Source organism: Pseudomonas capeferrum (assembly GCF_013523055.1).
Classification (GTDB): Bacteria; Pseudomonadota; Gammaproteobacteria; order Pseudomonadales; family Pseudomonadaceae; genus Aquipseudomonas; species Aquipseudomonas capeferrum_A.
In genome coordinates this window covers 55,931-112,685 of the sequence record NZ_JAAMQM010000001.1, presented here as the reverse complement: position 1 = coordinate 112,685, position 56,755 = coordinate 55,931, and the positions used below count along the sequence as shown (strand labels likewise).

The following is a 56,755-nucleotide window of genomic DNA, read 5'->3' as shown; positions in this document are numbered from 1 at the left end:
TGGCCGGGTGCAGGTCGGCCGGCACGTTGGGTTCCTCGGGCAGCTGGACCAGGCTGTTGGCATCCTGCCCGGCCATGCTCAAGGGGCCACGCGGGCGGTGGTACTTGAATGAACGTGAAAGCAGCCAGCGACCATTGCCGAGCAGGGCGCTGGCGACACTGTCACCCTCGAAGCCCTGGTACGACTGGCCTTCGAAGCTGAAGCGCAAGGGCCGTTCGCGGTCGATCAGCAGGCCCATGGGCGCGGGGAGGCGAGTCGGGCTGTTCATCCGGCGATCTCCGGGATGGTGGCAGGGGCGGCGAAGTCGATACGTCGGTCGAAGACTTCCTTGGGGTCGAAGGTGCGCAGGACCTGGTCGCTCACGGTGTGCCGTTCGGCCAGGAACCAGTAGCTGGAGGCATTGTGCAGCCACCACTCGACGACCACACCGGCGGCGTTATCGCTGTTGAATACGTAGTCGGCCCATTCCAGGTCGCTGCAGCGGGCCGGGTCAGGCATGCGCTTGAATTCGCCCCCGTAGGTGAACTCACTGATGTTGCGCGGACCGTTCAAGGGGCAGGTCAGGATCTTCATCGCTCGTTCCTCTAGTGACTGGCTGCCGTGGCGCCCATTTCGTTGACCTGCTGGAAGCGGCTGAAACGCTCCAGGGCGAAGGGCGCGATCAACGCGGGTACCTTGCCGCCGCTGGCGACCAGCTCGGCCATGGTCTTGCCGCAGATCGGCGTGGACTTGAAGCCCCAGGTGCCCCAACCGGCGTCCAAGTAGTAGTTTTCCACCGGAGACAGACCCATGATCGGGCTGTAGTCCGGCGTCATGTCGGTCATCCCGGCCCACTGACGCATCAGTTTGGCGTTGGCCATGAACGGGAACATCTCGATAGCGTGGCCGAGCAGGCTTTCCTTGAGATCCAGGGTCGAGCGCGTGTTGTAGAGCGGGTAAGGGTCCGAACCGCCACCGAAGACGATCTCGCCGCGGCTGGTCTGCTGGACATAGCAGTGCAACGCCGAGGAGCTGACCAGGGGGTCGAGGAACGGCTTGAACGGCTGGGTGACCATGGCCTGCAAGGGGTAGGTCTGGATCGGCGCGCGGATACCGGCCTTGGCCATCAGCAGCGAGCTGGCCCCTGCGATGGCCTGCACCACGCAGCCGCACTGCACAGTGCCGCGGTTGGTCTTGACCGCCTCGATGCGCCCATTGCGCACTACCAGGTCCTGCACTTCGGTGAGCTGGTGGATTTCCACGCCGCGCTTGGCGGCCTGCTTGGCGTATCCCCAGGCGACCGCATCGTGACGCGCGGTGGCGCCGTCGATGTGCCACAGCCCGGCGATCACCGGCAGATGACCGGGATCGAGGTTGAGGGTCGGTACCAGTTCGCGGATCTGCTGGCGGTCGATCATCTCGGTACGTCCGCCGAAGTGCTTGTTCACTTCGGCGCGTTGACGGAAAGCGCGGACCGTGGCGTCGGTGTGGGCCAGGGTGAGCTGGCCGCGTTCGGAGTACATGATGTTGAAGTCGAACTCGTTGGAGAGCTCCTGGAACATCCGCACCGATTCGGCATAGAAGCGCACGCCTTCGCTGGTCAGATAGTTCGAGCGGATCACCGCCGTGTTGCGCGCGGTGTTGCCGCCGCCCAGGTAGGCCTTCTCCAGCACGGCGACATTGGTCACCCCATGGTACTTGGCCAGGTAATAGGCAATCGCCAGGCCATGGCCGCCCGCGCCGATGATCACCACGTCGTAGCGTGGCTTGAGGTCACAGGGCGGTGGCAGATCGACTTCCACCGGGTAGTCGGCGCTCAGACCGTGTTTCAGCAGGGCGAAGGGCATGGGATGCGCTCCTCTCGGACGGCCTGCTGTTGCAGGTCCAGGGCCAACAGTGTGTTTTTCATCAAGCAGGCGATGGTCATGGGGCCGACGCCCCCGGGCACCGGAGTGATCGCCGCGACCTGGGGCAGGGCGGCCTCGAAGTCGACATCCCCGACCAGCCTGCTGCGCCCCTCCACCTCGATGCGGTTGATGCCGACATCGATAACGATGGCGCCGGGCTTGAGCCAGTCGGCATCGATCAGGCGGGGCTTGCCGACGGCGGCGATCAGGATGTCTGCCTGGCGGCACAGTACCTGCAGGTCACGAGTGCGCGAGTGGACCACGGTCACCGTGCAGTCGGCCTGCAACAGCAGCGCGGCCATGGGCTTGCCGACGATGTTCGAGCGCCCGACCACCACGGCATGCTTGCCGGACAGGTCGCCGCAGGTGTCATGCAGCAAGCGCATGCAACCGCTGGGGGTACAGGGAGTGAGCACGTCTCGGCCTTGGGCGAGACCGCCGACATTGGCACTGTGGAAGCCGTCCACATCCTTGAGGGGGCTGATCGCCTGCAGCACCTGGTGTTCGTCGACATGCGCGGGCAGGGGCAGCTGCACCAGGATGCCGTTGACGGCCCGATCCGCGTTGAGGAGGGCGATCAGCCTCAGCAGTTCGTCCTGTGTCGTGTCCGCGGGCAAGCGGTGTTCGAACGAGCGGATACCGACTTCCTCGGCTCGCAGGACCTTGTTGCGCACATAGACCTGGCTGGCGGCATCGCTGCCTACCAGCACCACGGCCAGGCCTGGTTGCGTACCGGCTTCGCGCAAGGCCAGGACTTGCTCGCGGACCTCGGCCAGAACTCGCGCCGACGTGGCCTTGCCATCGATGATCTTGACGCTGGCAACGGCGCTCATTTGAAGATCACCGTGCGGTCGTCGTTGATGAAAACCCGGTGCTCCAGGTGGTACTTGAGGGCGCGCGAAAGGGCGACGGTCTCGGTGTCGCGTCCGATCGCCACCAGGTCATCCGGGTTGTAGGCATGGTCCACGCGCTGGACTTCCTGTTCGATGATCGGGCCTTCGTCCAGGTCGCTGGTGACGTAGTGGGCCGTGGCGCCGATCAGCTTGACGCCCCGGTGATAGGCCTGGTGGTAGGGCTTGGCGCCTTTGAATCCTGGCAGGAACGAATGGTGGATGTTGATGGCCCGGCCTGACAGTTGCTTGCACAGATCATCCGAAAGAATCTGCATGTAGCGCGCCAGGACCACCAGTTCGGTGTCGGTTTCCTCGACGATGCGCATCAGCGCCGACTCCTGCTCCGCCTTGGTTTCCTTGGAAACCGGCAGGTAGACGAAGCGGATGCCTTCGCGCTCGGCCATGGGCCGCAGTTCCAGGTGGTTGGAGACGATGGCAGTGATCTGCATCTCGAGTTCGCCCTTGGCGTGGCGGTAGAGCAGGTCTGCCAGGCAGTGGTCGAATTTGCTGACCATCAGCAGCACGCGCATGGGGCGTGCGCTGTCGTGCAGGCTCCACTGCATGGAGAAGCGTTGCGCGACATCGGTGAAACCGGCTTCGACCTGGCTGATGTCACCGGACAGGCCATCATTGAAGCGGAACACGGCGCGCATGAAGAAACGTCCGCTGTCCTCGTCGTCGAACTGCGCCATTTCGCTGATATAGCAACCCTGCTCGGCCAGGTAGGTGGTCACCGCCGCGACGATGCCGGAAACGGCTGGGCAACTGATACGCAGGATGAAGGGGTTGTGAGCGTGGGGCATGTCGAATCCTCGTGGTGAATGGGGGCAGTTCGGGCACAAGGGCTTGAAGATTTCACCGGTGAATGATGGGTTCGCGGGCGAAGGAGTGTTTCTTTGTGGGAATATAAATTTCCTTTTGCGGTTTTATAGGCGAAGTTTTAGCGCAGGTCTATACCCTGAAGAAATTTTTTATCCTGTAGGGAAATTCGTGAGGCTCGAGAAAGTGCGCGACTCATCCAGAGTCTGGTGCGCCGTACCTCGATTTTTTGTCGGTCACTCGGTTATTACCCAAGGTGCGGCGAAACCCGTGTAGGCGCTGGCTGCACCTTAGCTGATAGCCGTAGGTTCGGGCCTGAATCCCAGGTTACCTACTCTCCGCCGTAGTTCATGATCGACAACAACCGAATCGGCACCTGCACCAACTGCTCCGGCCCGTGCGGCGTATCAGCATCGAACGTCAGGCTGTCCCCGGCCTGCATGTGGTAGAGCTGGTTGCCATGCCGGTACACCAATTCCCCCTCCAGCAGATGCAGGAACTCGGTCCCTGGATGAGCGAAGGTCGGAAACTCCTCGCTGGCGTCATCCATGGTCACCATGTAGGCCTCCACGTTCTTCTTCGGGCCTCGGGAATGGTTGAGCAAATGGTAGGTATGACCCTTGTCGGTCCCCCGGCGTACCACTTCCAGGCCTTCGCCTGCCTTGACCAGCAAGGCATTGCCATCGGCCTGATCATACTGGCTGAAGAGTTTGGACATGGGCATGCCCAGCACGTCGCACAGACGGCTGAGGGTGTCGAGGCTGGTCGAGACCTGGGCATTCTCGATCTTGCTCAGCATGCCCTGACTGATACCGGCGATGCGTGCCACGTCCGCAAGCTTCAGGGACTGCGCCAATCGCTGGCGCTTGATCTGCAGGCCCAGGTACTGCTCCAGACGGAGACGTGGTTCGTTAGCGGTCGACATTGAAGCACCCTGCACGGTTTAAGTTCAAGAATAATTGTTTCGCACTTGGAAAGTGCATGGCTTTGCTTCGCTGGCGAAAGTCTTTCCTGCGATGAAAGCAAGTTTCCCATATATACAGAAGAAAAGCGTACCTGCGCGCTGTTTGATCCTCTGCCCTACAAGTTGGCAAGGCTGTTGCATTCCTGTCAGGAAAGAAAAATTCCTTATCGGAATTGATCCGGCCCATCAACGTCCTGCCTCTTGACCAGGAGTGATCACCCATGTTGCCAGCAGAAACCCAGCGCATCCTCGATCAGCACGGCATCAGGTACGTGCTGGCCCAGTTCGTCGATATCCATGGCGCGGCGAAAACCAAATCGGTGCCGGTCACGGGCCTCCAGACCGTGGCCGAGCAGGGCGCCGGCTTTGCCGGGTTCGCCATCTGCGGTATGGGGATGGAGCCCCATGGCCCGGACTTCATGGCCCGCGGCGACCTGTCGACGCTGATCCCGGTGCCTTGGCAACCAGGCTACGGCCGGGTGGTCTGCGTCGGACACGTGAATGGCGAACCCTGGCCGCTGGACAGTCGGCATGTACTGCAACAGCAGGTACAGCGGCTCGCCGACAAGGGCTGGGTGCTCAACACCGGTCTGGAGCCCGAATTCAGCCTGTTCCGTCGCGATGAAGGCGGCAAGCTGCAACTGGTCGACGCTTCGGACAATCTCGACAAGCCCTGCTACGACTACAAGGGCCTGTCTCGTTCCCGCGAGTTCCTCGAGCGCCTGACCGAAGCCCTGCAACCCGTCGGCTTCGACATCTATCAGATCGACCATGAAGACGCCAACGGCCAGTTCGAGATCAACTACACCTACAGCGACGCGCTCGAGTCGGCCGACCGTTTCACGTTCTTCCGCATGGCGGCCGGCGAGATCGCCAACGATCTGGGGATGATCTGCTCGTTCATGCCCAAGCCCGACCCCAAGCGAGCCGGCAACGGCATGCACTTCCACCTCTCGCTGGCCAGTGCCAGCAACAAGAACCTCTTCCACGACCCGTCGGATACCAGCGGCATGGGCCTGTCGAAACTGGCCTATCACTTCGCCGCCGGGCTGCTCGCCCACGGCCCGGCCTTGTGCGCCTTGGCCGCGCCCACGGTGAACTCCTACAAGCGTCTGGTGGTGGGCCGTTCGCTGTCCGGTTCGACCTGGGCGCCGGCCTTCATCGCCTACGGCGCGAACAACCGCTCGGCGATGGTGCGCATCCCTTACGGGCGCCTTGAATTCCGTCTTCCCGACGCCGGCTGCAATCCCTACCTGGTCACCGCGGCCATCATCGCCGCGGGCCTGGATGGTATCGACCGTCAGCTGGAACCAGGCGAGATGTGCAACGAGAACCTCTACAACCTGAGCCTGGAAGAAATCGCCGCGCGCGGCATCAAGACCCTGCCGCAATCGCTCAAGGAAGCGACCGACGCGCTGGATGCCGACCCATTGTTCCGAGAAGTGCTCGGTTCACAAATCGTCGACGAGTTCATCAAGCTCAAGCGCATGGAATGGATCGAGTACTGCCGTCACGTCTCGGACTGGGAGATCCAGCGCTACACCGAATTCTTCTGAGCCACGGGTCCGCGCCGTCGGCTTCTGGAAAGCCTGCGCGCGGCGCCAACGAACCCGTCCTACCCGGACAACTTGCAGTTGGCAGCCTGAAGCTGACAACTGACGAACAGAGTGAGGCCCTTTTTATGTGTGGAATCGTAGGTCTGTACCTGAAGAAGCCGGCGCTGGAAAGCCAGCTCGGCAAGCTCTTCGAACCCATGCTCCAGGCCATGACCGACCGCGGCCCGGACAGCGCGGGCTTCGCCATCTATGGCGACGAAGTCGCCGATGGCTGGATCAAGCTGACCTTGCAGGCCGGCGAGACCGGCTATCCCTGGGCGGCATTGATGGGCGACATGGAAGCTCGCCTGGGTTGCTCGCTGGATTGGTTCCAGAATGCCAGCGCCGCGGTTCTCAAGGCCCATTGCAGCGAGGAATCGGCCCGTGAAGCCCTCGTGGAACTGGCGCCCGACGTCCGCATCATGAGTGCCGGACAAAGCATCGAAATCCTCAAGGGCATGGGGCTGCCAGAGGAAATCTCCCAGCGCTTCGGCCTGGCCGGCATGAAGGGCAGCCACATCATCGGGCACACCCGCATGGCGACCGAAAGCGCGGTGACCATGGAAGGCAGCCACCCGTTCTCCACCGGCGCCGACCTGTGCCTGGTGCACAACGGCTCGCTGTCCAATCACTTCCGCCTGCGCCAGGAGCTCAAGCGCGAGGGCATCACTTTCGAGACCGACAACGACACCGAGGTCGCCGCCGGGTACCTCACCTGGCGCCTGCGGCAGGGCGATACCCTGGCCCAGGCACTGGATGGCGCCCTGGAAGACCTGGACGGTTTCTTCACCTTTGCCATCGGCACGCGCAACGGATTTGCGGTGATCCGCGACCCGATCGCCTGCAAGCCCGCGGTGCTGGCCGAAACCGACGACTACGTGGCCATGGCCTCGGAATACCAGGCCCTGGCCAGCCTGCCAGGCATCGACAAGGCGCGCGTCTGGGAGCCCGCGCCCGCCACCTTGTACGTCTGGGAGCGCGAGAGCGCCTGATCCGTCGACTCGCATCTGGAGAACAACATGAAGACCATCGATCTATCCAGCGCCTCGGTGCGCGAACTCAACCAGGCCTTGCACGACGACGTCCAGGACCGTGAATGGCGCGTCGCCCGACCAGACGGCAAGCACAATCTGGCCGTGGGTATCAATCAGTCCGTGTCCGTCGAGATCGAAGGGCACGCCGGCTACTACTGCGCGGGCATGAACCAGAAAGCCAGCGTCACGGTGCACGGCAACGTCGGTGTCGGGGTGGCGGAAAACATGATGTCCGGCTCGGTGCGGATCAAGGGCAGCGCGTCCCAGGCCGCGGGCGCCACGGCGCATGGCGGTCTGCTGGTGATCGAGGGCGACGCCGGGGCGCGCTGCGGGATCTCGATGAAGGGCGTGGACATCGTCGTCGGCGGCAGCATCGGCCACATGAGCTGTTTCATGGGCCAGGCCGGGCGTCTGGTGGTCTGCGGCGATGCCGGCGACGCCCTGGGCGATTCGCTCTACGAAGTGCGCATCTACGTCAAGGGATCGGTCCAGTCGCTGGGCTCCGACTGCGTCGAAAAAGACATGCGCGCCGAGCATCTCGAAGAGCTCAAGGGGCTGCTGGACCGCGCGGGATTCGACGAGGACCCGGCCAGCTTCAAGCGTTATGGCTCGGCCCGTCAGCTCTACAACTTCAAGGTCGACAACGCCTCGGCGTACTGATTCCCCTCGACGCAGCCCTAGGTCGCGTCCAGATCCCGAATTCGAGGAGCTTCACATGAGCGAAAAAACCCCACCCGTGCTGCGCGAATCGGCCACCTTCGATCGCCTGACCATCCAGGAAATCCAGCGCGCCGCCGAGACCGGCATCTACGACATCCGCGGTGGCGGCACCAAGCGCCGTGTCCCGCACTTCGATGACCTGTTGCTGCTGGGCGCCAGCGTCTCGCGTTACCCACTGGAAGGTTACCGGGAGAAATGCGGCACCGACGTCGTCCTGGGCAACCGCTTCGCCAAGAAGCCGATCCACCTGAAGATTCCGGTGACCATCGCCGGCATGAGCTTCGGGGCGCTATCGGCCAATGCCAAGGAGGCCCTGGGTCGTGGCGCCAGCATCGCCGGTACCAGCACCACCACCGGCGATGGCGGCATGACCCCGGAGGAGCGCGGTCAGTCCCAGCACCTGGTGTACCAGTACCTGCCGTCGCGCTATGGCATGAACCCGGATGACCTGCGCAAGGCCGATGCCATCGAGATCGTCCTGGGGCAGGGCGCCAAGCCGGGCGGCGGCGGCATGCTGCTGGGCATGAAGGTCACCGAGCGTGTCGCTGGCATGCGGACCTTGCCGATCGGTGTCGATCAGCGCAGTGCCTGCCGCCATCCGGACTGGACCGGCCCGGACGACCTGGCCATCAAGATCGCCGAGCTGCGCGAGATCACTGACTGGGAGAAACCGATCTACGTCAAGATCGGCGCCAGCCGTCCCTACTATGACGTCAAGCTGGCGGTAAAGGCCGGCGCCGATGTGATCGTGCTCGACGGCATGCAAGGCGGTACCGCGGCCACTCAGGAAGTGTTCATCGAGCACGTCGGCATCCCGATCCTGCCCGCCATCCCCCAGGCTGTGCAGGCGTTGCAAGAGATGGGCATGCACCGCAAGGTCCAGCTGATCGTCTCCGGCGGTATCCGTAACGGCGCCGACGTCGCCAAGGCCATGGCCCTGGGCGCTGACGCCGTCGCCATCGGCACCGCCGCGCTGATCGCGCTGGGCGACAACCACCCACGGCTCGACGAGGAGCTGAAGAAGATCGGCTCGGCCGCTGGCTTCTACGACGATTGGCAGAACGGTCGCGACCCCGCCGGTATCACCACCCAGGATCCGGAGCTGGCCAAGCGCCTCGATCCGCAGGAGGCCGGCCGCCGCCTGGCCAACTATTTGCGTGTGTTGGTCCTGGAGGCCCAGACCATGGCTCGCGCTTGCGGCAAGTCGCACCTGCACAACCTCGATCCCGAGGACCTGGTGGCCCTGACCGTCGAAGCCGCCGCCATGGCGCGGGTACCGCTGGCCGGCACCAACTGGGTACCTGGGCAAGCGCAGTACTGAGTGATCCCGACCGCCGACCGATGTCGGCGGTTTTCCCGATACGCCGCACAGCCAGGGCAGGCGCGGACCTGCAGGCATTCGTGCATCGAACATCGACCTGGAGTAAGCCCATGACGCTTCGACCGCTGTCACGCCTTGCCTTGGCAGTCCCCTTGTTCGCCCTCGCACCCTTGGTCCACGCCGCCGAGCCGAGCCTGGACACCGGCAACACCGCCTGGATGATCTGCGCCGCCATGTTCGTGCTGATGATGTGCATCCCTGGCCTTGCACTGTTCTACGGCGGCATGGTGCGGGCCAAGAACTTTCTCTCGGTCTTCACCCAGCTGTTCGCCGTGGCCGGGATCATCGGAATTCTCTGGGTGCTGTACGGCTACAGCCTGGTGGTCGATACCCGCGGCATGGTGGAGGGGCAGCTTACCTTCAACAGCTTCGTTGGCAGCCTGGACAAGGCACTGATGCTAGACATCCGTGCCGACAGCCTGGTCGGCAGCATTCCGGAAGGCGTCTTCGCGGTCTTCCAGCTGACCTTCGCCATCATCACGCCTGCGCTGATCGCCGGCGGTTTTGCCGAACGCATGAAATTCAACGCGGCGCTGCTGTTCATGGCGGCGTGGTTCACCCTGGTCTACGCGCCCATCGCGCACATGGTCTGGGGCGGGCCAGGCGCGCTCATGGTCAATTGGGGCGTGCTGGATTTTGCCGGAGGCACGGCGGTGCACATCAACTCGGGCGTTGCCGCCCTGGCCGCCGCGCTGATGCTGGGCAAGCGCAAGGGCTATCCGCAGACCGCCATGCCGCCGCACAACCTCGGCCTCACGCTGGTTGGCGCCGGGCTGCTGTGGGTCGGCTGGTTCGGCTTCAACGTCGGCTCGGGCCTCGCCGCCGATGCCGGCGCGGGTATCGTCATGCTTGCCACCATGATCGCCGCCTGCGCGGGTATCGTCGGCTGGCTGATCAGCGAAAGGCTCCTGCACGGGCGACCCACCGCGCTCGGAGCAGCCTCCGGAGCCTTGGCCGGATTGGTCGGGATCACCCCAGCCTGCGCCTACGTAGGGCCCTTGGGCGCCCTGGCCATCGGACTGTTGACCGGCGCCCTGTGCTTCTTCGCCGTGACCCGCTTGAAACGGAAACTGGGCTATGACGACAGTCTGGACGTGTTCGGCCTGCACGGGGTGGGCGGGATCGTCGGTGCGCTGCTTACTGGTGTATTCGCCGCACCGTCGCTGGGCGGCTATGTGGATGGCGTGCAACCGCTGACGCAGTTGCTGGTGCAGCTCAAGGGCGTGGCGTTCACCTTCGTCTATTGCTTCGTGATGAGCTGGGCGATCCTGGGCGCGATCAGGCATACGATCGGCCTGCGAGCCTCTCGCGAGGTGGAAGAGCAGGGGCTGGACCTCGCGGAGCATGATGAGCGCGCATACAACCTTTGAGCTGGTGGGGGATAGGGCCGTTCCGACGGGTGCGCGGTGGCCGACGGGTGCATGTCGTGAGGTTCGACTCCCTCCAGGCACCGCTAGCCGCGCCGCCACTCGAGCCCTTCCGGTCCACCGCTCGATCAGCCGTGAGAAACATTGCATTTAGGCGGAACGACTGCTTGTGCCGGCCCTCCTATCAGTGACGGGCGCCTGTGCGCCAAGGGACTGATAGCCGGCAAGACATGACATCACTTCAGGACAACGACGCTGGGACGCCGCGTGGCCAATTGGGTTTCCTGCTCAATGGCGGGTCGATCGGTACATTGCTGCGCACCCGGGACTGGGCGGATTCGCACCTGGGGGCACCGCAGGACTGGTCGCCCAGCCTCAAGATACTCATGGGCATGCTTTTGCCCTCCCAGGCGCAGATCGTGCTGTTCTGGGGGCCGCAGTACGTAGCGTTGTACAACGACACCTACGCACCGACCATCGGAGCCAAGCATCCCCGCGCGCTGGGCCGGTCGGCGGTGGAAAACTGGAGCGAGCTTTGGGATGACCTCGAGCCCTTGCTGCGCAATGTGCGCGAAACGGGCGAGACGTTCTCGGCCAAGGATCGGCCCTTCTATATAGAGCGCCATGGACAGGGTGAGACGGCCTATTTCGATGTGTCCTATTCGGCCGTTCGCGAGGCCGATGGCGAGGTTGCCGGGGTGCTGTGCATCGTCACCGAGACCACCGAGCGTGTACGCTACCAGCGCCGTCAGGCCTTTCTGCTCGAACTCGGACAGGCGCTGCCGACCCTGGGCGATTCCGCGCGGATCGAAACCTACGCCACCCAGCGACTGGGCAGGGAACTGGGCGCCTCACGGGTATTCTTCGGCGAAGACCTCGGCAATGGAACAGCCTTTCGGATAGGGCACGAATGGAGCAACGAGGCTACTTCGATGATCGGCGATCATGCCTACCAGGCGCTGGGCGATGACGCGCGAACGGATCTGTCGATGGGGCGTAGCGTCGTATCCGGCATGGACGATGGCAAGCTGGATGCGCAAGGTCGCGTGCGATCGGGCTGTGCTTCCTCGCTCCGCACAGCGGCCACTCTGCATGTACCGATACTGCGCTCGGATCGCCTGGAGGCGTTGCTCGGCGTACATTTTCAGCCTTCGCATAGGGTCACCGACGACGAGCGCCTGTTGCTTGAGGAAAGCGCCAAGCAGGTCTGGGCGGCCATGACCCACGCTCGCGACCAGCATACGTTGAGGACCAGTTCGATGCAGCTGTCGGCGATGTTCGAGCAGGCCAGCGCGGGTATTGCCCTGTGTGACCGCTGGTGGAACATCACGCGAGTCAACGACCGCTATTGCGAGATGGTCGGACGGCCTCGCGCAGCTCTGATCGGTACCCGCTTGCCCGACGTTCCCGTGGACCTGACTCCCGACGCTCGGCGGGTCGCGGTTGACGAACCGAGCGAGCTGACCCAGCGTTATCGGCGGCCGGACGGTAGCCAGGTATGGGTGCAATCGCAGATCACCCCGCTGGTCCATGAACACGGACGCCTGTCGGGGATGCTCTGCGTGAGTATCGATATCACGGCCAGGATCCAGGCCGAGGCCGAGCTGGTTACGCTTAGCGAAAGCCTCGAGGAACGGGTGGCGGCCATGCTCGAGCAGCGAGAAGCGTCCATCCTGCAGTTGCACGAAGCGCGCAGGATGGAAATGATCGGCCAGCTTTCCGGCGGGATCGCCCACGACTTCAACAACATGCTCACCCCCATCATTACCACCTTGGAACTGGTCCGGCGCCGACAGGAAGGCGAGCGCTCCGCCAAACTCATCGACAGCGCGCTGCAGGCGGCCGACCGCGCCCGGAACCTGGTCGGACGCCTGCTCAGCTTCGCCCGTCGCCAGACCCTCAAGCCCCAGGCGGTATCGCTGGCGGCCTTGGTGGCCGACATGCACGAACTGATGGCGCGCTCCCTGGGCCCAGGCATCGAGATCATCGTCGAGATCGATCCGAATCTGCCCGCGGTGGTGGTAGATCCGCACCAGCTGGAGCTGGCCATCCTCAACCTGGTGGTCAACGCTCGCGATGCGATGGCCAACAGTGGCCGGCTGACCCTGCGCGCGGACACCGACGTGAGTAGCGAACCGCAGCCCAAGGGCCTGGGGTCGGACCGGCAAGTCTGGTTGCAGGTCGGCGACAGCGGCACCGGCATGAGCGAAGAGGTGCTCAAACGTTGCATGGAGCCGTTCTATTCGACCAAGCGCGGCGGCAAGGGCACGGGCCTGGGACTGTCCATGGTACAAGGCCTGGCGGCGCAATCGGGCGGTGGCCTCAGCGTCGACTCGACACCCGGGCAGGGCACCCAGGCGACGATCTGGCTGCCCGCCAGCGACGGCCCGGCGCACGCACCGATAGATGAGGTTTCGCCGGCACCGCCTCCCCGGCATTCGACACACGTGTTGCTGGTGGACGACGAAGACATCGTCCGTCATGCCACCGGCCTGCAGTTGCGCGACCTGGGCTACGAGGTGACCGAAGCGTCCAGCGCGGCGGCGGCCCAGGCCTTGATCGATACCGGGCTGGTGGTGGACATCCTGGTGACCGACCACATCATGAACGATATGACGGGCGCCCAGTTCGCCCAGAGTCTGCGGCAAAGCCACGCCGGCCTGCCGGTGCTCATCATCACGGGTTACGCCAATCTCACGCCTCTTGAGTTGCAGGGCTTCGAAGTGCTGCGCAAGCCATTTCGGCGAGCGGAACTGGCGCAAAGCCTGGCGCAGCTGTTGTCGACGGTGGCGTGAGGCACTGCGAAGCGGCGCGCGCTACCGATCTCCAGGGCTCTGCAGCACCTTCTCCAGCGCATGCCGGAGCTGCTCGGCGGAATAGGGTTTGGCAATGAACTCGAAACCTTGGTGGCCGCCCTCGGCGATGGCTTCGCTGTAACCGGACGTCAGGACCACCGGCAGGTCCGCTCGTGTCTGGCGCAGGGTATGGGCCAGCGCCAGGCCGCCCATGCCAGGCATCCTCACGTCGGAGAACACCGCGTGATACTCCACCGTGGAGTGCTCCAGCTGCGCCAGGGCGTCTTCGGCACAATGTACCCAGCTGATCTGGTAGCCATGTTCCTTGAGGATCTGCACCGCGAAACCGCCGACGTCTCGGTTATCTTCGACCACCAGGATCCGCCGCTTCGCCGCTTCCGCCTGCTGACGGGCATTGGCCGGCGGGCGCGTCGTTTCTTCTTCGACTTCGGCTGCCACCTGGGGCAGGTAAAGGGTGAAGGTCGTGCCCTGGCCTTCGACGCTGGTGACCTGCACGTCGCCCCCGGACTGCTTGGCGAAACCGAAGACCTGGGAAAGGCCCAGACCGGTGCCCTGGCCGGCAGGCTTGGTGGTGAAGAAAGGGTCGAAGATCCGATCGAGCAGCTCGGGCGCTATGCCGACGCCCTCGTCGATGACCGAAATCGCCGCGAAGGGCCCGGCCTGGCCTGGGTGTCCCCGCAGCGGTGGCATGTCCTGGTCGCCGTGCAGGCACAAGCGCAAGGTGGCGCTGCCTGCCGTGGCATCTCGGCCATTGATGACCATATTGATCACGGCGGTCTCCAACTGCCCCAGGTCCGCGCGAATATGGCACGGCGTGGTTGGCACCTCCAGGCTGACCTGGATGCGCGCGCCCGTGGCCGTGTCGAGCATGTCGGTGATCGCCTCTAGTCGCGGCCCCGCTTCGAATACCTGCGGGCTCAAGGCCTGGCGCCGAGCGAAGGCGAGCAACTGGCCGGTCAGCTTGACGCCACGGTCGACGGTGTCGGCGATCGTCTTGAGATAGCGCGCACGCCGTGTCTCGTCCAGGTTGGGACTCTGCAGAAAGTGGATCGAGGAACGGATGATGGTCAGCAGGTTATTGAAGTCGTGAGCCACGCCACCGGTCAGTTGGCCGATGGCCTCGAGCTTCTGTGTTTGGCGCAGCACCGCTTCGGTGTGCAGCAGTTGCTCGGTGCGTTCGTCGACGCGCTGTTCCAGGTTGGCATTGAGCGCTTCCAGGGCGGCCATCGCCTCGCGAACGGCATTATGCGACTGCAGCCGCTGGATATGCGCCCAGCACCGCTCGGTGACCTCGCCGATCAAGGCCTGTTCGTAAGCCGACCAGGCGCGCGGTCGCTTGTCGTTGATGGCCATCAGCGCGGTCAGGCGACCCTCCTTGATCAGCGGTATGCACAAGGTCGCCGCCGTGCCGATGGTCTCGAAGGTGGCCGCGTCACGCGCGGGCAGCTGCCTCGGGCCGTCGATGATCTCCAGCACCTGGCCGGAACGCAGGCGGGTCAAGGCCAGTTGACCGAAATCGGCCAGTCGGTACTGGCCGACGAGAGGGGGTGAACCTGGGACGGTCCAGTCGCCACAGACAGTGAAGCCATCTTCATCGGCGTCCATGACCGCATAGGCGCAGCTGGACAGGTTCAAATGCTCACCGAGCATGCGCGTGGTGATGGCCATGATCCTGTCCGGCTCGGTCACGGTCGTCAGCGTACGGCCCAGCCTGTCGAGAAAATTCAGGCGCTGATTGGCGACGACACTGGACGTGGTTTCCGTGACGGTATCCAGCATCCCCACGACCTTGCCGTCCAAGTCGCGGATCGGGCTGTAGCAGAAAGTGAAATAGGCCCGTTCCGGGCTGCCGCCACGCTCGATGAGCAGGGGAAAGTCCTGAATGAATACCTCCTCGCCGGTCATGGCCTGCTCCGCCATGGCCTCGAGGTCGGTCCAGGCCTCCTGCCAGACGTCCCTGAAGGGGCGTCCTATGGCTGAGGGCTTGCTGCCCAGCATTTCGGAAAACGCATCGTTGTGCAGGGTGATCAGATCAGGCCCCCACAGGATTGCCTGGGGGAAACGCGAGGCCAGGCACAACGCCACGGTAGTCTTGAGCACGTCTGGCCAGCTTTCGAGAGGGCCCAGCGCACTGATCGACCAATCATGCGCGCGAATGCGTTCGGCCATCATGCCGCCTTGGAGCCATTTCGCCATGTCTTGCTGATCTCGTGCAGGGAAAGCTCACCGGAGCCGGATGCCTAGGGTGCACCGAGAAGCGACTGGAGGCGAGCGGATTTTCGCGTGGTGTGAGGAGGGGCGACCCGTCAAGCGCCGGGTGCGTGGCAGGGGTCGCAGAGCATCAGGCAATCGTAGGGGCGTCGAATGCCTACCGCCCAGCCTGTCGCGAGCGGCGTGCCCGGATCAACGCTCGAGCCACTGGGGGCTATTGAAGTTGCTCAGACGCGCGTCGTCTTCGGCACAGTCGAGCGCCTGCACGTCGGTATTCAGGAGGACTCGCTGCAAGCTGCGCTCACCGTGTTGCCAGGCCTGCTGCAACTGGGGCAGAAGACGGCGAGGGAGGGCACTGAACATCGGCTGCCAATACGTGGCCTGCCTGGCCATGGCCGCACTGTCGTGGATAACGGCAAGCTTGAGCAACTCGTCCAGCAGCGGTGCATCCACCCGCGGCGCATCGCAGGCCAGGATCAGCACCCAAGGATGCCGCGCCAGGGCAAGGCCCGCGATCACCCCGGCCAGCGGACCGGGGAAGCCTGGCTCGGCATCGCCCGCCAACTGGTCGGCGAAAGCCTGGTAGGCCGCCTGGTTGCGGTTGCAGGAAATGATCAGGTCATCGGTCAGGGGCCGCACGACCTTCTGTACATGCGCGATCAAGGGCTCGCCGCGCCAGAGCTCCAGACCTTTGTCCCGGCCGCCCATGCGTTGTCCTCGGCCGCCCGCGAGGATCAGGATCGAGCAAGGGGAAAACGGGCTGGACATGGCAAGGCTTCCGGTCGTTCGGACCGGAAACCCTCTCATGTCATGGCACGCTTGTCCAGTCAGGCGTCGCTTGTGCTCGCACGACCCGGCGTGTCCCCTGATGAGCCAGGCGCATGACCACCACGAAGAACAATGGCACGAATACCACCGCCAACGTGGCGCTGAGCATCCCGCCGATCACGCCGGTGCCGATGGCCTTCTGGCTGGCCGAACTGGCGCCACTGGCAATGGCCAGGGGCACCATGCCGAGGATGAAGGCGAGCGAGGTCATGATGATGGGCGCAAGCGCAGGCGGGCGGCCTGGATGGCAGCATCGGCCGCGTCGTGCCCCTGGTCCACCAGATGCTTGGCGAACTCGATAACGAGGATGGCATTCTTCGCCGACAGCCCGATCAGGGTAATGAGGCCTACCTTGAAGAAGACGTCGTTGGGCATGCCGCGCAAGGTGACCGCCAAGACGGCGCCGAGCATGCCCGGGGGGACGAGCAGCAAGACCGCGGTAGGGATCGACCAGCTTTCGTACAGCGCGGCCAGGCAGAGAAAAACCACCAGCAAGGACAGCGCCATGAGCAGCGGCGCCTGATTGCCGGAGGGGCGTTCCTGCAGAGACAGGCCGGTCCATTCCATTGCCTATCGCTGCAAAGGCATCAGAAAGGTTGCAAGTCGCCCAATGGTTCAGATCAGGCTTCTACTTGTGGCTTGCAACTTGTAACTTGTAGCTTTTCAAAGGAGTCCCATATGCAAGGCAAGGCCCGCAAGATCGTCCAGGCCATCTGCTACGAAATCATCGCTGTCGCCTGCGTGGCGCCGGCGCTGTCGCTGATGTTCGACGCCGGCATGGCTCATTCGACGATGCTCTCGATACTCATGTCGGGCATCGCCATGAGCTGGAACATGGCTTACAACTGGGCCTTCGAGCGGTGGGAGGCGCGCCAGCGCAAGCGCAGTCGCACCTTCCTGCGTCGGGTACTGCATGCGCTGGGCTTCGAAGGCGGGCTGGTGCTGATCCTGCTGCCGCTGGTGGCATTCTGGCTCGACATCAGCCTGTGGACGGCGCTGTTGACCAACCTGGCGCTGTTCGTGTTCTTCTTCGTCTACGCGTTCGTCTTCCAGTGGGGCTTCGACAAGGTGTTCGACGTGCCGGTTTCGGCCCAGGAGGCCAAGTGTTGACTTCCTACGTCATGGCGGGATAAGTTCCCAGCCATGAACACCTCCACGCAGCGTCGCGCCCCGAGCATTATTATTACCGCCATTATTCGATTGGCGGGCTAGCGCGCACGTGCACCGAACCCGCCCTGGAGGCGGGTTTTCTCTCTCTGACTCCTGGGCATCAAGAAAAACACCAGGAGTCATCGATGACCAGCCTCGCCGTAAGCCCCCGCGCCATCAGCCCTCGACAACTGCTCTCGGAGCAGGTCCGGCGCATTCTTGCCGCGCCTGTCTATGACGTGGCCATCGAGACACCGTTGCAACTGGCGCCGGCGCTTTCTGCCCGTCTGGGCAACCAGGTCCTGCTCAAGCGCGAAGACCTGCAACCGACCTTCTCCTTCAAGGTGCGCGGTGCCTATACCCGCCTGTCGCGCCTGAGCCAGGCCCAGCGTGAACGTGGCGTGATCACCGCCTCGGCGGGCAATCACGCGCAAGGGGTGGCCCTGGCCGCCTCGCGACTGGGCTTGCAAGCGACCATCGTCATGCCGACGACCACCCCGGAACTCAAGGTCGAAGGCGTCCGTGCGCGCGGAGGCAATGTGGTGCTGCATGGCGAGAGCTTCCCTCACGCCCTGGCCCATGCGCTCAGGCTCGCCGACAGCCAGGGCGCGACCTTCGTGCCGCCCTTCGACGATCCCGACGTGATCGCGGGGCAGGGCACCGTGGCCATGGAAATCCTGCGCCAGCAGCCAGGCGCCCTCGATGCGATCTTCGTACCGGTAGGCGGAGGCGGGCTGATCGCCGGTATCGCGGCCTACGTCAAGTACCTGCGACCGGAGATCAGGGTCATCGGCGTCGAGCCGCACGACTCCAACTGCCTGCAAGCCGCGATGGCCGCCGGCGAACGGGTGATCCTGCCGCAAGTGGGCACATTCGCCGACGGCGTTGCCGTGGCGCAGATCGGCGCCCATTGCTTCGAACTCTGCCGTCATTACGTCGACGAAGTGATCACCGTCAGCAACGACGAGGTGTGCGCGGCCATCAAGGACATCTACGACGACACTCGCTCCATCACCGAACCTTCAGGCGCCCTGGCGGTGGCGGGCATCAAGAAGTACGTCGCTCGGGAGCAGGCCTGGGGCCAGACCCTGGTGGCGATCGACTCTGGCGCCAATGTCAATTTCGATCGCCTGCGTCATGTCGCCGAGCGCGCCGAGCTGGGCGAGCAGCGCGAGGCGATCATTGCCGTGACCATCCCGGAACAGCCGGGCAGCTTCCGCACGTTCTGCCAGGTCCTGGGCAAGCGGCAGATCACCGAGTTCAACTACCGTTATTATCCGGGCAAGGAGGCGCGGCTGTTCGTCGGCGTACAGACCCACCCGCTGCATGACCCGCGCGAGCGGTTGCTGGCGAGCCTGCGCGAACAGGGATACGAAGTGCTGGACCTGACCGACAACGAACTGGCCAAGATGCATGTACGGCATACGGTCGGGGGACATGCGGCGCCGGGGGCCGAGGAACGCGTCCTGCGCTTCGAGTTCGCCGAACGTCCTGGCGCCTTGCTGGGGTTCCTCGAACGTCTGGGCAAACGCTGGAATATCAGCCTTTTCCACTACCGCAACCACGGTGCCGCCGAGGCGCGAGTGTTTGCCGCCCTGGAAGTCCCGGGCGACGAACTGCCCGGCCTGCCCGACGCGCTCGATGCCATGGGCTATCGCTACTGGGACGAGACCGAAAACCCGGCCTACCGCTTGTTCCTCGGATGAGCAAGACTTGCCCTGGATCAAGACCGTCCAGGGCATTCGGGCGGATCCTCATGGCCCCAGGACAATGCATGAGGAGCTGGCCATGAGCAGCACTTTCTTCATCCCCGCAGTGAACATCATGGGCATCGATTGCCTGGACGAAGCCCTGGACGCCATTGCCGGGCATGGCCTGCGCAAGGCGCTTATCGTCACCGATGTCGGCCTTGCCAAGGCCGGGATGGCCGAGGACATCGCCGGGAAACTGGCCCAGCGCGACATCCGCACGGTGATCTTCGACGGCGCCAAGCCCAACCCGAGCATCGCCAATGTCGAGGACGGCCTGGCGATGCTGCGGCGTGAACACTGCGATTGCGTGATCTCCCTCGGTGGCGGTTCGCCTCACGATTGCGCCAAGGGGATCTCCCTGTGCGCCACCAACTCCGGGCATATCCGCGACTATGAGGGCGTCGACCGTTCCAGCCGTCCGCAACTGCCGCTGATCGCCATCAACACCACCGCCGGCACTGCCAGCGAAATGACCCGTTTCTGCATCATTACCGATGAGTCGCGGCATGTGAAAATGGCCATCGTCGACCGCAATGTCACGCCGCTGATGTCGGTCAACGATCCCGCGCTAATGGTCGGCATGCCCAAGGCGTTGACCGCGGCTACCGGCATGGACGCGCTGACCCACGCCATCGAAGCCTACGTCTCCACGGCCGCGACGCCGATCACGGACGCTTGCGCTCTCAAGGCGATCAGCCTGATCAATGCCAACCTGCGCCAGGCGGTGGCCGACGGCGGCGATCTCAAGGCGCGGGAGAACATGGTGTATGCCCAGTTCCTGGCGGGCATGGCGTTCAACAATGCCTCCCTGGGCTACGTGCATGCCATGGCCCACCAGCTTGGCGGCTTCTATGACCTGCCGCATGGGGTATGCAACGCAGTGCTGCTCCCGCATGTACAACGTTTCAACTCCCTGGAGTGCGCCTCGCGGTTATCGGACGTGGCCAGGGCGATGGGGGTCAAGGTGTGCGGCCTGGAGACGTCGCAAGGCGCTGCCGCGGCGATAACCGCCATCGAGCAACTGGCAGCGGCGATCGGTATACCTCGCGGGCTCGCCGAGCTGGGTGTCCGGACCGAGGATGTGCCGCTCCTCGCGGCCAACGCGTTGAAGGACGCCTGTGGCCTGACCAACCCGCGAACGGCAAGCCAGGCGGAAATCGAGGCAATTTTCAAGGCGGCGTTTTAGAGGACGGTGCTCGGGCGCGCGCACCGACTGTGGTGGCGATGCTCATGCAGAGCGTGGATCGGGCTCGAGGGCGGCGCGAGCGACCCTGGGGCCTACGATCCCATCCGGCTACCGCTCGCGCATGAAGAACCCGGCCACGTACTTGCGGAAGGTCTCCAGGCTCTTGAAGTCGGCATAGCGCTTGAAATGCTCGGTTTCGGGCTCGGGGCCCAGCGGCTCCTGGGTCAGGGACACCGAGAGCACGCGATCCTGGTCGGAGGTCAGCACCAGTTCGTCCATCACCTGGCCACCGATGACCGGCCGTCGCATCAGCACTTTCACGCCCTTGCCCGCCATCCAGTCGATCAGTGACACCAGGGCCTTGAGCGGCTCGCGTTCCTCATCGCGGTACACCGGGAACAGATGCACCCGGGACAGTACCGGCACGCTGGCCACATGGATCAGTTCATAGAAATGGCTGCCCGCCGTGGCCGGGGAGTACAGCGCCAGCGCCAGCAGTGGCCCGGGGGTCTTCGCACCGCCCCAGAGCAGATGATGGCCCTGGAAGTCGAAGCCGTCCTCGCTGCGCGCATTGTGAACCTTCCTGCCTTTTATCTCGTCGATGCAGTCGAGCAGTAGCCCATGGCGGCGATGGCCGCCAAACACGGTGGCCTCGCGCAGCCGTGCCTTGAGCATCATCATGTGCTTCATGTCCAGGCGCGTTTCCAGGTAGTTGCTGGCGGGAACCCGCTCCAGCAACGGATAGCGGCTGGCAACGCTGCGCAGCTCGGCGAACTGGCCGGTCAGGTCCTTCTTGAGGTGGGTGGCGTACAGGTTCAGACCACTGGTTTCGATCAGGGTCAGCAGCAGGGAAAGCAGGCGTTGCTGTTCGTGCCTTTCGCTGCCCTCGCTGATGACGCCGGTGCCGTTCTGCGGGGCTTTGCGAAAATCGCCGATCAGGCGCAATGGCGTATCGGGCGGCAGCCAGGCTGCCGGTGGCGCGGCATCGGCGTCGCGTTCGGCGGCTTCGCGTTCATCCTTGGTGAATGGGCAACCGGCCACGTGCTCCGCAGTGCCAGGGTTGTTCTTGAGGAACAATGTGCCGGTATGACCGTTGAGCGTCACGTTGAGTACCGGCAGAGCGTCCTTGCGGCAATCGCAGGCCAGCCAGTGACCACCATTGCGCACCTTCATCAGCAACTGGTTGGCCTGCAGCAGACGAGGGCCGACCAGGGTGCCGAGCGCGAACCCGCCGAGCAGCTCCTCTTCGGCCGGGGTCAAGGTTCGGACCAGAGCCGCATTTTTTTCTATGATTCGCATGACACTCCGCCATTTCACGCGCCTGGGTGACTTCTCACACGCTACAAGCAAAGCGCCTGCAACGCTACTTCCAGTACAAGATCAAACTGGTGTTCGTTCTTCGGGGGGGCATTGAGCGATCCGCGCCCCCTGGCTTTCGAAGCCGACCCTTCATAGCTGACCAAAAAAACGCCGGTCTGGCTCAATAATGGCTACCCTGCGCCGATACAACTTGAATCCACCTCGATCGCAAGCCTATGACGATACCACCTTGCCTCCCCAATGACCGGCCACCCGCCGTCTGCAAGCTGCGCCGCGCGATTCATCGGCTGTTGCCGATCGGTTTTACCCTGGTAGGGATCGGCTTGTCCGTGGTGCTCGGGCGCCTGGACGTGCAACGCCAGGAAAGTGACCAGATCGCCAACATCGCCGCACGCCTGTCAGGCGTGCGCGCCGGGTTGGAGGCGCAGTTGCGGGCGGCATTCGGCGAGACCGAGGGGATCGCCCAGTTGATCGGCGCCGATGGCCACATCAGCGCCGAGCACTTCCAAGGGATGGCGCGCGAAGCTCTGGCGTCTATCCCGTACATGCGGCACGTGGTCATGGCGCCTGGGGACATCGTCGCGGCGGTCTACCCGCTGCATGGCAACCTTGGCGTGCTGGGCCTTGACTATCGCAAGGTGCCGGAACAATTCCCGATGCTGGAGTGGGCACGCGAACAGCAACGTGCCGTGCTGGCGGGGCCGGTGCACCTGGTACAAGGCGGCCGGGCGCTGATCTACCGACGGCCGGTCTTCCTCGATGGCAAGCGCGGGGTACGGTTGTACTGGGGCAATGTGTCGGTCATTGCCGACGTTGATCGCTTGCTCCAGGCGGCCGGTCTGCAAGCCGACCCGGAGTTCCAGTTGGCCGTGCGCGGTGCCGACGGCAAGGGCGCCGCAGGCGCGCTGATCTGGGGCGATGGGAGTCTGTTCGACAACCCCTTGGTAAGCCTGAACGTCGAGGTCCCAGGCGGTATCTGGCAACTGGTGGCAGCGCCCCGCGGCGGTTGGCCGGTGCTGAGTCTGTTCGCCTCGCCGCTGTTCATCTTCGCCTTGAGCTGCACGGCGTTGTTCAGCCTCTTCGTGGCCCAGCTCAACCGCAGCAACCGCCTGGTGCAGCAGCGCAATCGCGAACTGCGCCAGTCCCAGGCCCAGCTCGAACGTCTGGCCCACTACGACCCCATCACCGGCTTGCCCAACCGTGTGCTGTTCCAGCAGCAATTGATGCAAGCCATCGGCGAGGACCGCGACCTGGCGGTGCTGATGCTGGACATCGACGGCTTCAAGCAGGTCAATGACAGCCTTGGCCACGCCATGGGTGATCTGCTGCTGCAACAAGCCACGGCGCGCTTTCGTCAGGAGCTGGACGTCTGGGATCGCGTCAGCCGCCTGGGGGGCGACGAGTTCGTGTTCATGCTCCAAGGCGACTCGATCCGCGTCCAGGAGCAGTTGAACGCCTTGCTCTGCACGCTGCAGCGGCCATTCGAGCTGAACGGCAATGCCGCGCTGGTCACCGGGAGCATAGGAATCGCCTGGTGCCCCTCGCACGGTAGCGATACCGACAGCCTCCTGCGCCATGCCGACACCGCGATGTATGCGGCGAAGGAGGGCGGACGCAATGCCTGGCGGCCATACCATCCGGACCTGACCCTGCGCCTGCAGCAACGCCTGGATCTGGAGCGCAATCTGCGTCGGGCGCTGGCGAGTCATGAGTTCGAGCTGTGGTACCAGCCCAAGGTCGACCTGTTCAGCGGTCGTCTCGAAGGGGTCGAGGCCCTGGTGCGCTGGCGCGATCCGGTGCACGGCCTGGTGTCACCGGGCGCCTTCATCCCGCTGGCCGAATCTACCGGGCTGATTCTGCCGCTTGGCGAACATGTGCTGGAGCTCGCCTGTGCCCAGTTGTCCGCCTGGCAGAAAGCCGAATGCCTGCCAGGGACCATGGCCATCAACGTCGCGGCCTTGCAGATCGAACGCAGCGATTACGTGGCGGTGCTCGACGCGGCGCTGCACCGGCACGGCCTTTCACCCAACCTGCTGGAAGTCGAGATCACCGAAAGCCTGCTGATGGAAAGCCAGCAGGCCTTCAAGGTGCTGTCGCAATTGCAGGAAATGGGCGTGACCACCGCGGTGGACGACTTTGGCACAGGCTATTCGTCTTTGGCGTACCTGCGCGCCTTGCCGATCGACCACCTGAAGATCGACCGTGCCTTCATCAAGGATTTGCCCGTCGACGATGACGCCGTGGCCATTGCCCGAGCGATCATCGACCTGGGCCATGCGCTGGGCTTTCGCATCACCGCGGAAGGTATCGAGACCCAGGCCCAATACGACTTCCTGCGCAATGCCGGCTGTGACCAGGGCCAGGGATTCCTGTTGGCCAGGCCCATGCCGGCCGCGGAGCTGCAACGATGGATACTGGACAATCCGCAGCGACGGCGCCTGCGAGGTCAATGGTCGGTGCCGTCGCCGGAAGTCTCGTAAGGTCAGGTCGAGCAATCGTCCGGCCTGTTCGCTGGAAGGTACAGGAAGCACTGGCAGGCGAGGTCGTTGATGGCGCAGGTTATCCTTCCCGGACGCGCTGCCCGTAGAGAGCAGCGCGGCTCCTCAGGCGGTACGCGTCGTTTTCGTGTCCGGCATTGCGCGCGCCAGTGCGCCATAACCCACGCGCGGTATGTCGGCCAGGTGCAGATCGACCAGCGCCATCAACGATTCGCCCGGATCCAGATAGGAATCGCCGAAATCACGGACGCCCAAGGCGCTCGGGTGCGTCACCACTTCCAGCACGGCATGGTCCGGGGCCAGGCCGGCCTTCACGTCGCCAGGCGTGCAGACATAGTCGGCAGTCACCCCGCAAAGCTGTTGCAGGCGCCAGTTGAGCAGCGTCTTGTAGGCCCGTTTCGCCAGGCCGATATTCGGGCCGATATTGCGCGCCAGGCGCACAGGCACACCCTGTTGCCGGGCGAAGCGGGCGACGATCTCGCCGATGGGCCAGATATTGTGCACGTGCTGATGGGAGTCCACGTGGCTTGGCGTCAGCCCGTGATTCAGGCAATGCTGCCATTGCGCCTCGAGTTCCTGTTCCACCGCGTTGCGCTCGCGACGGGACAGGCGCAGGGCGCTGCGCTTGACGCTCAGGTCGAACTCGCCCTGGGCGGTGCAGAAGCGTTTTTCGTCAAGGATGGCCTGGCTCATCGCCGGCCCGTAGGTCAGGTTGAAATGCAGGCCGATGCGTCCTCTCAACAAGGGTTGCTGGGCCAGGATGCAAGCCCCCGCGAAAGCAGGCATGTTGGCCATTGCCGTGGCCGAGCTGAGCAGACCTGCCTGGAATGCATGGAGGATCACAGCGTTGGTGCAGGCATCGAGCCCGAAATCGTCAGCGTTGACTATGACCTGTGATGGCATCAGGACTCTCCTGTGTTGAAGACTCAAGGGTGACGGGCGCGCGATTGGCGCGGTACTGGCGCAGGCGTGGCTTGATCCACTGCCAGCAGCGCAGGGCGATGCCCAGTACGAGGCCGTCGGGGCGCCAGCTGTAGCAGCTCAGGCGCCATTGTTCGATCTGATCGGTCATGCGCTCGTGCAACTGGTGGCTGGAGTTCTCCAGGCTGACACGTGAAGCGTCGACCCACTCCCAACCTTCGTCCAAGCCCCAGTGGATCAGCTCTTCCAGCAAGACCCGGCCGCTACCCAGGTCGCGGTAGGTGGGCACGAAGGCCAGGTTGTAGTCATAGACGCGGCCGCGCTCGAGCAAACAGAGACGGTAGCTGATGCAGCGACCGTCCAGCTCCAGCAGGACAAGGCACACCAGCCCCTCGGCGGCCAGGGCGGTGAAGGCCTGGTGCATCCACTGGCTGCGCTGCTCGCCGGAGAAGATGCCGACCTCGTCGTCGCCTTTCCAGCTGGCCGCTTCCACGGCGCTCACGGCGGCCAGCAGCCCTTCGATGTCCTGCGAGGTGGGTATGATCCGACGCACCTGTGCGCCGCAGGCATTGATGCGTTTGCGTGCGCGGCGCAATTTGTAGCGCGGGTCGCCGCTGACTTCCTGGCGATCGCTTTCGGTGATGCGATGCACCGGCACACGGCAGGTCAGTCGCCGCTCGAAGGTCGAACTGCGTCGGGCCCATCGCCCCAGCCAGCTGTCGTCGGTATGTTCGCCGGGTATCTCGCTCAATTGCAGGACGGCATGCGGCAGCCCCCGGCGGATGGCCCGCAGTACCTGGCCAGCCGCGCCAGGCGGCAGGTCGATGAGCAGGGCGATACGGTCGCTCAACGGGTGGCCCAGGTGCCGGACCACGGACAGCCGGACCGGCCCGAAGGCTTCGGCCTCGCGTACCAGCGGCAGGCACAGGCACAGCTTGCCTTGCTGATGCCCAAGCAATACGCGCAGTTGTTGCCCGGGTTGCAAGGCCAGCTCGGCGGCGCGCAGCCAACCCAGATGATTGAACGGTGTCGCGCCTGGCAGGCGCTGGCGCAAATGCTCGTAGTCGACGGCGGGAAAGTCGTCGGCACGCAGCGAATCGCACCAGGTCAGTTGTACGCTCATAGGCTCAGGACACCGTGGCCGTCGCGCCCTGCGGCGCCGGTTTGCGGAGCGCCTCCAGGCGCGATTCACTGTAGCGGGTCTCGCGATAGAACTTCCAGCGACCGAACAGGCAATATACGTTCATGATCCGTCCTTGTTCCTTGTAACCCATGCGCAGGTGCAGCTTGAGCGCTGGAATATTATGGTTTTCGCACACGTCGACCACCTTGGTGCAGCCTTGCGCAGCCATGGCTTTCCACAATGCCAGCTGCAAGTCGACCGACAGCTGGGTGCCCCAGTACTTGCGGGTCAGTTCGCCACCGAATTCGAAGAACTCGCCCGAGTTCACCGGGAACCAGCAGCCATAGAAATGGCGGTCGTGATAATGCCGCGCACTGCCCCAGATGAATGCCACGCAGTCGTCATTTTCGTCCAGGAACATCAGTCCGGTATGACCCTCGGCGGCCAGTTCGCGCATGGTTTCCACACGGTCGCCAAAATGCCGAGCAAAAGCTTTCACGTTGTGTACCTTGATAGGCTCGACACGCAGGCCAGAGTAAGGTTTGAGCCGGTGTGGAGGGACCTGGCTGACCAGGTCGCGCTCCATCCAGAGCAGCTCCCAGTGGTAGAAGACAAAACGCCGAAAGGCGCTTGCCAGGGTCGAACGCATTCCCTTGCGCTTGATACGCTCCTGAATCTTGCTTATTGCACTCATGGTGCCTCCTGTTCTGAGCAGGTCGTGCCGCGTCGTCATAACGCGCTCCAGGCCAGGGCGGACGGGGTCTGCTCTTGCGGTTGAAACGTGATCTGGCCATGCTCGCGGTCCGAGCGGGCAGGCCGGGCCACCGGAGCGGCCACTGGCGCTTCCGGCAGGGGCCATTGGGTCCGGCGGTTCACGCGGTCCCCCGTTGCAACATCTGGCGCAGCGGCGCGAGGTCGCTGGGCAGGATGATCAGGGTTCGCCACAGCGGGACCTCGCTGAGCCGGCAGTAGAGCGTCAGCATGGCCGCCGTCACCACCAGGTAGGCGATGGACGAAGAGATGGCAGCGCCGACGATGCCGTAGTGCGGGATCAGGAAGAGGTTGAGGACAAGGTTGATCGTGGCGCCTGCCCCCATCATCATCGACACGGCGCCGGGACGGTTCTTGCCCAGCAGGTCCAGGCGCAGGATGCTTGCGTAGCACAGCCCCAGCAGCCCTGGCAGCAGCGCCAGCAAGGCCGTGTATGCCGGTTGGTATTCGGCGCCGAACAGCGTGACGATCAGCCATTCCCCGATCACTGCCATGGCCAGGCAGGCGCCGATCATGACGGTCGCGGTCAGGCGCAGGGCCAGCGGAGTGATCTTGTCCATCCCGGCATCCTGCTGCAGCAGACGCTTCATCAGTGGCGTGGTGACCGCCTCGGGCACGATCAGCAGCAGCTCGGCCGCGGCACTGGCCATGGCGTAGTGCCCCAGCGCGGTACTGCCCAGGATGGCGCCGATGAACAGGTAGTCCGAACGCAGGATCATCTGCTGGAAGAGCACATCGGGATGGCTGCGGGCGCTGTAGGTCAGAAGCTCGCGCTGGCCGGCGCGGTCCCAGCACAAAGCGATCGAACGGCCCCGGCCAAGCCACCACAGGCCCATCATCAGGACCACGCAGATGCCGGCCAGCCAACTGACCACGGCAGCTTCCAGTGCGTGGTCCCTCCACATCCAGAACATCGCCAGGAACAGAACCAGGGGCGCGAGCGACTCGGTCAGTCGCAACGCATTGAAGGCCACGACACCGCCACTGGCATTGTGCAGGGTCAGCAGGCCGCTCTTGAGCACGGTCATCGGCACGGCCAGCAGCAATAGCCAGGCCAGCATGCCAAGCTGGATCGTGACTTCGAGTTCGGTGCCGTATTCGCGCACCAGTACCACGCAGATCAGGGTCAGGGTACCCGCCAGCATGCAGCCGTAGACGAGCACCTGGGTCAGGAGCAGACCCATCGGCCGCTGTTTCGCCGCCTGGTAGCCGACCGCGCTGTTAAGGCCGCCGCTGGTCGCGGCGCTGATCATCTCCGGAAGGGAACTGAGCAAGGCGAACAGGCCGCGTTCGCTAGGCCCCAGGATGCGCGCCAACAGCACGTTGCGCGCCAGGCGCAGGGCAATCATCAACAGCTTGGTGCCCATGCTCATTGCCAGATGGCGCATGTAAAGGTTGCGGTTCATGCGCGGCCTCCGCGGCTGATTCGCCAGGCCAGCAACAACGGCCGACTGGCGCTGTGCTGACTGACACTGATCCGCGGCAATGCCAGCGGATCGTCTTGGCCCCGGCAAATGCCGGGGCGTGTGCTCAATGCATAGGGGTACTGGTGCGCGGCCACACGGGCGCGCACCCGCGCATCATGGTCACCGTTGGGATAGCAATACACTGGCAGCGGCTGCTGGCAGCCTTGCTGCAGCGCGTCGTGGCTGCGCTGCAGTTCGATATCCAGGCTCTGGTCGTCGAGGAAGGGCAACAGCGCGTGGCTGGCGCCGTGGGGACCAAAGCGCACCAGCCCCGAATTCTCCAATTCACGCACCTGTTCATAATCCATCGCCTGGGGCATGGACTCGGTCGGGCAGGCATCGGTCAGCATGTGCAGGGCCTGAGGGCTGAGATTCTTGAGGCTCTGCAAGTAGCGCGCCAGGGACAGGCTGCGCGCGTTGCAACGCTCGTTCATGAAGTAGGCGGCGGGCAAGGGGCGGCCGATCTTGCGCAGTTGCTCGATCAGGTGATGCCGCGCTTGCTCGCCATAGGTGCCCCACAAGGTCTCGCCCATGCTCTCCCACCAGAACCGCTGGCGGCTGCCGATGAAGTCGGTGGACAGGAAGATGCTTGCGGGCACCTGATACTTCTGCAACAGAGGGAAGGCATTGACGGCGTTATCGCGCCAGCCGTCGTCGAACGTCAGGGCAATCTTGGGCCGAGCGTTGCCGCGCGGTTGTTCGTGGACCTTGAGCAGGTCCATCAGGCTCACGCAGTCGAAATGCCGGGGCAGCCAGCGCAGCAGCCCTTCGAAGGCTCGCTGACCGACGCACAGCTCGTTGCGATGGGGCAGGGCGGCACTGGCATCGTCGGCCAGCACACGATGGAGCATGAGGATCACTCCGGAACCGCGCAATTCGGCGCGTCCCTTGGAAGACGTCAGGTACAGCCATCCGCTGGCCTGCTTGATACGGGACTTGATCGGCATTTGGCCTGTGCTCATCGATTCTGGTCAGGGTTCCATTGGCTGTAGCTGTGCCCTCGCAGGAACTGCCACACACCGACACACATGCCCGCCAGGGTGACCAGCACGAAAGCGGCGAGGCGGAACGGCTTGGGCAAGCGGTGGCGTGCGTCGAGCAAGCCGACGACGGCGATCGCGTAACCCAGCAGCTGTGCCTCCAGGGCCAGGCGATAGAAGCCAGGTTCGTCAGCCAGCCAGGCACTGGCCAGCAACAAGGGGAGCAACAACACCGGTGCCAGTCGGCGAATCAGCTTGTGGCTGATCAAGGCCACCGCATACAAACCGTAGCGCATGGGGTTGAGCAGCTCACGGCGAGCCGCCAGGCTCAGCAACCCGCCCACCGTGACCCGCTGGCGCCGACGAAACTGCTTGTCGGCCTCGTCCACGCCCTGGTCAAGCACCACGGCGTCGTGCACATAGACGATGCGCTTGCCGGCGGCCGGCGCGCAGGTACTGATGAAGAAATCGTCGTTGACCTCTTTCGGGATGGCCTGGTACAGCTCGCGGCGCACCGCCAGCAGCGCGCCGTCGGCCGAGACCATGCAGCCGGTGCGATTCTCGACCTTGCGCAACCACGCTTCATAGTGGCGGTAGAGGCTGTCGCCCAGGCTCAGGCCCTTGCCCGGATCTGGAATGATCATGTGCCCGGCGGTGCCACCCACCCTGGCATCGCCGAACGGGGCCAGCAGCAGGCGAAGCGTGTCGCCGGCCCATTGATTATCGGCGTCGGTGAACACCAGGATGTCGCCGCGGCAACCGCTCACCGCGGTGTTGAGTACCCCGGCCTTGCCCAGCCGAGGCAAGTCGAGCACCTGTATCCGCGCATCGCCCAGGCTGCGAGCGAATTCCACGGTGCGGTCGCTGGAACCATCGCTGGCCACCACGATCTGCAGCTCCGCTGCCTTGTAGTCCTGGTCCAGGACGCTGCGCAGCTTGTCGCTGATATGCCGTTCCTCATTGTGCGCGGCGATGACTACGCTGACTTTCTGCGGCGCCAGCGCACTGGGGCGGTGCTTGGCGAAGAACGGAGCGGCCAGGGTCAGCAGGACGGGATAGCCGAGCCAGGCATACAGGGGTAACAGCAGACACAACCAGAAAATGATCTCAGCCACGAGCGGGCCTCCTTGCAGTGCGATTGAACAGGCTGAGCACGAAGGCCGCCCCGGCCAGGTGCAGACGGACGCCATGCAGGCCCCAGAGTTGCAGGGCGAACAACGCGTCGCGGTGTTTCAGGCTCTGGCGCAAGCTCAAGGCCAGGGCCGGCAAGGCACCCGCCAGAAGCAGATACAGCGCCGCTTCGCCGTTGCCCGACAGCAACAAGGACAAGGCCACGGCGTCGAACAGCCAGATCGCCAGGGACAACAGGGGGAAGCGCAGCAGACGCAAGCTCAGGCCGTTGCTGCGCAGCAATTGCAGATGGCTGCCCTGGCGCCACATTTCCTTGCCCAGCCATTCGGCCCAGCTGCCTTCGAAGCCCCAGTGCAGGACCACCGGCTGACGCAGCACGCGCAAACGCGCGCCGGCCTGATGCAGGCGCAGGGTGAAATCCTTGTCCTCGCCGGTACGCAGGCGCTCGTCGAACCCGCCGACCTTGTCGAACCACTGACGACGCATCAGCAGGTTGGGCGTCGGTAGCCAGCTGCTGTCCTGTACTGTCTGGCCGGCGCGAAGCGTGCGCCGTTGCCAGGCGTAGGCGAACCATGGCGCCTGCTGCGGGGTATCGCAGTCCAGGGCGAAGACGTCGCCTTCGCCGCGACGCTGCAGATCCACCAACAGACGCAGCCAGTTGCTGGGCACTTCGATGTCGGCGTCGAGAAACGCCAACCAGTCGCCCTTGCAGTTGCGCGCGCCGTAGTTGCGCAGGGCGCCGATGGCCAGGCCGGGCTGGCTCAGGACTCGGGCGCCCTGCTCGCGGGCAATGATGGGGCCCGCGTCGCTGGAGCCGTTGTCGACGACCACCAGTTCGCAGGCAAGGCCCGCCTCGTCGGCGGCCAGTCGTGCCGCTTCCAGGGTGCGGGCGATGTGTCGGGCTTCGTTGAACATGGGAATGACGATACTGATCAGGCTCATCGCAACACCTCCTTGGTGCGTGCCTCGGCGGCATGACGCACGACAACGCTGGACAGGGCCAGCAGCATCCATAGGTATTTGTGGTTGGGCGCGCTAAGGAACATCAGGAACAGCCCCATGGCCAGCATGGTCATGGTCAAGTGCGTCATCAGGTCGGCCTTGTCCTGGTCGCCCGCGGCCAGCCAGCAGGTGCGGGCGTGCCAGAAATTGCGCATGGCCAGGGCGATCATGCCGATGAACATCAGGCCGGCCGGCAAGCCGGTTTCGCTAAGGATCTCCAGGTAGGTGTTGTGCGCGCGGCGGAACAGCTCGCTGGACTTGCTGCCGAAAGGCGAGAAGGCCTTGGCGAAGCCGGTCTTGGCGTAATGCAGCGGGAAGGTGCCGGGACCCGTGCCGAGCACCGGGCTGTGGCTGACCATCTCCTTGCCCACCACCAGGTATGACGAGCGACGGCCCAGCGATTCATCCTTGTGCGCGTTGGCGCCGGACTTGAGCAGCACCAGCGACTGGATCCGCTCAACGTAGCCCTTGGGCATCATCGCCGCGCCTATCGGCAGGACGATGGCCAGTCCGAGCATGGCGAAGCCCAGATGACGCGGCCGGATGCGGGCGACCTGGATCCGGTAGTTGTAGATCACGATAGCCAGGCTGATCATCAGCACCACCAGGCCCGAACGCGATTCGGTCTTGGTCATGCCCGCCAGCAGGAGCAGGCAGCAACCGGCCCAGAACAGCTTGAGCAGCGGCTGGCGAGCCTTGAAGGCCAGCCACAGGCCCATGGGCATGGCCACGGTGATCAGCAGGGCGAAGTTGTTGGGGTCGAGCAGCGCCGAAGCGCGACCGCCTTCCTGGTACTTGCTGGAGAACATGGCGAACAGGCAGGTGATGCAGACCGTCACGGTCATCACCCGCGCCAGCGTCGGCAGGTCCAGGTCACGCCCGATCAGCAAGGTGATGCCGAACACCACCAGGCCTACGCTCAGCTCGCGCATGTGGCTCAGGGACACACCCAGGTTGTCGCTGGTCCACAGGCTCAGCAGGTACAGCACCATGAACGGTATCAGCAGCAGCCAGTGGGTGGTGCGCAGGCGCTCCCCGGACAATTGGCCGACGGCCAGCTGCAGGGACAGGATCAGTGCCAGGCCGATACCGACCAGCTTGGCACCGGACAGCAGGCTGTCCTTGAGGATACCTTCGAGCGGCACCAGGGCGACGATCGCCAGCAGCCCCCAGGCCGGCTTGCGGTAGAGCACCAGCGCGCCAGCGAGGGCGATCACGCCGCCAGGAGCCAGGAACGGGTAGGGGCTGGCCAGCAGCCCCAGGCACACCAGGGCCACCAGGCCCACCAGCGACAGTGGAACGATCATGCAATAGCCTCCTTTGCCGTGCCCCGGTAGACCTGGGCCCAATGCTGCGCCAGGGTCGGCAGGTGGTAGCGTTCGCGTTGGGTCTGGCTGGCGCGGGCGACCAGCTCGGCGGCCTGCGCCGGATCTTCCAGCAAGGCCTGCAGGTGCAGGCCCAGCTCGTCGACCGCCAGAGGTTTGGCGAGCAGCCCACTGCGGCCGTGCTCGATGACGTCGGGAATGCCGCCCACGCCGAAGGCCACGACCGGCACGCCGTCCTGCATGGCTTCGAGCAGGATCATCGGCGTACCTTCGGTGCGCGAGCTGATCACCAGGGCATCCAGGCGCGCCATCCAGCTACGCATGTCACGCTGGAACCCCGGCAGGGTGATGCGCGCGGTCAGCCCGGCGGCATCGATGCGCGCCTGCAAGACCGCGCGTTCCGGTCCTTCGCCGAGCATCACCGCATGCACCTTGGGGTGGCGCTGGCACAGTGGGATCAGCGTGTCGAGGAACAGGTCGGGGCCTTTCTCGCTGCTCAATCGTCCCACGTAACCTGCCAGCCACTGGCCATAGCCATGGCCGCGTGTCGGCAGGGCCGACGCTTGCGGGAGGCCATTGGGGATCACTTGCAGCTTGGTCGAGGCAACCCCCGCATCGCGGTGGATGCGCGCGATGCTCTCGGCTACGCAGACCACCCGGCCCACTGTCGGAGTACGGCACAGCTGCAGGCTCAGCCAGGTATAGAAGCGTTGCTTGCGGCTGCGCGGTGTGAAGCCGTGCTGAGTGATCACCATCGGCAGGCGCAAGAGCGAGGCGCCTACCCAACCGAACAGCAGCCCTTTGAAATTGTGACTGTTGACCAGCGCCCGATTGCCGCGCTCATCGCGCAGCGCCTTGAGCAGCGCACCTAGTCCCTGGCACCTCTGGCACTCCACACCGGCCTCGCGAAAGCGCGCCAGCAAGTCCTCGGGCGCATCGAGAAACAGCACCCGATGGCGCCCAGGCGTTGCCTGGCAATGGTCCAGGAGCATGCGCTCGGCACCGTAGAACCCGCCGCTGTTTAGCAGGTGCAGGATCCGCGGCGCGCCGGTGTGGATTGCAGCGTTCAATTTCGCACCCAGTGCACCAGCCGTGGCAGCGACCAGGACTTGTGCGGGTTGGGCAGGACTGCGACCTGTTCGTTGATCACCAGCAGCACAGGCAGGTTCAGCTCGCGGCTGATCTGGGCAGGGTGCTTGAAGCGATGGTCGAAGAACTCTTTAACGTAGACCACGGCAATCGCCAGCAGCAAGCCGGTGAGCAAGCCGAAGGGGATGATCAGGCCCGGCTTGGGGAAACTGGCGGCGGCAGGTTCGTACGGCGCGCTGAGGACGCGGGCGTTCGACTGGCTGCCATCGAGCAGACCCTGGCCACGGCTTTCTTCGTAACGCTGGGCGTAGGTGGAGAAGGCCTTGTGCAGCGCTTCGATCTCGGTGTCCAGTTGGCGGGTCTTGCTCTGGGTTTCGCGCAGCTGGTGGATGCGCCCCTTGTAGTCGGCGATGCGCTGGGTCTTCTGGTCGATGATCTGCTGGGTCACGGCCAGGTCTTGTTCGCGCTCGCGGATACGGTTCTGCACCACCTTGAGGAACTGGCCACGGGTGGCGCCGATCTGCTCGCGCAACAGCAGCATGTTTTCGGCGCCCGGCAGGAACACCGCCAGATCGGCGTTGTAACGGGCTACCTGGCTGGTCAGCATCTCGCCCAGTTGCTTGATCTCGCGATCTTCCAGGGCAATCCCATCGACCGTCGTGGTGAAGGTGTAGGGGAAGCTGTAGTCGTTCATCCGCGACTTGCCGGCCGCGGCCATGCTGCTCTTGAGGTAGGTCAGCCATTGCTGGTTCTGCAGCAGGCGATCGCGGGACTGGTTCAGTGCCTGCTCTTCGGTGTTGATGGCGTTCAGGCCGAAGGTCATTTCCTCGCGTGGATCCGACGAGCTGATGGCTTCAAGCAGGTTCAGACGCTGGCCTTCCAGGTCGCCGATGCGGGTCTGGTAGTGCATCTTCTTCTGCTGGTAGAAGCTTTCCGGCAGTTCGTTGGACTGCAGGTCCTGACGGTTCTTCAGGAAGTTGTCCAGCAGCTTGGTGACGAAGAGGGTGCCCAGCTTGCCGTCTTCGGCCGCATAGTTCACCGAAATCACGTTCGAGCCCGGCAGGGTTTCGACCGTCAGGTTCTTGATCGCTTCATCGGTAAGGCCGTCGAGCTCGCCATCGCGTACGGTCGCGTCTTCGTCGGCGAAGAGGTTCTTGATCGGCGTGATCACGTACTCGTTCAGCGGAATGGTCACGACGCGCTGCAGCAGGCTGGGCTCCACGGCGTAGTGGCCTTCCTGGCGCAGCTGATTGATGGTCTCGCGAATCAGCGTCGGCGAACGCAGGATGTTGCTTTCCGTCTCCATGTCCGCCAGCGTCGGCGGGATGAACTGGTCGGCTTCCTGGGACAGGGCGGAGCTGGTATCGCTCTGCGAGAGCTTCTTCGACTGGACGATGACTTCTGCGGTGATATCGAAGCTCTGCTTGAGCACGAACGGCAGCGTCAGGGCGATCACGGCGAAGACCAGGAACACCCGTTTGACCAGTTGACTGTTGGCGAAGAAGATCCGGAAGAACTCATGTACGTAGTTCTCTTTGGGTAGCGTGGTCATGGATCTTTCCCCGATCAATTGTTTGAGTCTTTGTTGTCGACGCGGTAGCTGAAGCTCATGCCGAAGCCTTGGAACAGCACCGCATCCGCCAGTTGACGTGCCAGTTCGCCCGCGCTGGCCAGCTTGGTCTTGGGCACGAAGAGCATGTCCTCGGGCTGCAGGTAGGCGATGCTCTGGCTGTCACCGGACAAGGCCTTGTCGACGTCGTAGTTGATGGCCTGCACGTTGTTGCCATTGCGCCGCATGATCACCACCGAGCCGAGCTTGGCCTTCAGGGTCGGGCCGCGCGCCAGGGTCAGCGCCTCGAGCACCGAGACCGGACGGCGGATCGGGAAGGAGCCGGGTTGCGCGACTTCGCCCAGGACGTAGATCTCGTTGGCCGCGGTGGCCTTGAGCAGGACGTCCACGGTCATCCGGCCGGGCAGGTTGGCGTAGCGCTCGTTGAGGTAGTCGCGCAGCTGGTTGACGGTCATGCCTTGCAGCGGCACGGAGCCGATTTCGGGGAAGGTCGCGCGCCCGTCGTTGCCGACGATGATGTCGCGGCTCATGCCGGTGCCGGGGTGGGTCAGGGTATTTCTCAGGTTGACCTCGTTGGACATGGCCGAAAGCACACGCACCGTGACCTGATCGCGGTTGTTCTGGAACACCCGCTTGTTGCGGTAGGCAGCCTGGATGACCGATTCCGCTTCGCTTGGGGTCATGCCGACGACGTTGACGCTGGCATTGGTGCTTGGCAGGGTGACGCTGCCGTCCGGTTGCACCAGTTGGCTACCGTTGAGCCCGCTGGCGGACATGAAGCTGAGGTCGACGGTGTCGCCCGACTGGATGCGGTAGGCCCCAGTGGAGTTGGTGCTGACATGGAAGATCACTTCGAGCACGTCTTGCGGGCGCAGAACCTGCTCGCTGCGAGCGATCTCGGTGGCCTGGGAGTCGGCGGGTGCCGCCGTGAGAATCTGGATCGGCGTCTCGCGGCTTTCCTGGCTGGCGCAGCCGGTCAGGGCCAGCAGGCACAGGACAATCGTTGGATATTTCATGGTGGGAATCCTGTGCAGGCCTCAGAGGTTGTTGTACAGCCACTTGGGCATGTAGTACTTGCGCCGGTTGAACACGCTGCCGATCAGTCGACCGCCTGCCTGGGTCAGCCGCTGGCTCGCCGCCTGCGCCACTTCCCAACGGGTCTGCTCGGCGCTGACCACCAGGATCACGCCGTCCACCAGGTTGCCGATGACCAGGCTGTCGGCGCTGGCATAGACGGCCTCGCCATCGATCACCACGAAGCGGTACTGGTCGCCCAGCTGGCGCAGCAACACGCGCAGGCGTTCCGGATCCAGGCGTTCGCGGCCGCGTTTCCAGGTTCCGCCGGGGAGCACGTCGAACGGCTGGTCCGACAGTCGCACGATGCAGTCCTGCGCCAGGGGCGGGGTGTCATGGTTGAACATCAGGTCATTGAAACCACGCAGCTTGCCCAGCCCCAGCATCTGGCTCAGGTTGCCGTTGCTCGGGCTGCTGTCGACCAATAGCACGGGGCCCGTGCTCATCAATGACAACTGGCTGGCGAAGGCCAGGGCGCTGGTGCTTGTACCGCTTCCGGAATTGGCCGCGGTCAGCAGCAAGGTGCGCTGGTCGAGGTCAAGCACGGTGGTGGTCAGGTTGGTTTCGCTCGGGTTGGCGATACTCAGGCTTCTTGAAGTAGAACCGTCCATCTCAACTTGCTCCGTGGCCGTTGAAGACTTTGAAAGGAGTCTTGAGAAGGATCTTCAGGTCCAGCATCAAGCTCTGTTCGTTGATGTAACTGAGGTCGAGCTCGACGCGCTGGTCGAAGTCGATGTCGCTGCGCCCGGAGATCTGCCAGAGGCCGGTCATGCCGGGATAGATACTCAGGCGTCCCAAGTGGTTGTCCTTGTACCGATAGGCATTGAAGGAAGTGGGGCGTGGCCCTACCAGGCGCATGTCGCCGGCCACTACGTTGATCAGGTTGGGCAGCTCATCAAGGCTGCTGCGGCGCAGGAAGGCGCCGATCGAGGTGACCCGTGGGTCCTTGTCGATCTTGAAGTCGATGGCGTCGGCGCCGTGCTTGTTCAGGTGACGCACCGAATCCTTCAATGCCTCGGCGTTGGCGACCATGGTGCGGAACTTGAACATGCCGAAGGCGCGGCCGCGGTAGCCGGTGCGCTTCTGGATGAAGAACACCGGTCCCGGACTGCTGCGCTTGACCAGGACCGCGACCAGCAGGAAGGCGGGCGACAGCACGGTCAGCAACCCCAGCGCCGCCATGCACGACAGCACACGGTTGGTTCGCGACAGGGTCCAGGGTCGTCCGCCGACGCGACCGGTGATCCAGCCGCGTCCTTGCAAGTGGATGGCGGCATCCATTCGTTGCCGGTGCGCCGGGTCCATCCGCTTGTCCTGGTACAGCGCCTGCATCTGTGCGCTTCTGGGTTGTCCTGTCATAACGCCCTCCGTTGATCCGTCAGCGCGTTGTCGTGGCCGATGTGCGAGACGGTGTTCGAGTAGTACCGTTGGAACCAGGCGACAAAGCGCGCCAGTCCTTCATCCAGGGAAATACGCGGGGTGAAGCCGGTGACCTGCTCCAATGCGCTGGCATCCGCGCAGGTCGCCAGGACATCGCCTGGCTGCAGTGGCAGCAGCTCGATCTTGGCATCGCGCTGCAGGTGCTTCTCCAGCAGTGCCAGGTAGTCCATGAGCTCTTCGGGACGCTGGCCGCCGATGTTGAACAGACGCCATGGCGCCCGACTGCTGGCTGGGTCCGGCTGTTCCGGATTCCAGTCGGGGTTGGGCCTGGGCGGCAAGGGGATCAGCCGGACCAGGCTCTCGACGATGTCATCGATATAGGTGAAATCGCGCTGGTGACGGCCATGGTTGTAGAGCTGGATCGGCCGCCCTTCGCTGATCGCCTGGGCGAACTGGATCGGTGACATGTCCGGACGGCCCCAAGGGCCGTAGACAGTGAAGAAGCGCAACCCGCTGCAGGGAATACCGAACAGGTGGCTGTAGCTGTGGGCCATCGCTTCGTTGGCTTTCTTGGTGGCGGCGTACAACGAGAGTGGATGGTCGACCCCGTCCTGGACCCGGTAGGGTGTACGCTGGTTGGCGCCGTAGACCGAGCTGGACGAGGCGTACAGCAGGTGTTGCACCGGATGCCGACGGCAACCTTCGAGGATGTTGAGGAACCCGCTCAGGTTGCTGTCGACGTAGGCCAACGGATTCTGCAGCGAGTAGCGAACGCCCGCCTGGGCCGCCAGGTGCACCACGACATCCGGCCGCTCGATGGCGAACAGGCGTGCCACGCCATCGCGATCGGCCAGGTCCAGTTGATGCATGGCGAAAGGCCCGACCTGCTCCTCGACCCAACGTACCCGCGCGTGCTTGAGGCTTGGGTCGTAGTAATCGTTGAAGTTGTCCAGCCCGATCACCTGGTGGCCATCACGCAACAGTCGCAGGCTGGTGTGGGCTCCGATGAAGCCGGCTGCACCGGTTACCAGCACTTTCATTGTGCGTCCACCTGTGGCGCGACCTGGCGCAGACCGATGCCCGCGTAGCTCAAGCCATGGGCGGCCACTTGCTCGGGGCTGTACAGGTTGCGTCCGTCGACGATCAGGCGCGAGCGCAGCTTTTCCGCCAGCAGGCTGAAGTCGACGACCCGGAAGTTCTTCCACTCGGTGCAGATCACCAGAACGTCTGCGTCCTGCAAGGTGTCGTCGCGGGTGGCGCACAGCTGCAGGTCGTTGCGGTAGCCGTAGATGCGCCGGCACTCGTCCATGGCTTCGGGGTCGTAGGCGCGAACGGTGGCGCCCGCTGCCCACAGCGCTTCCATCAGGTAACGGCTGGGGGCTTCGCGCATGTCGTCGGTGTTGGGCTTGAAGGCCAGGCCCCAGATCGCGATGGACTTGCCGGCGAGGTTGTCACCCAAGTGCTGCTTGACCTTGGCGAAGAGAATCTGCCGTTGCCGATCGTTGACGTCGCTGACGCTCTGCAGCAGGCGCAGTGGCATGCCGCTGTGCTCGGCGGTGTGCAGCAGTGCCTTGATGTCCTTGGGGAAGCACGAACCGCCGAAACCGCAGCCGGGGTAGATGAAGTGGTAGCCGATGCGCGGGTCGGAGCCGATGCCCCTGCGCACGGCTTCGATGTCGGCGCCCAGGTGTTCGCTGAGGTTGGCCAGCTCGTTCATGAAACTGATGCGGGTGGCGAGCATGGCGTTGGCGGCGTACTTGGTCAGCTCGGCACTGCGGTTGTCCATGAACATCAGCTTTTCATGGTTGCGGCAGAACGGCGCGTAGAGCTCGGCCAACTGGTCGTGGGCAATGTCGTCGCGGGTGCCGACGATGATCCGGTCCGGGCGCATGCAGTCGGCCAGGGCGCTGCCTTCCTTGAGGAATTCCGGGTTGGAGACCACCCGGACCTGCAGGTGGCCCTTGCCCAAGCGCTGCAATTCCTCGCGGGCCAATGCCACCACCTTGTCAGCCGTACCCACAGGGACGGTGGACTTGCAGATCAGGGTCCGATCGGCCTCCATCAGCCCGGCGATCTCGCGGGTCACGTTGAGTACGTGGGTGAGGTCGGCCGAGCCATCCTCGTCCGGTGGCGTACCCACGGCAATGAAGATCAGCTCGGCATGGGCGACCGCGTCGCTGGCCTGGGTGCTGAACATCAACCGGCCTTGCTTGATGTTTTCTTCCAGCATGACCGACAGGCCAGGCTCGCTGATAGGGGGGACGCCCTGACGCAGCTGATTGATCTTGTGTGCGTCGATATCAACGCACAAAACCCGGTGACCAACGTCTGCCAGGGCTGCTGCTTGTACCAGACCGACATAGCCGGTTCCGAATACGCTCACGTCCATGTCGGCGTGCCTCGTATGAATGAGTAAGGGGAATGAAACAGCGTTGTGGTTTTGGTATAGCTCAGCTTTTCGATTTTGCGTCAAAGCAATGGCATGTTTCGCTTCATTTACATGCGCTAATCGCAGGGCCATTTGCTATCAACTCGTTTCCAATCCGTGACTTAGCGATGGAACTTACCGATTAATCATTTGTCACTGACCCGATGAACGGTCGTAAGTACCGGAAATACTGAGGATTACTGGATGAGGGGTTTTTTGGGGTAACAGTCGAAAACGCCAAAATAAGGCTATGTGCTATCGCCATTATTTTGACTTTTTGACCCAGATTTCTGTTACAAGAGCGCTACGATTCGATGGGTTTCGATCAGTGAAGGGAGAGAAAAACAGGAGTGATCGCCACTGTTACCGCAGCGTTACATCGGTGATCCGAGGATCGAAGCGCCTCGAGGGACGATAGGGAAAGGTTGCAATTCTTACACTCATTCAAAGCGCATGCCTGGGACAGGAAAGTCATGCATTTTGCACGGAAAAGGATTTCGGTATATTTTTTAACTGATTGATTTAAAAGAATAAATTCTGATTTCTGAATTGGCATCGTTGTTGCGAGGATCTGCCGTGGATAAAACCTGTCTCTTGGAACCCGCGGAGTTGATCATGAATGCTATCGAACTGCTCGAAGCCGACCATGAACGTGTCAAGCGCATTCTCACCCAGCTGAGTGAATCCACAGAGCGCGGGGTGAAAAAACGCACCGAGCTGTTGGCGAAGCTGGAAATGGAAGTGACGCTGCACACCAAACTGGAGGAAGAAATCCTCTATCCGGCCTTCAAGAAAGCCGGCGGCAAGGAACAGGCCGTGATGTATTACGAAGCCAAGGAAGAGCACCGCACCGTCGACAGCCTGGTGTTGCCCGACCTGAAAACCACGGATCCCTCGACACCGGAATTCACTGGCCGGGTGAAGGTGGTCAAGGAGCTGCTCGAGCACCACATCGAGGAAGAGGAGTCCGAGATGTTCCCGCAGGCGCGCAAGCTGTTGGGCAAGGCTGAACTCGAGGCCTTGGGCGAGGAGATGGAGATCTTCAAGGCCAGCTACAAGAAGACCCTTGGCAGCGGCACGGAAACACAGGCTGCCCGCTGAACCCGTGATCCACTCGGGTTCTCCTGGCCGGTTCGCGGCTTGGAAACCCGAGGTTCAGGGTATTCCAGACCCCGTACTCGTCGGTAACATTCCCACACTTCTTCACGTCCCTTCTCGCGGATTATCGTGAGCATTGCCCGTGGCCCAATGGTCACATCCACATCATCAACGCTCACCGCCCGGCCGCCGGCTTGGCGTGTGCAAGGAGAGGGCACCCGTTGAAAACCACGTCCATGCTGACTTCGTTAGAGGGGTTCACCCTCGCGCCCCAGGCCCTCGAAGTGATACCCGATGCGCGAGGCTATCGAACCTTGCTCTTGCAACGCATCGCCACCGCGCAGCGGCGAATCGTACTGGTCGCGTTGTACCTGCAGGAAGATGAAGCCGGCCAGGAGATACTGGACGCGCTATACGAGGCCAAGGCCGGGCGGCCCACCCTGGACATCGTCGTGGTCGTCGACTGGTTCCGCGCCCAGCGTGGGCTGATGGGCGCGGGCAAGCAGCCTGGCAACGCTGCCTGGTATCAGGCGCTGCGGCAGAGACATGGACTGGACGTTCCCATTCATGGCGTGCCGGTCCAGACTCGGGAGCTTTTCGGGGTGCTGCATCTCAAGGGCAGTATCATCGATGACGAGGTGATCTATACCGGCGCCAGTCTGAATAATGTCTACCTGCACCGGTTCGACAAGTACAGGCTGGACCGTTATCACGTGCTGGACTGCAGGCCATTGGCCGATTCCATGGTCGCCCTTGTCCGGCAGGTGCTGGCCGCGACGGCAACCCATCGCCTCGATGCGCCTGAATTACCGACGACCCGTGACTTGCGTGACGATATCCGCTCGTTGCGCGCGCGTTTGAAGGATATGCGCTACGACACCGACACAGCGATTGCCACGACCGACCATCTGCGCGTGACGCCCGTGTTGGGCATTGGCAGGCACAATCCACTGAACCGCCTGGTGTGTGAACTGCTGGCCGCGAGCAAGGAGCGCATTACCTTGTGCACGCCCTATTTCAATCCGCCCAAGGCGTTGCTGTCCGAGATCGAACGGGCGCTGGCGCGTGGGGTGCAGGTAGACGTGATCGTTGGCGACAAGCTCGCCAACGATTTCTACGTCCCCCCGGAGCAACCGTTCTCCGCCAGCGCCGTGCTGCCGTATCTGTACGAGACCAACCTGCGCAGCTTTGCCCGTCGTCATGGGCGCGCGGTTGCGCAAGGCCGTCTGAACCTGTTTGTTTGGAACGATCCTGGGCACAGCTTTCACGCAAAGGGAATCTGGATCGATCAGCGTTACACCTTGCTGACTGGCAATAACCTCAATCCCCGAGGTTTCAGCCTGGATCTGGAAAACGCATTGCTCATCGACGATCCTCGCGGCCAATGGCTGGGCCCGCGCGAAGCCGAGCTGGCGGCAATCAGGGAGCATGTTCACAAGGTGACCGTGTTCAGCGAACTCGACTCGGCCCGTACCTATCCGGCGCCAGTGCGAAGATTCCTGCGGCGCTTGCGGTATACGCGGTTCGAGCGGCTGGTCAAGCGGATGTTGTGAGGGGCAGGCAGACGCAAGGTGCGGGCCGGGCGTCGCGTATCGCGGGCAGCCCGGCGTTGCCCGCTCCTTGCTGGCAAGATAAACGGAACTCACGGCGTCCCAGCCTGCCCATTTGATAAGGGCGGCATGTCGTTTGCCCTATCGACGAGGAGAGACAGGATGCCAGATCGAGACGGCAAGATTCGCTACGGTGTTGTAGGAGGCGGTTCGATTTCCCAGGGGGCTTTCATGCCCGGAATTGGGCAGACCGACAATTCGGTCATGACGGCGCTGGTTACCGGCGATCCCGTCAAGGCCGATCGTCTCGCCGGCGAGTATGGCCTCAAGAGTTATCGTTACGAAGATTACGCGACGCTACTGGCCTCGGGTGAGATCGACGCGGTCTACGTTGCCACGCCCAACTTCCGTCACCTCGAATTCGTCATTCCAGCGCTGGAGGCCGGCATTCATGTGCTGTTGGAAAAGCCCATGGCCACCAACACGCGCGACTGTCAGGCAATGATCGAAGCGGCCAAGGCCTCGGGGGCGAAACTGATGATCGCCTATCGGTTGCATTGCGAGCCGGGAACGCTGGAGATGATCGAGCGGGTGCAGGCAGGTGACTTCGGTGAGCCGCGACTGTTCACGTCCACCTTCACCCAGACGGTCAAACCCAGCAACCACCGCAGCGAGCACGGTTTCGCCGCCGGACCGGTCACGGACATGGGCCCTTACCCCTTGAACATGGCGCGCCAACTGTTCAACGCCGAGCCGATCGAGGTCAGTGCCACCGGCGTGCGTACGCCAGGCACCAAGCTGAACACCTGGGATACCGTGACCGTGGCCTTGCGGTTCCCGCAGGAGCGGCTGGCGACCTTCACGGTCAGCTACACGCTGCCGGGCAGCGAGCGCTTCCAGCTACTGGGCAGCAAGGGCGAGATCGAGGCCTCGCCGTGCTTCGGCTATGGCGAAGGCGTCGGTATCGCCTACCGGGCCCATATCGGCGATGACACGCGCGAACACGTGCACCCGGTCGTGGATCAGTTCGCGGGCGAGACGGCCTACTTCTCCGACTGCATCCTCAACGATGTGCAACCGGAACCCAATGGTGAAGAAGGCTGGCGCGATGTCCGGGTGCTGGTGGCCGTCGAGCGATCGCTGGAAAGCGGTGAGCCGCAAATGCTCGATCCGCTGCCGTCCCGGCCTCACGCCCGTCGGGACCAGGTGCGCCAGTTCGCCCTGGCCAAGGTGCCGGAATTCATCGATACCGAATCGCCGACCCAGTGATGCGCTGGCCGCGGCCTGCCGATGGCAGGCTCGCGGCAAGCGATGTTCAGCGGCGCGGCCCGCAGCCGGACAAGGTACTGGCGGCGCCCAGCAACGCCAGGTGCGTGAGGCCTTGCGGCAGGTTGCCCAGGTATTCCCGGGTATGCGGATCGACCATCTCCGAGTAGATCCCCACGCCTTGATCCAGACCTTTTACCGCGGCCTCCAGCATTGCGCCGCCACGCTCGGTATCACCCAGCAGGGCATAGGCTTCGGCTAGCCAGAAGGTACACGCCAGGAAGCAGCCTTCCTCTTTGTGCACCTCGCTGTAGCGATAGTGGAAGTGGTCGCAGCCCAGTTCTTCGTCGATCGCTTTCAGGGTGCTGAGCAGACGGTCTTGCCGGGGGAAGCCGAAACGCACCGCCAAGGCGATGGACGCATCGAGCCGCTCGCTGCCTGGATAGAACATGTACGCCTGACGCTGCTCCGACCAGCAATGTTCGTCTACCCAGTCGAGAATGCGTTGGCGCTCGCGGTCCCAGCGGTCTCGACAGGTGGTCGGCAAGTGGCCACCGTCGGCCAGTTCCACGGCACGGCTCAGGGCCTGCCAGCAACTGATCTTGGACATGCTGTAGTGCTGTTGCTCGGGCAGCTCCCAGATACCGCAGTCCCTGCGACGCCAGCCGTCGGCGCACAGGTCGGCCAGCTCGGCGAGGGTCTTGGCACTCGTCGCATCGAGGATATTGCCGCTGTCGATGAAGCAGCGCGCGGTCTCGAAAATATCGCCGTAGATGCCATGCTGCGGTTGATCGACGGCGCGGTTGCCGACCTGCGGCTGTGAGCCTTTGTAGCCCGGCAGCTCGATTTCGCGCGTGGTCTCGCCCAGGCAACCGTCCAGCGTATAGCACACATGCGGGCCGTGTTCCGCGAGCCGGCGCAGCAGCCAGGTGAAAGCGGCCTTCGCCTCGGGCTGGGCGCCAATGCTGAGAAAGGCTTCGATGGTATAGCCCGCATCGCGAATCCAGGCGAAGCGATAGTCGTAGTTCTTGTCGCCACCAATGCGCTCTGGCAGGGAAGTGGTGGCGGCCGCCATGATCGAGCCGCTGGGGGAGGAGAGCAGCAGTTTCAAGGCAAGCGCGCTGCGCGTGACCAGGTCCTTGTAGCGACCGTTATAGGTCAGGCCTTCGGTCCACTGCCGCCATTCCCGGTCGGAGCCATCGATGCGTTCATCCACCAGGTCCAGCGACGGTACCACCAAGGGTTCATCACGACCGGCGACGATTGCCAGTACCTCCCGATCCCCCTGGGCCACGCGCAGTCGCGCACGCACGCCAAGATCGTCCTTGCGCTCGATGTCCAGGCGCTCGCTGTGCAGGAACATACCCAGGATATTGCCGGCATGGAACACGCAGCCGTTGCCATTGGGGGACAGGTAAGGACAGACCTTGTCGGCCTGGGTACCGAAATCGATCTCGATCTTGAAGGTCACTTCGCCCTCGATGCCCTCGATGCGCCGCCCCAGTTCGGCCCACGGCAAACGTCCGGCAGGGCCACTGTTGAGCGACTCGACCATGCGCGCCTGGCCGCCTTCGGTGATGAAAAGCGTTTCCAGCACGTTGCTGTTCGGGAGGTAGCGCCGTTTTACCTGGAAGGGCTCTTCGGGGCTGATCAGGAAATGACCCCCGGTGTCGGGCGCCAGCAAGCGGTCGAACAGGGGTGGCGAATCCATATGCGGCACGCACCACCAGTCGATCCCCCCATCCCATCCCACCACTGCGACCGAACGGCCGTCACCAAGCGCGGCATAGGCTTCCAGGGGCAGATAGCCGTTTTCGTCACGCACGGGCGTGCCGTGCTGAACCGAGGTTGCAAAGGTTTCTTTCATGGGACCCCATTGTGTCGATGCCAGGCAAAAAGGGGACTGGCCTTCAGCCCTAGGCCCCCTCATTTACCGACTCCTCGGGGCAGCGAACGTTCGTCCCGATGTAGCCAATAGCCACGATCGACGATTACCAGCGTCCTGTTTTCCAGGGTGCGTATTCGACCAGTACGTTGCCTTGGGTGTTGCCCTGTGCGTCGGCGGCGAAGCCGGGCATGTCTTTCAAGCTCAGGGCCTGGCAGCGTACGTTGAGTCGGGTTTGCAGGGCGCGGTCGAGTTGAAAGCCGTCTGGCCGCGTCAAGTCGGTCCAGCAAGGAAAAGCTATCGATTCTTACAGTGTGAAGGTTAGCCTCTCGAGCTTTTGTGATGCTGATGGCCTCATCGCGGGGCAAGCCCGCTCGCCACCGGTACGCGGCGCTGCGACAACACATTCCAGGTGGCGAGCGGGCTTGCCCCGCGATGAGGCCATCAACCTCAGAGAAGACGTTAGAAGCCGAAGGCTAAGCTTCGGCTAGCAAGAAGGTGTCCCCGCAGCCGCGTCCCGGTGGCGAGCGGGCTTGCCCCGCGACGAGGCCATCCGCATCACGAAAGACGTTAGAAGCCGAAGGCTAAGCTTCAGCCAGCAAGAAGGTGTCCTCGCAGCCGCGTCCCGGTGGCGAGCGGGCTTGCCCCGCGACGAGGCCATCCGCCTCAGAGAAGCCGTTGGAAGCCGAAGGCTAAGCTTCAGCCAGCAAGAAAGTGTCCTCGCAGCCGCGTCCCGGTGGCGAGCGGGCTTGTCCCGCGATGAGGCCATCGGCCTCACGGAAGACGTTAGAAGCCGAAGGCTAAGCTTCAGCCAGTGAGAATCGATTGTCGTTCCTTGACTGAGCGATATTGGGCATGAAACCTGCGTGAACTGTCGGATCATCCTGTAGGCCCGATCTTGAAGACCGCTAGGCACTGGCCACCAAGTAGCGCAGATAGAATTCCTGGGTCGCCAGGTTCTTGTGCTTCGCTTCGAACATGATGTCGAACCGATCGAGAAACTGAAGCGCGTAGCGATTGGTCCAGTCGTTCCACATGCGCTCGCTGTGGGCATAGAGGTCGCGCTTGTTGACCTGCTCCAGCAAGGCCGGGATCTCCAGCTTGACCTCAGGCTCAAAGCCCAGGGTCCGCAGGTGCTCGGGCGGCTGGGAGTAATGCATGACCGGGCGCACGCCGCGCCAGCTGTCGATGATGCGCTGCACCCGAGGGTCATCGGGGGCGATGTAGTCGCCTTCGTTGATCCAGCAGTGGTGAATGTCCAGCACTACCGGCGCGAGGTCGGCCAGGGCCAGGCAGTGGTCCACGCCATAGGTCTTTTCTTCGTTCTCGAAGGTAATGGTATTGCGCGCCACCTCCGACAGCCGCGGCCATACCGCACGCACGCCCTCGACGCCAAGGCGACCGGCGATGTGCACGTTGCACTTGAAATCCTGGAAACGCCGACCGTAGCCCATCAGGCGAATCATGTCGGCGTGGTACTCGAACTCAGCCAGGCTGTTGGCCACCACTTCGGGCCGGTCCGAGCCCAGCACGCAGTACTGGCCCGGGTGGAACGACAGGCGTATGTCGGCGCTACGGGCGAAATCGCCGATCTCAGCGAACTGCCTCTGGAGGCAGGCTTGCATGTCGGGTTCATGGTAATAGGCCGCCACGTCGCCATGGCTGTACAGCGGCAACAGGTCGCTGCTCAGACGCACCATGCGCAGCATGGGCGCCTGTTCGGCGACGTAGCGCAACAGGCGCAGTTGCGCGGCAAGGTTGTGCTGCACCAGCTCCAGCAGCTTGGCCCTTGCCGCCTCGACGCTGGCCCCGCTAAGCCAGCGCAAGGTGGTGGTGCGCGGGTTGAAGGTCCTTTCGATCGCTTCGATCTGCTTGAGCGACAGGCTGCGCAGCGAATGCCGGTACATGCAGGCGAAGCCCAGACGTGCATGGCTCATGCATTGACCCCCGCGGACATGACGGCAGGGCGTGGGACGAAGCGGGACATGACGATCTCCTGTTCATGGCGGGGTTACCAATGGACAGCAGGATGTCGTCGCTCGATCAATCGGTTGCAGGTCACGCCGGCTATCACCACGCGCCCGCATCGACCGGCATCCCGATCCGCCGCCCGGCTCAGGGCGAAGATGTGCCTTGCTGCAGTTCGGCTAGGTCCGCTTCCACACGCTGCATCCGATCCCGAGCGAGCGCCTGGGACTGTTCGTCCTTGGCGCTTTCAAGCATCAGGAGGCTCAGCTTCTGCTCCAGTTGCCGTCCTTCGACGGTATGTTCCAGTGCCTTTGCCTTCGCCGGATCACGGGTCGCTGAAACCAAGGTCTCGAATTCGGCATCGGTGAAGTTCTTTTCGCCGTACAGCCGGATCACGTCCCGATGTTGGTCTTCGGGCGTCAGATGCCGGCGCAGTACCTCCTTGATCTTGTCTTTCGGCACCCGATCATGGTTTTTCATCAGCAAGGTGGCCATCTTGTCGATGTTGTTCTCGTAGACTTCCTGGAGAGGGAAATCGGCGAGGATCTTCTCTTCCCGGCTTGGTTCCTGGTCACAGGCGACCAGCGCGCCGAGAAGCACGAGGGACAACAGCAATCGAGGCGAACGAGGCATGGGTAGACCTGGGTCTGTCGTGGCGTGGATGACGCTACCGACGTGGTTGAAGGTGCCCGGAAAATACCACCAAAACATCAACGCTAGAACCCTGCGTGGTTTAGCATGCCGGAGCACGATCCGCTGTCCTCGACCTTATCTGCCAAATCGGCTGAAATGAAGGATTCATATATGCGCGAACGCCCCTCCGCCAGGCTACTGGTGATCAATGCACAGCAGCATGTCCTGTTGTTCCGCTTCCTCCACCGCGAAGGGCCGTTGGCCGGCACCGATTGCTGGGCCACGCCGGGCGGCGGGCTGGAGGCGGGGGAAAATTTCGAGCAGGCTGCGGTTCGCGAACTGTGGGAAGAAACCGGCATCCGTGTCGAATCGGTGGGCGACACCGTGGCGCAACGCGCCTTCGAGCTGCGGCTTCCCGATGGCGAACAGGTCTGGGCCGTGGAGCGTTTCTTCATGGTTCGGGCTGGTGAGCAGGCATTGTCCAAAGAACACTGGACACCCCTGGAGGTTCAGGTGCTCGCCGAGCATCGCTGGTGGTCCATCGAGCAGTTGCGCCAGACTACGGAAACCGTCTGGCCCCAGGATCTGCCCGACCTGCTGCTGCGCCTGGGTGTCAACGCGAGCAACGCGCAGGCCTAGCCCAGCCAGGCCGCCCGCCAGGTGGGGCGGCCGCGCATGCGGCGGTCCTCGATGGGGCCATGCCTATCATGCCGAGGCGTGCGCCAGGCCAGGCGATGTGGTGAACTGGCGGGCCTGTCTTTACGCCACGGCTGCTTGCCCTAGAGGTTTCATGACTGATCATCGCTGCGTCATTGCGCCCGTTACCTGCGAGGCCATCGACGAAGTGGTCTCGTTCGTCGATCGCGCCCGTCGCGATCTGTTCCCGATGCTCGCAGACGGCCCCATGCCCGCCGATCTGGCGCATTTTCGGGAAGTCTACGTGGATGGCGACGGGTGCTTTCTGATCGCGCGTGAGCAAGGCCGCCTGGTTGCGGCGATCGGCTACCTGCCCTACGACCACCGCTTCGCCCAGTTGGATTACCGTTCACGGCATGTGGTGGAAGTGGTACGCCTGTTTGTCCTGCCCGAATACCGTCGAGGCGGATTGGCCGCCCGGTTGTACGCCACATTGCGCGAGCAGGCACGAAAGCGCGGAGTCGAATGCCTGTACCTGCACACCCATCCCTTCCTGCCCGGTGCCATCGCGTTCTGGCAAAAACAAGGTTTCGAGGTGATGGATGTGGAGAGCGACCCGGTATGGCAGACCACCCACATGCAGCTGGGGCTGGCAACGTAGCGACGGTCCCTTGTCAGATCGTGATCCTTCCCATGCCGGCACCGCCGCCCTCAGGCCGCCCGCTCCAGCGCATCGAGCAGGTCGACGAATTCGAGCGAAAGCTTGTGGCGCGGCGCCAGGTGGATGAGCGGCACCGACGCTTCATGGGACTCGCGCATCTTGACGGAACTGCTCAGGTAGACCGGCAGCACCGGCAATCCGTCGGCCAGCAATTCGTCCACCAGGGTCTGGTGCAGGGAGGCGCGACGGGCGAACTGGTTCACCACCACGCCCTCTATCCGCAACGACTCGTTATGGTCGCAGCGCAGTTCCTCCACCTGCGCCATCACGCTCTGCAGGGCTTGCCGTGAAAAGCTGTCGCAATCGAAGGGGATCAGCAAGCGGTCGGCCGCGACCAGCGCGCTAAAGGTATAGAAATTCAACGAAGGTGGCGTGTCGATATAGATCCGCTCGTAGTCGTCCGACAGCTCCACCAGCAGCTTGCGCAGCTTGTTGATCTTGAACTTGCTCTCGAGCTTGGATTGCAGATCGGCGAGGTCAGGACTGGCCGTGATCAGGTCCAGGTTCTGGTAGGCAGTCCGGGTGATCGCCGCGCGATTCTTTTTACTGCCAGGAGTGCTGGCCAGTGTCTGCTTGAAGAAGTCGGCGATGCCCGTGGGAATGTCATCCTTGACCAGACCGGTGAGGTAATGAGTCGAGTTGGCCTGGGGGTCGAGATCAACCAGCAGCGTGCGATAACCTTCGGCAGCACTGACGGCAGCAAGATTGCAGGCGATGCTGGACTTGCCTACGCCTCCTTTCTGATTGAATACGACACGACGCATGGGGCGGTTCATCCATGAAGATAGCCAGAGGCTGAAGGGGAAAGATGTCTATGTGAGGTCAATCCTATGACCAAAAGATGACAGTATTAAGTCAACGTCCCATGGAGTCTCCCTTGGCAGTTCCTTGTCAGCGAACCTGTCAGCAGACAGGCCCGTCATGGCCTCGGTAAGGCAACGATGCGCTGCCTTGCCACGCTCGTCAGAACCTGCCGGTGAGCGGGTACTCCACTGCCAGGCGAATCTGATCGCCATCGAGCTCAGCCTGCGCGGTATCTCCACGGTGCATGTTGTGCCGTAGCGAAAAGGTCGTGCCCTTGGCCTTGCCGCTCTGTACGACGTAGCGCGCTTCCAGATCGCGTTCCCAGTGCTTGCCGTCCTTGCCATAGCCCAGGTAGGCGTAGCCGCCACGAGGGTCGACGTGGCTGCCATCGATGTCGAAGCCGCGCACGTAGAGGGCCGTCAGATTCAAGCCAGGCACGCCCCAGGCGCCGAGATTGAGGTCGTAGCGGGCCTGCCAGGATTTTTCATTGGGTGCGTTGAAGTCCGACATCTGTACCGCGTTGCCGATGAAGATGGCGCCGCGGGTGACATAGTCGAACGGGGTGTTGCCGTCCACCGCCTGGTAGCCGAGGCCGAAGGTGTGCGGGCCTTGGCTGTAGCGCGAGATCAGGCTCCAGGTCGTATTGTCGATGCTCCCGGACAGTGCCTTGCCGGTGTCGGTGGTGCGATACAGGTTCAGGTCCAGGGTCAGGCTGCGTCGTTCATCCAGGGCGTGAGTGAAGGTACTGCCGAGATAGTGCTGGTTCCAGGTGTCTTCGTAGCGCGAGGTATAGAGGCTGGCGGTGAAGGCGTCGGCGGGACTGAAGACGATGCCGGCGAGATCGAAGCTGTTGCCTTGACGACCGTTCGAATAATTGACGACGAAACCCCGGTCGTGGCTCGAGGCGTTGCGGTCGGTGCTCTCGTTGAAATGGCCGGCGACCAGCTTGACCTTGTCGATTTCAGTGCTGGTAAGAAAGAAGCCGGTTGCGGTCTCCGGGAGCAAGCGGCTGTCCGAGGAACTGAAGACCGGAGTCTTGACCCGTTGCTCGCCGTAGGACAGCACGGTATTGGACATCCGCAGCTTCACCGCAGCGCCCGCGCGGCTGAATTCGTTCTTGGGATGACCGTCGTTATCGACACCCAGCAGGCGCGCCTTGCCGGCACGTCCGCCGCCGCTGTCGAGCTGCACGCCCAGGTAGGCATGAGCGTCGACCCCGACTCCGATCAGGCCTTGGGTGAAGCCGGACTGGAAGGTTCCCATGAGCCCGTATGCCCACTCCTCGGCCTTGCCGTTGCGCTCGCTACGTGGCTTGTAGGCGTTACGCGCGGCGCCGTTGCTCGCCCCGTGGCGATAATCGCGCTGGTCGAAGACGCTACGGTTGAGCACGCCCCAGGTACTGTCCTCGATAAAGCCTTTTGCGGAGGACTGCGCGGATTCCGCCAGGGCCAGGGGGGTTATGCCAAGCAGGGGCAGCAGCAGCGCCGCGCCATGATTCAGGCGGCTCATCGACTGGCCTCCAGTTGCTGTTGCTGAGCGCTAAGGCGAGCCTTGGCGCGCGGCGGCAGGCTGTCCGGAAGAGCGGCTGGTGCGCCCTTTGCGTCACCGACCTGGATCAGCATGACCATGCCCATGGCCAGGTGCGGTATGCACTGGATGCCGTACAGGCCAGGCACTGTAAAGGTCTGTTCGAAAGGCTGGTTGATCTTGCTCTTGAACGCCTGCGCACCGTCCGGCAGCAGCCCTGGCAGGCTGGCGGCGTTGTGGCCGCTCTGGGTCGGCAGGAAGCGCACGGTGTCGCCGGCCTCGATATGCAGGTGGTCCGGCTCGTAGACCATGGCGCCATCGGCGCCGCGGTTGAGCATCTTGACCTCGTGGACGTCGGCCAACGCGGTGGGCGCAAGGAGGGTAATGCACAGCAGCAAGGGCAGGGATCGAGACAGCATGGGAAAAGTGTCCATATTTCAAGGGGCGCGAAAGCGCAGGATGCATGCGCCGTCGAACGGGTCGGTGAGGTAATGGGCATGTACGCCGAAGGTCTTGAGCAGCCGTTCCGGGGTCAGCACCTCCAGAGGCGCCCCCAAGGCAACCAATCGACCTTTGTCGAGCACGGCCAGACGGTCGCAGGTCAGCGCCTGGTTGAGATCGTGCAGGGCGATCAGGGTGGTGACCGGCAGCGCCTGGACCCGTTGCAGCAGACTCAGCTGGTGCTGGATATCCAGGTGGTTGGTGGGCTCGTCCAGGAGCAGCAGTTGTGGGCGCTGGGCAAGGGCGCGGGCGATGTGCATCCGCTGCCGCTCGCCACCGGACAGGCTGCTCCAGGTTCGCTGGCGCAGGTGCAAGGCATCCACGTCGGCCAGGGCCTGATCGACAATGGCGGTGTCTTCGGCGGAAAACGGCGCCAGGGCCGACAACCAGGGCGTACGACCCAGCGCCACGGCGTCGAACACGCTGATGGCGTCATGGGTATCGGCCTGTTGTTCCACCAGCGCCAGGGCCTGGGCGATCTGCCGTCGCGGCTGGCGTGTCAGGGGCTGTTCCAGCAGGTAAACACTACCGCTGCTGGGGGTACGCAGACCTGCCAGTAGCTTGAGCAAAGTGGACTTGCCCGAGCCATTGGGGCCGACGATGCCCAAGGTCTCGCCCGGATTGACGTTGAGGTCGATGCCATAGAGCAACTGAGTATCGCGCACGCGGAAACCCAGGCCCTGGCATGCCAGCAGCGCGACCGGTGGGGCGGAGGTCATGATGTTCATCGTTGCTTCCTGCGGCTGACCAGGATCAGGGCGAACACGGGGGCACCGATCAGCGCCGTTACCACCCCCACGGGTATGACCTGGCCGGTGATCAAGGTCCGCGAAAGGATATCGGCGGCAATAAGGAACAAGGCCCCGCCCAACGCACTGGCCGGCAACAGGCGACTGTGACTGCCGCCCAACAACAGGCGCAGGGCGTGAGGGATGACCAGGCCGACGAAACCGATGGCGCCGACGATCGATACCATCACGGCTGTCACCAGTGCCGCGCAGGTAATCAGCAGCAACTGTACTCGGCGCACCGGGATGCCCAGCGAGGCGGCCGAATCGACCCCGAAGGTAAAGGCATCCAGTGCCCGCCGGTGCCAGAGGCATACCGCCAGGCCAGCCAAGGCCACAGGCACCGCCAGCCATACCGAGGGCCAGCGCACGCCACTGAGGTTGCCCAGCAGCCAGAAGAGGATGCCGCGCGCCTGCTCGGCACTGGCCGACTTGGTGATGAGGAAGGCAGTCAAGGCATTGAACAGCTGCGAGCCGGCGATCCCCGCAAGAATCACCTGGGCATTGTTGGCGGTGGGGCCGCTGGCACGGGCCAGCAGCAGGACCAGGGCAAAGGCCAGCAGAGCCCCGACGAAAGCACCCCCTGACAACGACAGGGCACCAGCACCCAGGCCAAGCAAGGCCACCATCACCGCACCCGTCGACGCACCCGCCGACAGGCCGAGCAGGTAGGGCTCGGCCAGCGGGTTGCGCAGCAAGGCCTGAAGAATTACGCCGCAGGTCGCGAGCCCGGCGCCGCAGGCGGCGGCAACCAGGGTACGGGTCAGGCGATAGTTCCAGACGATACCCTGGTCGATCGGGTCGACCAGATATCCGGCATCCCACAGGCGATTCGCCAGGACCTGGTAGACCACGCTCGGCGACAGCTGCGTTTCGCCGATGGCGATGCCGGCCAGCAGAGCCAGCAGCAGCGCGACCAGTGCCGCAGCGCTGTAAGGCAACAGACGTGTCATGGCTGGGGTGCTTTACCGGTGGCGAAAGCTTCAGCCAACACGTTCATGCCGCTGAACAGGCGCGTGCTGGCCTGCATGGCATGGGCGTCGAGAACGATGATCCGGCCTTGCTTGACCGCATCCATGTTTCGGGTCACAGGGTCGCTGCGCAGGAATTCGAGCTTCTTCTGGAAGTCATCGGCGGGAAAGCGGCGCCGATCCATGCGGGCAATCACCAACCAGGTCGGGTTGGCTTTCGCCAGGGTTTCCCAGCCCACGGTCGGCCACTCTTCATTGGACTCGACGACATTCCTGACACCCAGTGTGTCGAGCATGAAATCGGGAATACCCTTGCGCCCGGCCACATAGGGATCGATATCCAGGTCGGCGCTGGAGAACCAGAACAGCGCGCTGGCCTGCGACAGATCCTTGCCCTTCACCTTGGCCACGGCGTTGCCCATGCGAGCCTTGAGCTGGGCGTTCAGCGCCTCGCCTCGATCCTGCACATCGAAGATCTCGGCGAGCTGACTGACGCTCTTGTAGACACTGTCGATCCGGAAGGGCTGCAGGCGAGTACCATCGGCGCCGACCAGATTGTCCTTGCCCTCACAGTCGGAAGGCATCAGATAGGTCGGAATCTTCAGCTCGTTGAACTGCTCGCGAGTCCCCACCACACCTTGCGGTCCGACCATCCATTCCAGCTGGACGGCAAGCAGCTGCGGGCGCTTGTTGATGACGGACTCGAAGCTGGGATCGTTGTCGGCCAGACGCTCGACCTTGGCGTTCTGCGCCAGGTACTCGGGCAACACATCATTGAACCATAGCGAAGTGCCGACCAGCTTGTCGCCCAGGCCCAGGGCGTAGAGCATCTCGGTGCCCGCCTGGCCGATGGTCACGGCGCGCTGAGGCGCTTGCTCGAAGGTCTGCGACATACCGCAGTTTTCGATCGTCAGCGGATAATGCGTCGCGGCAGCCTGGGCAATGCCAGACAAGCCGAGACCGGCGAACAGGGTGAACAGACGAGGCAACATGGTGTGGCGATCTCCTATCATCGGTGCACGGGACATACGCACGGACAGGCATCGCCAGCCCCACGCGCAGAGCATGGGGCAACACCCCGGAAGGGGAGAGATGACCATCCCGGACACCCCGCCGGTTGGTTGATTCTGTGCCGGCAGGTCTCCTGACTGGTGCGTCGCGGCCCGGCTCCAGCCTTCCCGGGCAATCATCCCAGTGGCATCGATGGAGCAGGCTCGGCACCTACAGTTGCGGGGGCAGTTCCAGTTGGCATGCGCAAGGCAGCCGTGGATTCCCTGTTAGTTCCGTGTGGAAACCGGCGCGCGCATACTAGAGCGGCTGGCGCCAAGTCACAAGCTTCAAGGTCCGTTACAGCTGGAGCCTGCGCAGACGTACATGACGATGCAGTACCAAGTGAAACGTTATTTTATAACGTTATCCGTCTTGCTAGGTAACTCTTTTTTAGCGTTTGGAATGCGTGGGGCGGTGTGGTATCGCTGATGGCAGGGTGCGAGCCAACCCTGCCTCTTCACCTGGACCAGAATGCCGTGTTCCAGAAAGGCGGAATACTGTTGTATCACCGCTTCAAGCGGGAGGCTGCCCGAAGTGCATCCAGATGATCAGTGCCGTCAATGTGGCTAGCGACCCCAGTGTCGACACCAGAATAGTTCTCGAAATCAGCCCGGCTTCACGTCGGTAAAATTCCGCCAGCATGAATGGCCCAGTTCCCGTCGGCAGAGCACTGAGCAGC

At 63.4% G+C, this 56,755-nt stretch carries 51 protein-coding genes, 1 pseudogene and 1 riboswitch (2 of these 53 cut by a window edge); of the genes and pseudogenes, 15 read left to right on the top strand and 37 right to left on the bottom strand.

Features of this window, described 5'->3' with window-relative positions:
• From G7009_RS00540 to G7009_RS00515, 6 genes are all read right to left on the bottom strand, one after another.
• On the bottom strand, window positions 1-268 hold the 5' end (the start) of the coding sequence (locus G7009_RS00540) for a 2Fe-2S iron-sulfur cluster-binding protein (RefSeq protein ID WP_181128030.1). It extends 2,636 nt beyond the left edge of the window; 268 of the gene's 2,904 nt are visible here — the first part of the coding sequence; it begins with the start codon at window positions 266-268; the stop codon falls past the left edge of the window.
• A complete protein-coding gene (locus tag G7009_RS00535) occupies window positions 265-573 on the bottom strand; it encodes a sarcosine oxidase subunit delta (protein ID WP_181128029.1) in 309 nt (102 codons plus the stop codon). Before G7009_RS00535 ends, G7009_RS00540 begins: the two co-directional genes overlap by 4 nt.
• A gap of 11 nt (window positions 574-584) precedes the next feature.
• A complete protein-coding gene (locus G7009_RS00530) occupies window positions 585-1,826 on the bottom strand; it encodes an FAD-dependent oxidoreductase (protein ID WP_181128028.1) in 1,242 nt (413 codons plus the stop codon).
• On the bottom strand, window positions 1,808-2,719 hold the full coding sequence (gene folD / locus G7009_RS00525) for a bifunctional methylenetetrahydrofolate dehydrogenase/methenyltetrahydrofolate cyclohydrolase FolD (protein ID WP_181128027.1): 912 nt from the start codon (window positions 2,717-2,719) through the stop codon (window positions 1,808-1,810). Before folD ends, G7009_RS00530 begins: the two co-directional genes overlap by 19 nt.
• Complete coding sequence (gene purU, locus G7009_RS00520) at window positions 2,716-3,582, bottom strand: formyltetrahydrofolate deformylase (RefSeq protein WP_181128026.1); 867 nt, start codon at window positions 3,580-3,582, stop codon at window positions 2,716-2,718. Before purU ends, folD begins: the two co-directional genes overlap by 4 nt.
• Before the next feature lie 347 nt (window positions 3,583-3,929).
• Window positions 3,930-4,523, bottom strand: coding sequence for a helix-turn-helix domain-containing protein (locus G7009_RS00515; RefSeq protein WP_181128025.1), 594 nt, complete (start codon window positions 4,521-4,523; stop codon window positions 3,930-3,932).
• A 260-nt stretch (window positions 4,524-4,783) separates the two neighbouring features.
• Between G7009_RS00515 and glnT the strand changes: the two genes are divergently transcribed.
• From glnT to G7009_RS00485, 6 genes are all read left to right on the top strand, one after another.
• Window positions 4,784-6,118 carry a type III glutamate--ammonia ligase gene (gene glnT / locus G7009_RS00510; protein WP_181128024.1) on the top strand — a complete coding sequence of 445 codons (1,335 nt, stop codon included), beginning with the start codon at window positions 4,784-4,786 and terminating at the stop codon, window positions 6,116-6,118.
• 125 nt (window positions 6,119-6,243) lie between these two features.
• Window positions 6,244-7,149, top strand: a complete 906-nt coding sequence (locus G7009_RS00505; RefSeq protein WP_181128023.1) for a class II glutamine amidotransferase — start codon at window positions 6,244-6,246, stop codon at window positions 7,147-7,149.
• A 27-nt stretch (window positions 7,150-7,176) separates the two neighbouring features.
• Window positions 7,177-7,851 (top strand): GltB/FmdC/FwdC-like GXGXG domain-containing protein, encoded by a 675-nt coding sequence (locus G7009_RS00500; RefSeq protein WP_181128022.1) that lies wholly within the window; start codon window positions 7,177-7,179, stop codon window positions 7,849-7,851.
• Window positions 7,852-7,906: 55 nt separating this feature from the next.
• Window positions 7,907-9,232 carry an FMN-binding glutamate synthase family protein gene (locus tag G7009_RS00495; RefSeq protein ID WP_181128021.1) on the top strand — a complete coding sequence of 442 codons (1,326 nt, stop codon included), beginning with the start codon at window positions 7,907-7,909 and terminating at the stop codon, window positions 9,230-9,232.
• Between the two features lie 110 nt (window positions 9,233-9,342).
• Entirely contained in the window at window positions 9,343-10,662 is a 1,320-nt protein-coding gene (locus G7009_RS00490) for an ammonium transporter (protein WP_181128020.1), read from the top strand.
• A 227-nt stretch (window positions 10,663-10,889) separates the two neighbouring features.
• Complete coding sequence (locus G7009_RS00485) at window positions 10,890-13,454, top strand: PAS domain-containing protein (protein ID WP_181128019.1); 2,565 nt, start codon at window positions 10,890-10,892, stop codon at window positions 13,452-13,454.
• 21 nt (window positions 13,455-13,475) lie between these two features.
• On the opposite strand, the gene G7009_RS00480 is transcribed toward G7009_RS00485, so the two are convergent.
• From G7009_RS00480 to G7009_RS00470, 3 genes and pseudogenes are all read right to left on the bottom strand, one after another.
• A complete protein-coding gene (locus G7009_RS00480) occupies window positions 13,476-15,671 on the bottom strand; it encodes a GAF domain-containing hybrid sensor histidine kinase/response regulator (protein WP_181128018.1) in 2,196 nt (731 codons plus the stop codon).
• A gap of 207 nt (window positions 15,672-15,878) precedes the next feature.
• Window positions 15,879-16,454 carry a molybdenum cofactor guanylyltransferase MobA gene (gene mobA / locus G7009_RS00475; protein WP_181128017.1) on the bottom strand — a complete coding sequence of 192 codons (576 nt, stop codon included), beginning with the start codon at window positions 16,452-16,454 and terminating at the stop codon, window positions 15,879-15,881.
• A gap of 40 nt (window positions 16,455-16,494) precedes the next feature.
• Window positions 16,495-17,081, bottom strand: a pseudogene (locus tag G7009_RS00470) (efflux RND transporter permease subunit); the annotation flags it as partial.
• A 111-nt stretch (window positions 17,082-17,192) separates the two neighbouring features.
• On the opposite strand from G7009_RS00470, the gene G7009_RS00465 reads away from it, so the two are divergent.
• The 3 genes from G7009_RS00465 (at window position 17,193) to yiaY (ending at window position 20,600) form a co-directional block, all read left to right on the top strand.
• Window positions 17,193-17,624 (top strand): PACE efflux transporter, encoded by a 432-nt coding sequence (locus G7009_RS00465; RefSeq protein ID WP_181128016.1) that lies wholly within the window; start codon window positions 17,193-17,195, stop codon window positions 17,622-17,624.
• 185 nt (window positions 17,625-17,809) lie between these two features.
• Window positions 17,810-19,369, top strand: coding sequence for a threonine ammonia-lyase, biosynthetic (gene ilvA, locus G7009_RS00460; protein WP_219856383.1), 1,560 nt, complete (start codon window positions 17,810-17,812; stop codon window positions 19,367-19,369).
• A gap of 82 nt (window positions 19,370-19,451) precedes the next feature.
• Window positions 19,452-20,600 (top strand): L-threonine dehydrogenase, encoded by a 1,149-nt coding sequence (gene yiaY, locus G7009_RS00455; protein WP_181128015.1) that lies wholly within the window; start codon window positions 19,452-19,454, stop codon window positions 20,598-20,600.
• Between the two features lie 108 nt (window positions 20,601-20,708).
• Here yiaY and G7009_RS00450 read toward each other — a convergent pair whose 3' ends face one another.
• A complete protein-coding gene (locus tag G7009_RS00450) occupies window positions 20,709-21,899 on the bottom strand; it encodes a hypothetical protein (protein ID WP_181128014.1) in 1,191 nt (396 codons plus the stop codon).
• 236 nt (window positions 21,900-22,135) lie between these two features.
• On the opposite strand from G7009_RS00450, the gene G7009_RS00445 reads away from it, so the two are divergent.
• On the top strand, window positions 22,136-24,400 hold the full coding sequence (locus G7009_RS00445; RefSeq protein WP_181128013.1) for a putative bifunctional diguanylate cyclase/phosphodiesterase: 2,265 nt from the start codon (window positions 22,136-22,138) through the stop codon (window positions 24,398-24,400).
• 123 nt (window positions 24,401-24,523) lie between these two features.
• Here the strand turns inward: G7009_RS00445 and G7009_RS00440 are convergent, their stop codons facing one another.
• Genes G7009_RS00440 through G7009_RS00365 form a run of 16 tightly spaced genes read right to left on the bottom strand, consistent with a single transcriptional unit; the run spans window position 24,524 to window position 40,639 of the window.
• Window positions 24,524-25,321 carry a ChbG/HpnK family deacetylase gene (locus tag G7009_RS00440; RefSeq protein ID WP_181128012.1) on the bottom strand — a complete coding sequence of 266 codons (798 nt, stop codon included), beginning with the start codon at window positions 25,319-25,321 and terminating at the stop codon, window positions 24,524-24,526.
• Window positions 25,293-26,462: a GNAT family N-acetyltransferase gene (locus G7009_RS00435; protein ID WP_181128011.1), complete on the bottom strand. Its 1,170-nt coding sequence runs from the start codon at window positions 26,460-26,462 to the stop codon at window positions 25,293-25,295. The genes G7009_RS00440 and G7009_RS00435 overlap by 29 nt, the downstream gene beginning before the upstream one ends.
• A gap of 4 nt (window positions 26,463-26,466) precedes the next feature.
• Window positions 26,467-27,156 carry a GNAT family N-acetyltransferase gene (locus G7009_RS00430; protein WP_181128010.1) on the bottom strand — a complete coding sequence of 230 codons (690 nt, stop codon included), beginning with the start codon at window positions 27,154-27,156 and terminating at the stop codon, window positions 26,467-26,469.
• Between the two features lie 35 nt (window positions 27,157-27,191).
• Complete coding sequence (locus G7009_RS00425; protein ID WP_181128009.1) at window positions 27,192-27,338, bottom strand: hypothetical protein; 147 nt, start codon at window positions 27,336-27,338, stop codon at window positions 27,192-27,194.
• Window positions 27,335-28,639, bottom strand: a complete 1,305-nt coding sequence (locus tag G7009_RS00420; RefSeq protein ID WP_181128008.1) for an oligosaccharide flippase family protein — start codon at window positions 28,637-28,639, stop codon at window positions 27,335-27,337. The genes G7009_RS00425 and G7009_RS00420 overlap by 4 nt, the downstream gene beginning before the upstream one ends.
• Window positions 28,636-29,646, bottom strand: coding sequence for a polysaccharide deacetylase family protein (locus tag G7009_RS00415; RefSeq protein WP_181128007.1), 1,011 nt, complete (start codon window positions 29,644-29,646; stop codon window positions 28,636-28,638). Before G7009_RS00415 ends, G7009_RS00420 begins: the two co-directional genes overlap by 4 nt.
• 11 nt (window positions 29,647-29,657) lie before the next feature.
• On the bottom strand, window positions 29,658-30,794 hold the full coding sequence (locus G7009_RS00410) for a glycosyltransferase (protein ID WP_181128006.1): 1,137 nt from the start codon (window positions 30,792-30,794) through the stop codon (window positions 29,658-29,660).
• Window positions 30,787-31,752, bottom strand: coding sequence for a glycosyltransferase family 2 protein (locus tag G7009_RS00405; protein ID WP_181128005.1), 966 nt, complete (start codon window positions 31,750-31,752; stop codon window positions 30,787-30,789). Before G7009_RS00405 ends, G7009_RS00410 begins: the two co-directional genes overlap by 8 nt.
• Window positions 31,749-33,119 (bottom strand): O-antigen ligase family protein, encoded by a 1,371-nt coding sequence (locus tag G7009_RS00400; RefSeq protein WP_181128004.1) that lies wholly within the window; start codon window positions 33,117-33,119, stop codon window positions 31,749-31,751. Before G7009_RS00400 ends, G7009_RS00405 begins: the two co-directional genes overlap by 4 nt.
• The gene (locus G7009_RS00395) at window positions 33,116-34,207 is read right to left on the bottom strand and encodes a glycosyltransferase family 4 protein (protein WP_258197815.1); all 1,092 of its coding nucleotides are present in this window, start codon (window positions 34,205-34,207) and stop codon (window positions 33,116-33,118) included. Before G7009_RS00395 ends, G7009_RS00400 begins: the two co-directional genes overlap by 4 nt.
• On the bottom strand, window positions 34,204-35,778 hold the full coding sequence (locus G7009_RS00390) for a GumC family protein (protein ID WP_181128003.1): 1,575 nt from the start codon (window positions 35,776-35,778) through the stop codon (window positions 34,204-34,206). Before G7009_RS00390 ends, G7009_RS00395 begins: the two co-directional genes overlap by 4 nt.
• A 14-nt stretch (window positions 35,779-35,792) precedes the next feature.
• Window positions 35,793-36,812 carry a polysaccharide biosynthesis/export family protein gene (locus tag G7009_RS00385; RefSeq protein WP_181128002.1) on the bottom strand — a complete coding sequence of 340 codons (1,020 nt, stop codon included), beginning with the start codon at window positions 36,810-36,812 and terminating at the stop codon, window positions 35,793-35,795.
• Between the two features lie 21 nt (window positions 36,813-36,833).
• Window positions 36,834-37,481 carry a CpsD/CapB family tyrosine-protein kinase gene (locus tag G7009_RS00380; protein WP_181128001.1) on the bottom strand — a complete coding sequence of 216 codons (648 nt, stop codon included), beginning with the start codon at window positions 37,479-37,481 and terminating at the stop codon, window positions 36,834-36,836.
• Window position 37,482: 1 nt separating this feature from the next.
• On the bottom strand, window positions 37,483-38,229 hold the full coding sequence (locus G7009_RS00375) for a sugar transferase (RefSeq protein ID WP_181128000.1): 747 nt from the start codon (window positions 38,227-38,229) through the stop codon (window positions 37,483-37,485).
• Window positions 38,226-39,290: an NAD-dependent epimerase gene (locus G7009_RS00370; RefSeq protein ID WP_181127999.1), complete on the bottom strand. Its 1,065-nt coding sequence runs from the start codon at window positions 39,288-39,290 to the stop codon at window positions 38,226-38,228. Before G7009_RS00370 ends, G7009_RS00375 begins: the two co-directional genes overlap by 4 nt.
• Window positions 39,287-40,639, bottom strand: a complete 1,353-nt coding sequence (locus G7009_RS00365) for a UDP-glucose dehydrogenase family protein (protein ID WP_181127998.1) — start codon at window positions 40,637-40,639, stop codon at window positions 39,287-39,289. Before G7009_RS00365 ends, G7009_RS00370 begins: the two co-directional genes overlap by 4 nt.
• A gap of 654 nt (window positions 40,640-41,293) precedes the next feature.
• Between G7009_RS00365 and G7009_RS00360 the strand changes: the two genes are divergently transcribed.
• From G7009_RS00360 to G7009_RS00350, 3 genes are all read left to right on the top strand, one after another.
• Window positions 41,294-41,779 (top strand): hemerythrin domain-containing protein, encoded by a 486-nt coding sequence (locus G7009_RS00360; protein WP_181127997.1) that lies wholly within the window; start codon window positions 41,294-41,296, stop codon window positions 41,777-41,779.
• A 233-nt stretch (window positions 41,780-42,012) separates the two neighbouring features.
• Window positions 42,013-43,329: a CDP-diacylglycerol--serine O-phosphatidyltransferase gene (pssA, locus tag G7009_RS00355; RefSeq protein ID WP_181128362.1), complete on the top strand. Its 1,317-nt coding sequence runs from the start codon at window positions 42,013-42,015 to the stop codon at window positions 43,327-43,329.
• A gap of 159 nt (window positions 43,330-43,488) precedes the next feature.
• The gene (locus G7009_RS00350; protein WP_181127996.1) at window positions 43,489-44,595 is read left to right on the top strand and encodes a Gfo/Idh/MocA family protein; all 1,107 of its coding nucleotides are present in this window, start codon (window positions 43,489-43,491) and stop codon (window positions 44,593-44,595) included.
• 46 nt (window positions 44,596-44,641) lie between these two features.
• Here G7009_RS00350 and G7009_RS00345 read toward each other — a convergent pair whose 3' ends face one another.
• The 4 genes from G7009_RS00345 to G7009_RS00330 all read right to left on the bottom strand — a co-directional run bounded on the left by G7009_RS00345 (window position 44,642) and on the right by G7009_RS00330 (window position 49,078).
• Window positions 44,642-46,396 (bottom strand): glycoside hydrolase family 15 protein, encoded by a 1,755-nt coding sequence (locus G7009_RS00345; protein WP_181128361.1) that lies wholly within the window; start codon window positions 46,394-46,396, stop codon window positions 44,642-44,644.
• 187 nt (window positions 46,397-46,583) lie between these two features.
• Window positions 46,584-46,754 carry a hypothetical protein gene (locus tag G7009_RS00340; protein WP_181127995.1) on the bottom strand — a complete coding sequence of 57 codons (171 nt, stop codon included), beginning with the start codon at window positions 46,752-46,754 and terminating at the stop codon, window positions 46,584-46,586.
• Between the two features lie 631 nt (window positions 46,755-47,385).
• Window positions 47,386-48,414: a UV damage endonuclease UvsE gene (locus G7009_RS00335; protein ID WP_181127994.1), complete on the bottom strand. Its 1,029-nt coding sequence runs from the start codon at window positions 48,412-48,414 to the stop codon at window positions 47,386-47,388.
• Between the two features lie 178 nt (window positions 48,415-48,592).
• Window positions 48,593-49,078 carry a hypothetical protein gene (locus tag G7009_RS00330; RefSeq protein ID WP_181127993.1) on the bottom strand — a complete coding sequence of 162 codons (486 nt, stop codon included), beginning with the start codon at window positions 49,076-49,078 and terminating at the stop codon, window positions 48,593-48,595.
• A gap of 171 nt (window positions 49,079-49,249) precedes the next feature.
• Here G7009_RS00330 and G7009_RS00325 point away from each other — a divergent pair, with 171 nt between their 5' ends.
• The gene (locus tag G7009_RS00325) at window positions 49,250-49,717 is read left to right on the top strand and encodes an NUDIX hydrolase (protein WP_181127992.1); all 468 of its coding nucleotides are present in this window, start codon (window positions 49,250-49,252) and stop codon (window positions 49,715-49,717) included.
• A 151-nt stretch (window positions 49,718-49,868) separates the two neighbouring features.
• Window positions 49,869-50,375 (top strand): GNAT family N-acetyltransferase, encoded by a 507-nt coding sequence (locus tag G7009_RS00320; protein ID WP_181127991.1) that lies wholly within the window; start codon window positions 49,869-49,871, stop codon window positions 50,373-50,375.
• 50 nt (window positions 50,376-50,425) lie between these two features.
• Here G7009_RS00320 and G7009_RS00315 read toward each other — a convergent pair whose 3' ends face one another.
• From G7009_RS00315 to G7009_RS00285, 7 genes are all read right to left on the bottom strand, one after another.
• A complete protein-coding gene (locus G7009_RS00315) occupies window positions 50,426-51,199 on the bottom strand; it encodes a ParA family protein (protein ID WP_181127990.1) in 774 nt (257 codons plus the stop codon).
• Window positions 51,200-51,398: 199 nt separating this feature from the next.
• On the bottom strand, window positions 51,399-52,748 hold the full coding sequence (locus G7009_RS00310) for an OprD family porin (RefSeq protein WP_181127989.1): 1,350 nt from the start codon (window positions 52,746-52,748) through the stop codon (window positions 51,399-51,401).
• Window positions 52,745-53,185: a pseudoazurin gene (locus tag G7009_RS00305; protein ID WP_181127988.1), complete on the bottom strand. Its 441-nt coding sequence runs from the start codon at window positions 53,183-53,185 to the stop codon at window positions 52,745-52,747. Before G7009_RS00305 ends, G7009_RS00310 begins: the two co-directional genes overlap by 4 nt.
• A gap of 18 nt (window positions 53,186-53,203) precedes the next feature.
• Window positions 53,204-53,995, bottom strand: coding sequence for an ABC transporter ATP-binding protein (locus tag G7009_RS00300; RefSeq protein ID WP_375139519.1), 792 nt, complete (start codon window positions 53,993-53,995; stop codon window positions 53,204-53,206).
• On the bottom strand, window positions 53,992-55,008 hold the full coding sequence (locus G7009_RS00295) for a FecCD family ABC transporter permease (protein ID WP_181127987.1): 1,017 nt from the start codon (window positions 55,006-55,008) through the stop codon (window positions 53,992-53,994). Before G7009_RS00295 ends, G7009_RS00300 begins: the two co-directional genes overlap by 4 nt.
• A complete protein-coding gene (locus tag G7009_RS00290; RefSeq protein ID WP_181127986.1) occupies window positions 55,005-56,018 on the bottom strand; it encodes an ABC transporter substrate-binding protein in 1,014 nt (337 codons plus the stop codon). Before G7009_RS00290 ends, G7009_RS00295 begins: the two co-directional genes overlap by 4 nt.
• A 125-nt stretch (window positions 56,019-56,143) precedes the next feature.
• A riboswitch (cobalamin riboswitch) is annotated at window positions 56,144-56,340 on the bottom strand.
• A 249-nt stretch (window positions 56,341-56,589) separates the two neighbouring features.
• Window positions 56,590-56,755, bottom strand: the 3' portion of a protein-coding gene (locus tag G7009_RS00285) for an AEC family transporter (protein WP_181127985.1). Its footprint extends 788 nt past the window's final position; the window shows 166 of its 954 coding nt (coding positions 789-954); its start codon lies beyond the right edge, outside the window; its stop codon occupies window positions 56,590-56,592.

Excerpts from the sequence above, each read along its gene's own strand:
- G7009_RS00535 (WP_181128029.1), bottom strand. The coding sequence starts at position 573 with ATGAAGATCCTGACCTGCCCCTTGAACGGTCCGCGCAACATCAGTGAG.
- G7009_RS00530 (WP_181128028.1), bottom strand. The coding sequence starts at position 1,826 with ATGCCCTTCGCCCTGCTGAAACACGGTCTGAGCGCCGACTACCCGGTG.
- folD (WP_181128027.1), bottom strand. The coding sequence starts at position 2,719 with ATGAGCGCCGTTGCCAGCGTCAAGATCATCGATGGCAAGGCCACGTCG.
- purU (WP_181128026.1), bottom strand. The coding sequence starts at position 3,582 with ATGCCCCACGCTCACAACCCCTTCATCCTGCGTATCAGTTGCCCAGCC.
- G7009_RS00515 (WP_181128025.1), bottom strand. The coding sequence starts at position 4,523 with ATGTCGACCGCTAACGAACCACGTCTCCGTCTGGAGCAGTACCTGGGC.
- glnT (WP_181128024.1), top strand. The coding sequence starts at position 4,784 with ATGTTGCCAGCAGAAACCCAGCGCATCCTCGATCAGCACGGCATCAGG.
- G7009_RS00505 (WP_181128023.1), top strand. The coding sequence starts at position 6,244 with ATGTGTGGAATCGTAGGTCTGTACCTGAAGAAGCCGGCGCTGGAAAGC.
- G7009_RS00500 (WP_181128022.1), top strand. The coding sequence starts at position 7,177 with ATGAAGACCATCGATCTATCCAGCGCCTCGGTGCGCGAACTCAACCAG.
- G7009_RS00495 (WP_181128021.1), top strand. The coding sequence starts at position 7,907 with ATGAGCGAAAAAACCCCACCCGTGCTGCGCGAATCGGCCACCTTCGAT.
- G7009_RS00490 (WP_181128020.1), top strand. The coding sequence starts at position 9,343 with ATGACGCTTCGACCGCTGTCACGCCTTGCCTTGGCAGTCCCCTTGTTC.
- G7009_RS00485 (WP_181128019.1), top strand. The coding sequence starts at position 10,890 with ATGACATCACTTCAGGACAACGACGCTGGGACGCCGCGTGGCCAATTG.
- G7009_RS00480 (WP_181128018.1), bottom strand. The coding sequence starts at position 15,671 with ATGGCGAAATGGCTCCAAGGCGGCATGATGGCCGAACGCATTCGCGCG.
- mobA (WP_181128017.1), bottom strand. The coding sequence starts at position 16,454 with ATGTCCAGCCCGTTTTCCCCTTGCTCGATCCTGATCCTCGCGGGCGGC.
- G7009_RS00465 (WP_181128016.1), top strand. The coding sequence starts at position 17,193 with ATGCAAGGCAAGGCCCGCAAGATCGTCCAGGCCATCTGCTACGAAATC.
- ilvA (WP_219856383.1), top strand. The coding sequence starts at position 17,810 with ATGACCAGCCTCGCCGTAAGCCCCCGCGCCATCAGCCCTCGACAACTG.
- yiaY (WP_181128015.1), top strand. The coding sequence starts at position 19,452 with ATGAGCAGCACTTTCTTCATCCCCGCAGTGAACATCATGGGCATCGAT.
- G7009_RS00450 (WP_181128014.1), bottom strand. The coding sequence starts at position 21,899 with ATGCGAATCATAGAAAAAAATGCGGCTCTGGTCCGAACCTTGACCCCG.
- G7009_RS00445 (WP_181128013.1), top strand. The coding sequence starts at position 22,136 with ATGACGATACCACCTTGCCTCCCCAATGACCGGCCACCCGCCGTCTGC.
- G7009_RS00440 (WP_181128012.1), bottom strand. The coding sequence starts at position 25,321 with ATGCCATCACAGGTCATAGTCAACGCTGACGATTTCGGGCTCGATGCC.
- G7009_RS00435 (WP_181128011.1), bottom strand. The coding sequence starts at position 26,462 with ATGAGCGTACAACTGACCTGGTGCGATTCGCTGCGTGCCGACGACTTT.
- G7009_RS00430 (WP_181128010.1), bottom strand. The coding sequence starts at position 27,156 with ATGAGTGCAATAAGCAAGATTCAGGAGCGTATCAAGCGCAAGGGAATG.
- G7009_RS00420 (WP_181128008.1), bottom strand. The coding sequence starts at position 28,639 with ATGAACCGCAACCTTTACATGCGCCATCTGGCAATGAGCATGGGCACC.
- G7009_RS00415 (WP_181128007.1), bottom strand. The coding sequence starts at position 29,646 with ATGCCGATCAAGTCCCGTATCAAGCAGGCCAGCGGATGGCTGTACCTG.
- G7009_RS00405 (WP_181128005.1), bottom strand. The coding sequence starts at position 31,752 with ATGAGCCTGATCAGTATCGTCATTCCCATGTTCAACGAAGCCCGACAC.
- G7009_RS00400 (WP_181128004.1), bottom strand. The coding sequence starts at position 33,119 with ATGATCGTTCCACTGTCGCTGGTGGGCCTGGTGGCCCTGGTGTGCCTG.
- G7009_RS00390 (WP_181128003.1), bottom strand. The coding sequence starts at position 35,778 with ATGACCACGCTACCCAAAGAGAACTACGTACATGAGTTCTTCCGGATC.
- G7009_RS00385 (WP_181128002.1), bottom strand. The coding sequence starts at position 36,812 with ATGAAATATCCAACGATTGTCCTGTGCCTGCTGGCCCTGACCGGCTGC.
- G7009_RS00380 (WP_181128001.1), bottom strand. The coding sequence starts at position 37,481 with ATGGACGGTTCTACTTCAAGAAGCCTGAGTATCGCCAACCCGAGCGAA.
- G7009_RS00375 (WP_181128000.1), bottom strand. The coding sequence starts at position 38,229 with ATGACAGGACAACCCAGAAGCGCACAGATGCAGGCGCTGTACCAGGAC.
- G7009_RS00370 (WP_181127999.1), bottom strand. The coding sequence starts at position 39,290 with ATGAAAGTGCTGGTAACCGGTGCAGCCGGCTTCATCGGAGCCCACACC.
- G7009_RS00365 (WP_181127998.1), bottom strand. The coding sequence starts at position 40,639 with ATGGACGTGAGCGTATTCGGAACCGGCTATGTCGGTCTGGTACAAGCA.
- G7009_RS00360 (WP_181127997.1), top strand. The coding sequence starts at position 41,294 with ATGAATGCTATCGAACTGCTCGAAGCCGACCATGAACGTGTCAAGCGC.
- pssA (WP_181128362.1), top strand. The coding sequence starts at position 42,013 with ATGCTGACTTCGTTAGAGGGGTTCACCCTCGCGCCCCAGGCCCTCGAA.
- G7009_RS00350 (WP_181127996.1), top strand. The coding sequence starts at position 43,489 with ATGCCAGATCGAGACGGCAAGATTCGCTACGGTGTTGTAGGAGGCGGT.
- G7009_RS00335 (WP_181127994.1), bottom strand. The coding sequence starts at position 48,414 with ATGAGCCATGCACGTCTGGGCTTCGCCTGCATGTACCGGCATTCGCTG.
- G7009_RS00330 (WP_181127993.1), bottom strand. The coding sequence starts at position 49,078 with ATGCCTCGTTCGCCTCGATTGCTGTTGTCCCTCGTGCTTCTCGGCGCG.
- G7009_RS00325 (WP_181127992.1), top strand. The coding sequence starts at position 49,250 with ATGCGCGAACGCCCCTCCGCCAGGCTACTGGTGATCAATGCACAGCAG.
- G7009_RS00320 (WP_181127991.1), top strand. The coding sequence starts at position 49,869 with ATGACTGATCATCGCTGCGTCATTGCGCCCGTTACCTGCGAGGCCATC.
- G7009_RS00315 (WP_181127990.1), bottom strand. The coding sequence starts at position 51,199 with ATGCGTCGTGTCGTATTCAATCAGAAAGGAGGCGTAGGCAAGTCCAGC.
- G7009_RS00310 (WP_181127989.1), bottom strand. The coding sequence starts at position 52,748 with ATGAGCCGCCTGAATCATGGCGCGGCGCTGCTGCTGCCCCTGCTTGGC.
- G7009_RS00305 (WP_181127988.1), bottom strand. The coding sequence starts at position 53,185 with ATGCTGTCTCGATCCCTGCCCTTGCTGCTGTGCATTACCCTCCTTGCG.
- G7009_RS00300 (WP_375139519.1), bottom strand. The coding sequence starts at position 53,995 with ATGAACATCATGACCTCCGCCCCACCGGTCGCGCTGCTGGCATGCCAG.
- G7009_RS00295 (WP_181127987.1), bottom strand. The coding sequence starts at position 55,008 with ATGACACGTCTGTTGCCTTACAGCGCTGCGGCACTGGTCGCGCTGCTG.
- G7009_RS00290 (WP_181127986.1), bottom strand. The coding sequence starts at position 56,018 with ATGTTGCCTCGTCTGTTCACCCTGTTCGCCGGTCTCGGCTTGTCTGGC.